The organism is Pseudomonas kuykendallii (genome assembly GCF_900106975.1).
In the GTDB taxonomy this organism is placed as follows: domain Bacteria; phylum Pseudomonadota; class Gammaproteobacteria; order Pseudomonadales; family Pseudomonadaceae; genus Pseudomonas_O; species Pseudomonas_O kuykendallii.
Map to the genome: position 1 here is coordinate 1,001,651 of NZ_FNNU01000002.1, position 49,931 is coordinate 1,051,581.

A 49,931-nucleotide genomic window follows, 5' to 3' on the forward strand; every position below is an offset into this window, starting at 1 on the left:
GAGTACCGCCATGCATTCACGATTCCTCGGCGCGCTGGCACTCGCCGCCGCCTGTGCGCCGCTGACCGCCACCGCACTGCAGGTCACGCTGCCGGCGGAAACCGCGGTGTACGTGCCCAGCGAGCTGCCGGGCTATCAACTGGTGCAGCAGAACTGCCTGATCTGCCATTCGGCGCAGTACGTCCTGACGCAGCCGCGAACCCTGCCGCGCAGCTATTGGCAAGCCACCGTCGAGAAGATGAGCAAGGCCTTCGGCGCACCCTTTCCCGAGCAGGACAGCGCCGCGATGGTGGATTACCTGAGCAGGACCTACGGCGCCGAACGCCCGGCCGCGGCGGCGCCCTAGGGCGCCCTGGGCGGCGGTCGCGTGGCGCGCCATGCGGCATCGCCGCGCAGGGGGCTTCTGGCTGTCGGCGCGAGGCTGTGCCAGACGCCGCGCCGATCGCCGCCGGGCCTGCGTTTGGCCCAGGGGAAGCCCTGCCGGCGGTCGCCTGCCGTGGAGAAAAAACCGTAACTCTTGTTGCGAATCAAGTGCAGTTGCCAGTGGCATGCCCGTATAATTCTGCCGCGAATCTTCGACGACGAGAGGAACGGCTAGATGACGGTACGGTTTTCCACGGCACTGACACGGCTTTGCAGCGCAAGCGTCCTGAGCATCGGCCTGTCGGCCGCGACGGGCGCCTGGGCCGACGATCCGGTCACGCTGACGCTCTATAACGGCCAGCATGAAGCGACCGGCGTCGCCGTTGCCGAGGCCTTCGAGAAGAAGACCGGAATCAAGGTTCAGATTCGCAAGGGTGGCGGTGGCCAGTTGGCCAACCAGATCGCGGAGGAGGGTTCCCGCTCGCCCGCCGACCTCATCTACACCGAGGAAGCGCCGCCGCTGATCAAGCTGGCCAATCAGGGGCTGCTGGCGAAGGTCGACGACGCCACCCTGGCGCAGATCGACCCGCAATTCTCCGACAAGAATGGCAACTGGCTGGGCATCACCGCCCGCGTCCGCGTCATGGCTTACAACCCCAAGGAAATCAGCGAGCAGGACCTGCCCGCCAGCGTGCTGGACGTCGCCGGCCCGGAGTGGAGCGGCAAGATCGGCTTCGTGCCGAGCAGCGGCGAGTTTCTCGGCCAGGTCGCGGCGATCATCAAGCTCAACGGCCGCGAAGCCGCCGAGGACTGGTTGACCGGCCTCAAGGCGTTCGGTGCCACCTACACCAACAACGTGGTGGCGATGAAGGCGGTGGAGAACGGCGAAATCTCCGCGGCGCTGATCAACAGTTATTACTGGGCGGCGCTGAAGAAGGAAAAGGGCGAGCTCAACACCAAGCTCTACTACTTCGACAATGGCGATGCGGGCGGGCTGGTCAGCGTGTCCGGCGCGGCCGTGGTGAAAGCCAGCAAGCATCCGAAGGAGGCCCAGCAGTTCCTCGAATTCATGGTCAGCGAGGAAGGCCAGAAGGCCATCCTCAGCAAGTCGGCCGAGTACCCGATGAACAGCAACGTGCCGGCCGATCCGCTGCTCAAGCCGTATAGCGAACTGCGCCCGCCGAAACTGACCGCGTCTGACATCGGCCTGGCCGAGGACGCCCTCGAACTCGAACGCGAAGTCGGGCTGAACTGAACATGCAGGTCGAAGCGGCAGATGGCCTGGTGACTCCCGTGAGTGTCCGCGCGGTGTCGCGTCATCGGGCGCCGCCATTCTGGCTGCAGGTTCCGGTGCTGTTGCTGGTGCTGGTCGCGGCACTGCCGCTGTTCTATGTCGCGGTGAAGAGCTGGGAGTCCGGCTGGCACGCCGCCTGGCAACTGCTCTGGCGACCCTTCGTCTTCGGCCTGCTGGCCAACACCCTGAAACTGATGGTGCTGGTGACCGTCGGCTGCGCGCTGCTCGGCCTGCTGCTGGCCTGGTGCATCGAGCGCAGCGACCTGCGCGGCAGCCGCCAGTGGAACGTGCTGCTGTGCCTGCCGTTCGCCATCCCCGCCTTCGTCAGCGGCTTCACCTGGATTTCCATCAGCCCGGTGTTCGAGGGCCTGGGCGGCACCGTCCTGGTGATGATCCTGTCGAAATACCCGCTGATCTACCTGCCGGTGGCCGCCACCTTGCGCAGTCTCGATCCGGCGCTGGAAGAATCGGCGCGGATGCTCGGCTACAGCCGCGCCCAGGTGTTCTGGCGGGTGACCCTGCCGCTGCTGCGGCCGACCCTGTTCGGCACCAGCCTGCTGGTGGCGCTGCACATGCTGGTGGAGTTCGGCGCGCCGTCGATCATGCGCTACCAGACCTTCACCACGGCGATCTATCAGCAGTTCGAGCTGGAGTTCAGCAACACCAACGCGGCGATGCTGTCGGCGCTGCTGCTGGCGTTGTGCATGGTCCTGCTGTGGCTGGAGTTCCGCCTGCGCGGTCGCGGCTATGCGCGGACCGGGCAGGGCGTGGCGCGGCGTTCGGCGCCGGTGCGCCTGGGGCGTTGGGGCCTGCCGGTGCAGGCGATGATGCTGGGGCTGGTGGCGATCGGTTGCGGCACGCCGCTGGTGATGCTGGGCTTCTGGATAGTCGAGGGCAGCTCGGCCAGTTTCCCGCTGATGAAGATTCTCGAAACGCTCGGCTCGTCGCTGTCGCTGGCCTTCGGCGGCGCGCTGATCAGCGTGCTGCTGGCGGTGCCGATCGGCCTGCTGGTGGTGCGTTACCGTGGCCGCCTGGCGACGCTTGGCGAGCGCTTGCCGGTGCTGCTGCACGCGCTGCCCGGCCTGGTGATCGCGCTGTCGCTGGTGTTCTTCTCGCTGCGCTACCTGCCGGCGTTGTACCAGACCACCAGCCTGCTGCTGATCGCCTACGCGCTGTTGTTCATGCCGATGGCGCAGTCGCCGATCCGGGTGGCGCTGGAAAAAGCCTCGCCGCAGCTGGAGGAGGCCGCCCGTACGCTCGGCTACACGCAGTTGCTGGCTTTTCTCAAGGTGACCCTGCCGATCATCTTCCCGGCCATCGCCGCCGGCTTCGTGCTGGTCTTCCTCGATACCATGAAGGAGCTGACCGCCACGCTGGTGCTCGGCCCCACCGGGCTGGACACGCTGGCGACGGCCGTCTGGTCGCACACCGGCAACCTCGAGTACGCGGCGGCGGCGCCTTACGCGGCGCTGATCGTGCTCTGCTCGGGCCTGCCGGTCTACCTGATGACCACCCGCGCCTATCGCGGGCGGAGCGGCGATGCGCGCTGAGTCGGCGTCCGCTGTCGATACTCGTTTTTCCGCCGGTCGCCCCGTCGTGGCGCCGGCCTGCGAAGCCTGCCCGGACACCGCGGCAGGTCGCCTGCATCCACGCCTCCGTCAGAGTGGCGGCCACGGCAGTCGCTCCTGCGACTGCTGCATGCCCGGTGTGTCAGCGAAGTCCTTCTGACTGGAGTTTCGAACATGTCCTTCACCCGTAGACAGATTCTTGGCGGCCTCGTCGGCCTTGGTGTGGTCGGTCTCGGCGCCGGTGGCGTGCGCTACTGGCTGGGCAAGCCGATGTTCGCCGACACCCACGATTACGAGCTGATCGCCGCGCCGGTCGACCTGGAGCTGGTCGCCGGGCACAGCACGCCTGCCTGGGGCTACAACGGCCAGGCACCGGGCATGGAGCTGCGCGTGCGCCAGGGCGACTGGCTGCGGGTGCGTTTCGTCAACCAGTTGGAGCAGGACACCACCGTCCACTGGCACGGCATCCGCCTGCCGCTGGAAATGGACGGCGTGCCCTACCTGTCTCAGCTGCCGGTGAAGAAGGGCGAGTATTTCGACTACCGCTTCCTGGTCAAGGACGCCGGCAGCTACTGGTATCACCCGCACACCAGCAGCAGCGAGCAGCTCGGCCGCGGTTTGGTCGGCCCGCTGATCGTCGAGGAGCGCGAGCCGAGCGGCTTCCAGCACGATCACACGCTGGTGCTGAAAACCTGGCACATCGACGAGGAGGGCGCGTTCACCGCCTTCAGCGTGCCGCGGGAGGCGGCCCGTGAGGGCACCCGCGGGCGTCTGACGACGATCAACGGCAAGCCGACGCCGACCCTCGAGCTGCCGTCCGGCCAGGTGGTGCGCCTGCGCCTGCTGAACCTCGACAATACCGTTACCTACCGGCTGAACATGCCGGAGGCCGACGTGCGCATCTATGCGCTGGACGGCCACCCGGTCGAGCCGCGCCCGCTGGGCGAGGAATACTGGCTCGGGCCTGGCATGCGTATCGATTTGGCGCTGAAGGTGCCGGAGGCCGGCGTCGAGCTGCCGCTGCGCAACGGCCCGCTGCGCCTGGCTACCTTCAAGGGACTGGCCAGCGAGCAGCCGGCCGGCGAATGGCCCGCCGCGCTGCCGGCCAACCCGGTTCCGGAGCCGGACCTGGAAAAGGCCGAGACCATCGGCTTCAACTTCGAATGGTCGGCGACGCTGGCCAAACCCAACGACAAGGGCCCGGCTAAGTACTGGCAGATCAACGGCCAGGCCTGGGACATCAGCGACAAGACCTGTACCGACCGGCCGATCGCCACGCTGAAAAAGGACGGGCACTACATCTTCGAGCTGCGCAACATGGCCCAGTACCAGCACCCGATCCATTTGCACGGCATGGCCTTCAAGGTGATCTCGTCGAACCGGCGCAAGATCATCCCGTACTTCACCGACACCTTCCTGCTGGGCAAGAACGAGACGGCGCGCGTGGCGCTGGTGGCCGATAATCCGGGGACCTGGATGTTCCACTGCCATGTCATCGATCACATGGAAACCGGCCTGATGGCCGCCATCGCCGTGGTGTGAGCCGCCTATGAAGAACCCGATCATCGTCGACCGCAGCCAGGACCAGCGCTTCATGGGCGAGGCCCTGGCGCTCGCCGCACAGGGCGCGGCCCTCGGCGAGGTGCCGGTGGGCGCGCTGCTGGTGCGGGACGGCGAGGTGATCGGCAGCGGTTTCAACTGCCCGATCTCCCGTCACGACCCCAGCGCCCACGCCGAGATGGTGGCCATCCGCGCCGCCGCCGAGGCCGTGCAGAACTACCGGCTGCCGGGCAGCACGCTGTACGTGACGCTGGAGCCGTGCAGCATGTGCGCCGGGTTGATCGTGCACGCCCGCATCCAGCGCGTGGTGTTCGGCGCCGCCGAGCCGCGCGCCGGCGTCGCGCTGAGCCGTGGCCAGTTCTTCGCCCAGGACTTCCTCAACCACCGCGTGATGGTGGAGGGTGGCGTGCTGGCGGAGGAATGCGGCGCCGTGCTCAAGGCCTTCTTCAAGGCGCGCCGGGACTGAGTTTGGTGCGCTTCGGCGGATGGAAGCTCGCGCGGCGCCGGACCTACAGCGGCGGCGTCTGCCGGTCGAGGACCTCGTCCTTGGCGACGCCGGGTACGTGCAGGCCGCTCTCGACGATCTGGTTGGATTCCATCTGCGGCTGCGTCACCCAGGTGAGGATGTCGTAGTAGCGGCGGATGTTGGCGACGAACTGCACCGCCTCGCCGCCGCGGGCGTAGCCGTAGCGGGTCTTGCTGTACCACTGCTTCTGCGCCAGGCGCGGCAGCATCTTCTTCACGTCCAGCCACTTGTTCGGGTCCAGCCCCTCGGCCTCGGCGAGCTTGCGCGCGTCGGACAGGTGGGCGATGCCGACGTTGTACGCGGCGAGCGCGAACCAGGTGCGGTCGGGTTCGGTAAGGTCGTCGGCGAGGCCTTCGTGGATCTGCGCGAAGTACTTGCTGCCGCCGATGATGCTCTGCCGTGGGTCGAGGCGGTTGGCCACGCCCATCGCCTGGGCGGTGCCGAGCGTCAGCATCATCATCCCGCGCACGCCGGTCTTGGAGGTGGCATCGGGTTGCCACAGCGACTCCTGGTAACCGATCGCCGCCAGCAGCCGCCAGTCGACCTTCTCCGTCTGCGCCGCCTTGCGGAAATGCTGCTCGTAGCGCGGCAGGCGCTGCTGCAGGTGGGTGGCGAAGGTGTAGGCGCCGACGTAGCCGAGCACGTCGACGTGGCCGTAGTAGCGCTCCTTCAGGCGTTGCAGGGTGCCGTTCTTCTCGACCCTGCCGATGAACTGGTCCACCTCGTCGAGCAGGCTGCGGTCGCCGCCGCCAGCCACCGCCCACGCCAGGCTGCGCGCATCGCCGAGGTCGAAGGCCACGCGTACGTTGGAGAAATACACCTGGTTCATCGCCAGCTCGTTGGAGTCGACCAGGGTCAGGTCGATCTGCCCCTCGTCGACCATCCGCAGCAGGTCGACCACCTCCACCGCGTCGGATACCTCGTAGTTGAGCTCCGGGTACTGCAGCTTCAGCTCGCCGAGCTGCTCGGCATGGCTGCTGCCCTTGAGCACCAGAATCCGCTTGCCGATCAGGTCTTCGGGGCGGGTAGGGCGTTGCTGGCCGTTGCGGTAGATGACCTGCGGGGTAACGGCGAGGTAGGGCACGGAAAAGCTGGCCTGGCCCTGGCGGCCCTCGGTGGCGACCAGACCGGCGGCGGCCAGCTCGGGGCCGGCGGGGTTGTTCAGGCGGATGAACAGGTCGTCGAGGTTGTCGGCGGTTTCGATCTGCAGCTTGACGCCGAGGTCCTCGGCGAAGCGCTTGACCAGCTCGTACTCGAAGCCGGTCTCGCCGTTGCGGTCTTCGAAGTAGGTGGCCGGGCTGTTGCGGGTGACCACCCGCAGCACGCCTTCATCCTTTATACGCTCGAGTGCCGACGGCCTGGGAGCCGGCGCGTCGTCGTCGCTGCAGCCCGTCAGCGACAGGACGATACCCGCCGCCAGGAGGCCGATGAGACAGCGTGTGCGCAACGCCATGAATGAAAACATCGGCGCAGTATACGCAATGGCGTAGCGCCGCCATATCTGGACAGGCAGCAGGCGCTCTGCTAGGCGCAAGTGCCGGTCGCCGGCGGCTTTGCGAGCACCGGCTTTGGCCTCATGCGGCCGGTATAGGGTAGAATGCGCGCCTCCCAACGCTCCCCCTTCCGAGGCTGTCCCGACGATGTTGATTCTGCGCGGCGCTCCCGCCCTTTCTGCCTTTCGCCACGGCAAATTGCTCGAGCAACTGACCTCCAGGGTCCCCGCCGTGACCGGGCTGTATGCCGAATTCGCGCATTTCGCCGACGTTGCCGGCGCACTGACCGCGGACGAGGAGCAGGTCCTGGCGCGCCTGCTCAAGTACGGGCCGAGCGTGCCGGTGCAGGAGCCCAGCGGGCGGCTGTTCCTCTGCGTACCGCGCTTCGGCACCATCTCGCCCTGGTCGAGCAAGGCCAGCGACATCGCCCGCAATTGCGGCCTGGCGAAGATCGAGCGCCTGGAGCGCGGCATCGCCTACTACGTCGCCGGCGAGCTTGGCGAGGCCGAGATCGAGCAGGTCGCCGCGCTGCTGCACGACCGCATGACCCAGTTGGTGCTGGGCCGCATGGAGGACGCCAGCAACCTGTTCAGCCACGCCGAACCCAAGCCGCTGACCGCCGTGGACATCCTCGGCGGCGGCCGCGCGGCGCTGGAGAAGGCCAACGTCGAACTGGGCCTGGCCCTGGCCGAGGACGAGATCGATTACCTGGTCAATGCGTTCCAGGGCCTTGCGCGCAACCCGCACGACATCGAACTGATGATGTTCGCCCAGGCCAACTCCGAGCATTGCCGCCACAAGATCTTCAATGCCAGCTGGGACATCGATGGCGAGAGCCAGGAAAAGTCGCTGTTCGGCATGATCAAGAACACCTACCAGATGCACAGCGAGAACGTGCTGTCCGCTTATAAGGACAACGCCTCGGTGATCGTCGGACACACCGCCGGGCGCTTCTTCCCCAATCCCGAAACCCGCCAGTACGGCGCGGTGCAGGAGCCGGTGCACATCCTGATGAAGGTGGAAACCCACAACCACCCGACCGCCATCTCGCCGTTCTCCGGTGCGTCCACCGGCTCCGGCGGCGAGATTCGCGACGAGGGCGCCACCGGTCGCGGCGCCAAGCCGAAGGCCGGCCTGACCGGCTTCACCGTTTCCAACCTGAACATCCCCGGTTTCGAACAGCCCTGGGAGGTGCCCTACGGCAAGCCCGAGCGCATCGTCACGCCGCTGGACATCATGATCGAAGGCCCGCTGGGCGGCGCCGCGTTCAACAACGAATTCGGCCGTCCGGCGCTGACCGGCTACTTCCGTACCTTCGAGCAATCGATCGCCACGCCGCACGGCGACGAAGTGCGCGGCTACCACAAGCCGATCATGCTCGCAGGCGGCATGGGCAACATCCGCGAAGACCACGTGCAGAAGGGCGAGATCACCGTCGGCGCTAAGCTGATCGTGCTCGGCGGCCCGGCCATGCTGATCGGCCTGGGCGGCGGCGCCGCTTCCTCGGTCGCCACCGGCGCCAGCTCGGCGGACCTGGATTTCGCCTCGGTGCAGCGCGAGAACCCGGAGATGGAACGCCGCTGCCAGGAGGTCATCGACCGCTGCTGGCAACTGGGCGACGCCAACCCCATCGCCTTCATCCATGACGTCGGCGCCGGTGGTATTTCCAACGCCTTCCCGGAGTTGGTCAACGACGGCGGCCGCGGTGGCCGCTTCGAACTGCGCAACGTGCCCAACGACGAGCCGGGCATGGCCCCGCACGAGATCTGGAGCAACGAGTCCCAGGAGCGTTACGTGCTGGCCGTCAGCGCCAAGGACTTCGAGCGCTTCCAGGCCATCTGCGAGCGCGAGCGCTGCCCGTTCGCGGTGGTCGGCGAGGCCACCGAAGCGCCGCACCTGACCGTCACCGACCGCCATTTCGGCAACACCCCGGTGGACATGCCGCTGGAAGTGCTGCTCGGCAAGCCGCCGCGCATGCACCGTTCGGTCACCCGTGAAGCCGAGCTGGGCGATGACTTCTCCGCCGCCAGCGTCGCCCTCGAGGACGCCGTCAGCCGGGTGCTGCACCACCCGGCGGTGGCCAGCAAGAGCTTCCTGATCACCATCGGCGACCGCAGCATCACCGGCCTCGTCGCCCGCGACCAGATGGTCGGCCCGTGGCAGGTGCCGGTGGCCGATGTGGCCGTGACCGCCACCAGTTTCGACGTCTATACCGGCGAAGCCATGGCGATGGGCGAGCGCACCCCGCTGGCGCTGCTCGACGCCGCCGCCTCCGGGCGCATGGCGATCGGCGAGACGCTGACCAACATCGCCGCCTCGCGCATCGAGAAGATTTCCGACATCAAGCTGTCCGCCAACTGGATGGCCGCCGCTGGCCATCCGGGTGAAGACGCGCGCCTGTACGACACCGTGAAAGCGGTCGGCATGGAGCTGTGCCCGGCGCTCGGCATCACCATTCCGGTGGGCAAGGACTCCATGTCGATGAAGACCAGGTGGCAGGATGAGGGCGCCGAGAAGAGCGTGACCTCGCCGCTGTCGCTGATCGTCACCGGCTTCGCCCCGGTCACCGACATTCGCCAGACCCTGACCCCGCAACTGCGCCTGGACAAGGGCGAGACCGACCTGATCCTGATCGACCTCGGTCGCGGGCAGAACCGCATGGGCGCCTCGATCCTCGCCCAGGTCTACGGCAAGATCGGCCGCCAGGCGCCCGACGTCGACGACGCCGAGGACCTCAAGGCGTTCTTCGCGGTGATCCAGGGCCTCAACGCCGATGGTCACCTGCTGGCCTACCACGACCGTTCCGACGGCGGCCTGCTGGCCACCGCGCTGGAAATGGCCTTCGCCGGCCACTGCGGCCTGCAACTCACCCTCGATGCCCTCGCCGACAGCGCCGATGGTCTCGCCGCCGTGCTCTTCAACGAGGAACTCGGTGCGCTGATCCAGGTTCGCCAGGACGCTACTCCGGACGTGCTGGCGCAGTTCAGCGCGGCTGGCCTGGGCGACTGCGTGGCGGTGATCGGCCAGCCGGTCAACGGCAGCAGCGAGGTGACCTTCACCTACGACGGCGAGTCGATCTACAGCGGCGACCGTCGCCTGCTGCAGCGCGCGTGGAGCGAGACCAGCTACCGCATCCAGCGCCTGCGCGACAACGCCGATTGCGCCGAGCAGGAGTTCGACAGCCTGCTCGAGGAGGAGAACCCCGGCCTCTCGGTGAAGCTCGCCTTCGACGTCAACGACGACATCGCCGCGCCTTACATCAAGAAGGGCGTGCGGCCGAAAGTGGCGGTGCTGCGCGAGCAGGGGGTCAACGGCCAGGTGGAAATGGCCGCGGCGTTCGACCGTGCCGGCTTCGCCGCCCTCGACGTGCACATGAGCGACATCCTCGCCGGTCGCGTCGACCTCGAGGAATTCAAAGGTCTGGTGGCCTGCGGCGGCTTCTCCTACGGCGACGTCCTCGGCGCCGGCGAGGGCTGGGCCAAGTCAGTGCTGTTCAACAACCGCGCGCGCGACGCCTTCCAGGGCTTCTTCGAGCGCAAGGACAGCTTCGCCCTGGGCGTCTGCAACGGTTGCCAGATGATGTCGAACCTGCATGAGCTGATCCCCGGCACCGAGTTCTGGCCGCACTTCGTGCGCAACCGCTCGGAGCAGTTCGAGGCGCGTGTGGCAATGGTGCAGATCCAGGAGTCGGCGTCGATCCTGCTGCGCGGCATGGCCGGTTCGCGGATGCCCATCGCCATCGCCCACGGCGAAGGTCATGCGGAGTTCGAGAGCGAGGAGGCGCTGCTCGAGGCCGACCTGTCCGGCTGCGTGTCGATGCGTTTCGTCGACAATCACGGCAAGGTCACCGAGCGCTATCCGGCCAACCCGAACGGCTCACCGCGCGGCATCACCGGCCTGACCAGCCGCGACGGCCGCGTCACCATCCTCATGCCGCACCCGGAGCGGGTCTTCCGTGCCGTGCAGAACTCCTGGCGCCCGGACGACTGGCAGGAAGACGGCGGCTGGCTGCGCCTGTTCCGCAACGCGCGGGTCTGGGTCGACTGAAACCGGGGGAGTACCGCGTACTCCCTCCGTTCCACCACGGCGACGACGGTATCCGGCATGTACAAGCTGTGCTTTTACGTTCCAGACACTCACCTGGAGAGCGTCAAGCAGGCGGTTTTCCAGGCCGGCGGTGGACGCATCGGCGATTACGACCAGTGCTGCTGGCAGGTGCTTGGCGAGGGGCAGTTCCGTGCCTTGCCGGGCAGCGCGCCGTTCATCGGCGAGGTCGACCGGCTCCAGCGGCTCCCCGAATGGAAGGTCGAACTGGTGGTGGCCGATGCCTCGATCCGCGCCGTGGTCGACGCGCTGAAAAGGGCGCATCCCTACGAAACGCCGGCGTTCGATGTCTGGCGCCTGGAAACCCTGGATTAGACCCCTCTGACGTCGGACCTGCATGCCGTGGTGGCATAATGGCCACCTCAGCATTCGCGTGTCGGTAGTTACGATGCCCCAACTGCTCAGCCCCAGCGAAGCTCGCGCCGAGATCCGCCGTCTGCGCGAGATGATCGCCCACAACACGGACTGGCTCTGGGAAGTCGACGCCCAGGGTCGCTACACGTTCAGCTCCGAACATTGCCGCACGCTGCTCGGCTACACGCCGGAGCAGATGCTCGGGCGCACGCCCTTCGATTTCATGCCGCCCGACGAAGCGGCGCGGGTCGGCCAGGTGTTCCTCGAAATCGTTGCCGAGCGGCGGCCGTTCTCCGGCCTGGTGAACCGCAACCTGTGCGCCGATGGCAGTCTGGTGGTGCTGGAAACCAGCGGCATTCCGCTGTTCGACGAGCACGGCGAGTTCCGTGGCTACCGTGGCATCGACCGCGACATCACCCAGGGCATAGGCCTGCTCGGCCAGCGCAGCGTGCAGCTGGAGGCGCTGTATGCCGCGGCGCCGGTCGCGCTCGGCCTGATCGACCGGCAAGCCCATGTGGTGATCGCCAACCGTGCGCTGGCCGCGCTGCTGGGCGATTCGCTGAATCGGCTGGTGGGCCGGCCGATCGCCGATTTCCTCCCGGAGGATCAGCTGGATGTCGCGCGCTGCTTCGTTCGCCTGGATGCCGGCGAGACGCTGGCGGACCTCGAGCTGGACTGGCGCGGGCGTCATCATCAGGTCGGCCTGCAGGGCGTGCGCGACCCGGCAGGGCAGGTGATCGGCCTGACCCTGGCGCTCACCGACGTCACCGAGCAGTACCGGATGCGCGAGCAACTGGCGGCGGCCAACGCGCGGTTGAGCGAGGTCGCCGAGAAGGACTATCTCACCGGCCTGCCCAATCGCCGTCGCTTCGACGAGGCGCTGACGCAGGAGATCGCCCGCGCGCGCCGCGCCGGCCTGCCGTTGTCGCTGCTGATGCTCGATGTCGACCTGTTCAAGCCGTTCAACGACCACTACGGCCATCCGGCCGGGGACGAATGCCTGCGCCGGCTGGCCGAGCTGTTTCGCCAGGTGGTGCGTCCGGGCGATCTGGTCTGCCGTTACGGTGGCGAGGAGTTCAGCGTGATCCTGCCGGGCACGTCGGCCGAGGAGGCGCGGCGGGTCGCCGAGCGTTTGCGCGAGCGGGTCGAGCAGGCCGAGCTGGAGCACGCCTACGCACCGCTTGGCCGGGTCACCGTGAGCCTCGGCGGCGCCTGCCTGCCGGCCGGTGGGGAGTGGCCCGCGGCGGTGCTCACCGATACCGCCGACCGCGCGCTCTACGCGGCGAAGAAGGGCGGACGCAACCGTGTGTGCATCGCCGCCTGCACGGGCGACGACTAGGTCCGGCGTTCGGCCAGCCAGTCCTCCAGCTGCGCGGCGGGCAGCGGGCAGGAGAACAGATAGCCCTGGGCGACGTGGTAGCCCTGCTGCCGGAGAATCTCGTACTGGCTGACGCTCTCGATGCCCTCGGCGACCACCGTCAGCTCCAGGCTCTGGCCGATGTTGATCACCGCGTCACTGAGGGCGCGGCTGGACGCGTCGTTGTCGAGGTCGTCGACGAAGCTCTTGTCCAGCTTCAATTCGCTGATCGGCAGCCGGCGCAGGTAGCTCAGGCTGGAATAGCCGGTGCCGAAGTCGTCCATCGCCAGGCGCACGCCGAGGCTGTAGATGTCGTCGAGGGTCTGCAGAATGCCCGGGTTCACGTCCACCAGCACGCCCTCGGTGATCTCCACGGTGAGGTCGCGCGGCACCAGCCCGTGCACGCGCAGGGCGTCGGCGATGGTCTGCGGCAGGGTCAGGTTGTGGAAGTTGGTCGGCGACAGATTCACCGCGATCGACGGAATCGACAGCCCCTTGCCGCGCCAGTCGGCCAGTTGGCGGCAGGCCTCGTTCAGCGCCCAGTCGCCCAACGCATCGATCAGCCCGCATTCTTCGGCCAGCGGAATGAAGTGCGCCGGCGATACCTCGCCGAGCTGCGGATGGCGCCAGCGTGCCAGCGCTTCGACGCCATGCAGGCTGCCATCGGCGAAGTTCACCTGCGGCTGATAGTGCAGGTGCAGCTCGCCGGCCAGCAGCGCGGCCTTCAGCGCCGCTTCCAGCGCCATGCGTTCCTGGGCGAGGCGGTTCATCTCGTGGCTGAAGAAGCTGAAACAGCCGCGCCCGGCCGCTTTCGCGTGGCCCATGGCGAGGTCGGCATGCTGCAGCAACTGCTCCATGTCGCGGCCGTCCTCGGGATACAGGGCGATGCCGATGCTCGCCGAGGGTGTCAGGCTGCCGCCGCCGACCAGGCAGGGCTCGGCGAGGCGTTGCTGCAGGTCCTCGGCCAGGTCGGTGGCTTGCGCGCCGTCGTGGAAAGGGCAGACCAGGACGAATTCGTCGCCGGACAGGCGACCGACGATGTCGCCGCTGCGGCGTTCCTGCTTCAGGCGCTCGGCGATGATCCGCAGCAGTTCGTCGCCGCAGGGATGGCCGAGGCTGTCGTTGATCTGCTTGAAGCGATCCAGGTCGATGAACAGCACCGCCAGCGACCCGCGTGCCTGCGCCACGCTATCGATGGCGTGTTCGGCTTTGGCTTGCAGCAGGCTGCGATTGGGCAGGCCGGTGAGGCTGTCGTAGGAGGTGATCTGGCGGATTCGCGAGCGGGTTTCCTCGCGCTCCAGGGCCAGCGCGCAGAGGTGCGTGCTGACCTCCACCAGGCGCCGGTGCAGCGCGCTCGGCTCGCGGGATTCGCGGTAGTAGAAGGCGAAGGTGCCGATCACCCGGTCGTCGCTGGACATGATCGGCGTCGACCAGCAGGCGCGCAGCCCCGCCGGCACCATATGCCGGTAGTCGGCCCACAATGGATCGCTGCCGATGTCCCTCACCAGCACGGGCTGGCGGCGAAACGCCGCGGTGCCGCAGGACCCGGCGAACGGCCCTATGGCGGCGCCTTCCAGCGCCTGCGAGTAGGCGGCGGGCAGGCTCGGCGCGGCCAGCGGGTGCAGCTTGCCGTGCTCGTCGACCTGCTGGATCGAGGCGACCACCTGCGGCGCGATGTGCTCCACCTCGCGGCAGACCAGCGCCATCAGCTCGCCCAGCGGCACCTCGCGGACCATCGCCTCGAGCACCTGATGCTGCAGCACCTGGTGGATCTTCGAGTCGGTGATGTCGGTCAGCAGGCTCACGCTGTTGATCAGCCTGCCGTTCTCGTCGAACACCGGGTTGCTGGTCACGCTGCACCAGATGCGCTGGCCGTGGCGGTCGTGCACCAATTCCTCGGCGTGATAGGACAGCCCGCTGGAAAGGCGCTCGCGCAGTGCCTCGATCATCGTCTGCAACTGGTGCGTAGCGATCAGCGGTGCCGGCGTGCGGCCGAGGCTTTCCGCCTGCGAATAGCCGAACAGGGCGCTGAAGCCGTTGTTCACGTAAAGGATGCGCCACTGGCCGTCGGTGATTATCACCGCGCTGTCGGTGCGGTCGGCGGCGAGCGACAGCAGGTGGGTACGCTCGACCTCGCGGCGCTGTTCGGTGATGTCCCTGATGAAGGCGGTGTAGAACACGTTCTCGGCGATCTCGAGGTGGGCGCAGTTCATCGATCCCCAGCGCCGGCTGCCGTCGTGGCGTTCGATCAGTACGTCCTGGGTAAGTGGCGCGGAACCCTCCGCGCGGCGTTGCAACAGGTGCGGCAGCAGGCCGCTTACCGGCCGCCCGAGCACCGTCTCGCGCGGCCGGCCCCAGAGCTGCTCGGCGGCGGCGTTGAACATCACGATGCACCCTTCAGCGTCGACGGTGAGCACCGCGTCGGGACAGCGTTCGAGGGTCTGGGTGCGAACTTCCCCAAGGTGCCGGTCAGTCATCGCGGCTCTCGTCGTCGGGCGGAACCTCGGTCATGGCGTGCCCCTGAGGCGCGCGTTCTTCCAGGCTTCCGCGCAGAAATAGCAAGGATAGACGGCGACGGCCTGCCGGTCAGGTTTTGAAGTGCAGGACCATCCCATTGAGTTCCACGGCCAGGCGCGACAGTTCGTGGCTCGCCGCCGCGGTCTGGTTGGCGCCGGCCGAGGCCTGGGTGGAGAGGTCGCGGATGTTCACCAGATTGCGGTCGACTTCGCGGGCGACCTGCGCCTGCTGCTCGGCGGCGCTGGCGATCACCAGGTTGCGCTCGGTGATCTGGTTCACCGCGGCGAAGATCTCCTCCAGCGTGCGGCTGGTCGCCTGGGTGTTGTGCAGGGTCGAATGGGCGCGCTTGCTGTTCTGCTCCATCGAATTCACCGCGGTATCGGTGTTCGCCTGTATGCCGCCGATCATCTCCTCGATCTCGCGGGTCGACTGCTGGGTGCGGTGGGCGAGGCCGCGCACCTCGTCGGCGACCACCGCGAAACCGCGCCCGGCCTCGCCGGCGCGGGCGGCCTCGATGGCGGCGTTGAGCGCCAGCAGGTTGGTCTGCTCGGAAATCGCGCGGATCACCTCGAGCACCTTGCCGATGTGCCGGGTCTGTTCGGACAGCTCGCGGATCAGCCGCGAGGTGGCCTGCACGTCCTGCGACATGCCGTTGATCTCGTCGATGGTGCACTGCACCTGATCGCGGCTGTGCCGGGCCAACTGGTTCGAGGCGTTGGTCGCCTCCGAGGTGGAGACCGCGTTGCGCGCGACTTCCTCCACGGCGGTGGTCATCTGGTTGACCGCGGTGGCCGCCTGCTCCAGCTCCTGATGCTGCTGGTGCAGGCCGCGATTGCTTTCCTCGGTCACCGCGCTGAGCTCTTCCGCCGCCGAGGCCAACTGGTTGGCCGAACTAGTGATCTGGACGATGGTTTCGCGCTGGCTGTGCTGCATGTGCTGCAGCGAGCGGAACAGCACGCCGATCTCGTTGCTCGAGCCGGTGGCGATGTGGATGGTCAGGTCGCCGGCGGCGATGTGCTCGAAATGCCGGCTGGCTTCGCGCAGCGGCTGGAGAATCTGCCGGGCGATGAACAGCCAGCAGCCGATGGCGAGCAGCAGGCCCAGGCCGATCAGCACGACGGCCTGAATGCGCGCGACTTCGTAGCGCCCGCTGGCGGTCTGCATGATGTCCGCGGTGCGTGTGCCGACGTGTTCGCTGAAGGTCGAGATCGCCTTGTCGAACGCGCCGTTCGCCGCGCGTGCCTTGAGGTTGACCTCGACGTAGCGCGTCGCCGAGCCGCCGTTGAGCGCCTCGAGCTGTTCATCCAGGGCGGCGCTGTAGGTGCCGAAGCTCTGCTCGATGGCCCGGGCCAGTTGCTCGCCTTTCGGGCTCTTTTCCATGTCGATGAACTGGCCGAAGGCTTCACGCGCCTTGGCCGACAGGCTTTTGGTTAGCTCCAGGCTCTGCTTAGCCCTGTCGGTTTCGCCCGCCTGCATTTCCAGGAAGGCGCTCGCCATCGCCAGGCGGGTGCGCAGGAAGTCGACGTAGGTCGCGTCGATCAGGCCGAGCTGGCGGATGCCGACGTCTTCCAGCTCCTGGATCTGCCGGCTGCTGTTGCGCGCATCGTTCCAGGCGGTGGCGGTGGAAACCAGCAGTGCGGTCAGCAGGGCCGCGAGTACCAGCAGCATGCCCGTGCGGACCTTCAGATTGTTCAGCATGCGATTCCTCCCTGAATGTGCCATTTAGTTGGCATCCGATTTCTGCCGCCATACGACTATTCTTTAAATCGCCATCGAGAAAAGTCAATCTTTTATGACGTTATACGTCATTTTTTAATGCCTTCCACGTCATTCGCTTGAACCCTTGGCGCCTTGAAAATGTCCGGTTAATAGGGACTGATGCGTCGAGGTAGCAAATTTGAAAGACAAGGGAATCGCATCGGAAGTGGGCGCGGCCATCGCGGCGCTACGCAAGCAGCAGCGCTTGACGCAGGCGCAGGTCGCCGAGTCGATCAACGTGGAGAAGGAGACGGTCAGTCGCATCGAAACCGGGGTGATTTCCCCGAGCCTGGCGCGCCTTCGGCAAATTGCCGACGTGCTCGGCTGTACGCCGGCGGACCTGTTCCGCCCCGGCTCGCCGGATGCGCTGGATCAGGCGCACAAGATCGTCGAGCTGCTGCAGGGGTTGAACGAAAACGAGCGGGCGATGGTGGTGAGGGTGGTCGGCGAGGTGGCCGGGGCGCTCAGGCAGCGCCCGTGCAAGGAGGCGTGAGAGGCGCGTGGCTCAGGGGCGGATTTCGATCAGCGTGCCGTCCTTGACCAGCGTCCAGATCTCGCGCATGTCATCGTTGGTCAGGGCGATGCAGCCCTCGGTCCAGTCGAGGCTGTTGAAGTACCACTCGGGGTATTCGTCATCGATCGGCGTTCCGTGCAGCATGATCATGCCGCCGGGTTTGACCTTGAGCTCGGAGGCGCGGTCCTTGTCGCGGGCGTTGGGGTAGGAGATGTGCATCGCCAGGTTGTAGCGGTCGCTGGGCTTGCGCCAGTCGATCCAGTAGAAGCCTTCCGGGGTGCGCTTGTCGCCTTCCTGAATCTTCGGCCCGGTGGGTTTCTTGCCCAGTGAGATGCGATAGGACTTGAGGGTCTCGCCCTTGCTGATCAGGTGCAGCCGGTGTTCGGACTTGAGCACCAGCACCTTGTCCACCTGCTTGCCGTCCAGCGTCGAGGTGACGTTGCCCAGGGCGAGGGTGGCGAAGGACAGACAGACAACGGTGAGCAACCAGCGCATCGACGACGAGACCTAGAGAAAGGGGTATTCAAGCTTTTCGGAAGCGCGCCAGCAAGGGTTCCAGCGGCTCGTTGCGTACCGGGAACAGGGCGTTCGGGCGGTCCGCGAAGAACCATTCTAAGGTACGCCCGATGGTCGGAAAAGCCAGCTCCGACCAGGGGATTTCCGCTTCGTGGAAGAGTTTGACCTCGAGGCTTTCGTCGCCGGCGGCAAAATCCAGATCGACCAGTTCCGCGCGGAACAGCATGTACACCTGGCTGATGTGCGGCAGGTCGAACACGGTATAGAGCTGCAGGCCGCTGACCCGTGCGCAGGCTTCCTCCAGGGTTTCCCGGGAGGCCGCCTGTTCGGTGGTTTCGCCGTTCTCCATGAAGCCTGCCGGCAATGTCCAGAAGCCACGGCGCGGCTCGATCGCGCGACGGCAGAGGAGCACCTGTTCGCCCCACACCGGCAGGCAGCCGGCGACTATTCGCGGGTTCTGGTAATGCACGAGCTGGCATTGGTCACAGACGAAACGTGGGCGGTTGTCGCCGGCGGGAATCCGCTCGCTGACCGTACCGCCGCACTGGTTGCAGAATTTCATCCGGTCTCCGGCGTGTTGTTGTGGTGATGCATGGCATCAGGCCCGGAGGGAAAAAGCAACGCCCGCCCGGCGTGGCGTGGCCCGGGTCTTGGGCCGATGCGACAGTTCGTGCCATGATGCCGTCAAACGAAAAAACCGAGAGTGCCCATGCAGGACGAACTGCTCCAGAAGGTAAGGAGCTATACCCCGCTTATTCTGCCCCCCGAGCAGAATTTCCCCGAAGCGGCGGTATTGCTGCCGATCACCCGTAGCGACGAGCCCGAACTGGTGCTCACCCTGCGCGCCAGTGGGTTGTCCACCCACGGCGGCGAAGTCGCCTTTCCCGGCGGTCGTCGCGACCCCGAGGACCAGGACCTGGTCGCCACCGCGTTGCGCGAGGCCGAGGAGGAAATCGGCCTGCCGCCGGGCCTGGTGGAGGTCGTCGGCCCGCTGAGCACGCTGGTCTCGCGCCATCGCATCAAGGTCACGCCGTACGTCGCGGTGGTTCCGGACTACGTCGAGTACGTCGCCAACGACGGCGAGATCGCCGCGGTGTTCAGCGTGCCGCTGAGCTTCTTCCGCGAAGACCCGCGCGAGTTCACCCATCGCATCGACTACCTCGGGCAAAGCTGGTACGTGCCCAGTTATCGCTTCGGCGAGTTCCGCATCTGGGGGCTCACCGCGATCATGATCGTCGAGCTGATGAACCTTCTGTACGACGCCGGCATCGACCTGCACGAGCCGCCGGACACCTTCCTCACCCTGCGCTGAGCCTGGAGAACAATAATGAAGTACCGCCTGGGAGATTCCCGTGTCGACGCTCACCCGCAAAGCTGGGTCGCGCCGAACGCCACGCTGATCGGCAAGGTCCGCCTGGATGCCGGGGCCAGCGTCTGGTTCGGCGCCGTGCTGCGCGGCGACAACGAGCTGATCCATATCGGCGAGAACAGCAATGTGCAGGACGGCACCGTGATGCACACCGATGCGGGCGTGCCGCTGAACATCGGCAAGGGCGTCACCATCGGCCACAACGCCATGCTGCACGGCTGCACGGTCGGCGATTTCAGCCTGATCGGCATCAACGCGGTGCTGCTCAACGGCGCCAGGATCGGCCGCCACTGCATCATCGGCGCCAATACGCTGATCCCCGAGGGCAAGGAAATCCCCGACGGTTCGCTGGTCATGGGATCTCCCGGCAAGGTGGTGCGCGAACTCAGCGAGCAGCAGATGAAGATGCTTGAGGCCAGCGCCGCACACTACGTGCACAACGCCCAGCGCTACGCGCGTGATTTGACCGAGCAGGACGACTGATGCAGGAGTGCCCGCTGAAATCGCCCTGCGTGAACATCTGCGCGCTCGACGAAGACGACCTCTGCACCGGCTGCCAGCGCTCGGCGGCGGAAATCACCCGCTGGTCGCGGATGGACAACGACGAGCGCCGCCAGGTGCTCGCCCGCACCGTCGAACGCGCACGAGCCAAAGGCCTGCTGATCTCGTAAAATCCGCCTCCTTTTTCATTCCCCGCGCCGCTGGCGCCTGCCTGCAAGGAAATCGACATGCCCCGTCTCGGAACCCCGCTCTCGCCGAGCGCCACCCGCGTCCTGCTCTGTGGCTCCGGCGAGCTCGGCAAGGAAGTCGCCATCGAACTGCAGCGTCTGGGCGTCGAGGTGATCGCCGTCGACCGTTATGCCAACGCCCCGGCGATGCAGGTCGCGCACCGCAGCCACGTCATCGACATGCTCGACGGCGCGGCCCTGCGCGCGCTGATCGAGCAGGAGAAGCCGCACTACATCGTTCCCGAGATCGAAGCCATCGCCACCGCGACCCTGGTCGAGCTGGAGGCCGAGGGCTTCACCGTGATCCCCACCGCGCGCGCCGCGCAGCTGACCATGAACCGCGAAGGCATCCGTCGCCTGGCCGCCGAGGAACTTGGCCTGCCGACCTCGCCGTACCGTTTTGCCGACAGCTTCGAGGAGTTCCGCGAGGCCACCGTGGCGCTCGGCTTCCCGTGCCTGATCAAGCCGATCATGAGTTCCTCGGGCAAGGGTCAGAGCGTGCTGAAGAGCGCCGACGACCTGCAGAGCGCCTGGGAATACGCCCAGGCCGGCGGCCGCGCCGGCAAGGGCCGGGTGATCGTCGAGGGCTTCATCGACTTCGACTACGAGATCACCCTGCTCACCGTGCGCCACGCCAGCGGCGTGACCTTCTGCGATCCGGTCGGCCATCGCCAGGCCAAGGGCGACTATCAGGAATCCTGGCAGCCCCAGGCGATGAGCGAGACCGCGCGCGCCGAAGCCGAGCGCATCGCCCTGGCGGTGACCGGCTCGCTGGGCGGCCGCGGGCTGTTCGGTGTCGAGCTGTTCGTGAAAGGCGACATGGTCTGGTTCTGCGAGATTTCCCCGCGCCCGCACGACACCGGCCTGGTCACGCTGATCTCCCAGGATCTCTCCGAATTCGCCCTGCATGCGCGGGCGATCCTCGGCCTGCCGATCCCGGCGATCCGCCAGTTCGGTCCGTCGGCCTCGGCGGTGATCCTGGTGGCCGGCGAGTCGCGCGAGATGAGCTTCGGCAACCTCGGCGCCGCGCTGAGCGAGCCGGACACGGCGTTGCGGCTGTTCGGCAAGCCGGAAGTCTCCGGCCAGCGCCGCCTCGGCGTGGCATTGGCGCGCGACGAGTCGATCGAGGCCGCTCGCGCCAAGGCGACCCGTGTCGCGCAGGCGGTCGACGTCACCCTCTGACGCGACCCGCCACAAAAAATGGCCTGGAGCCATTTTTGACGTCGCCTTGCGACGGTCCGGAGGGTGGCTGCCATGGAGGGCAAGCCACAAAAAAGCCGGCGCCTTTGGCGCCGGCCTTTTCATGTTCGTCAGTGGGGCGACTGCGGGCCAAAGCCCTCGACGCCTCGTAGGGTGGGCTTCAGCCCACCACCTCCAACGAACTGGATCACCGTGTCGGTGGGCTGAAGCCCACCCTGTGCGAGCGCTTACAGATCCGTTTCGCGCGTTTCGCGCATCAGCAGCACCGCCAGCAGGCTCAGCCCGGCCGCCACCGAAACGTAGCCGCCGACCCAGCCCAGCCCGCCGGCGGCCACCAGTTTCTGCGCCACGTAGGGGGCCAGCGAGGCGCCGAGGATGCCGCCCAGGTTGTACGCCGCGGACGCACCGGTATAGCGCACGCGGGTCGGGAAGAGTTCCGGCAGCAGTGCGCCCATCGGGGCGAAGGTGACGCCCATCAGGAACAGCTCCAGCGACAGGAAGATCGCCACGTCCACCACCGAGCCGCTGCTCAGCAAGGGTTGCATGGTGAAGCCGGACGCCACCGCGGCCAGGCAGCCGACGATCAGCACCGGGCGGCGCCCGAAGCGGTCGCAGGCGAGGGCCGATACCGGCGTGGCGGCGCCCATGAAGAGCACGGCGAAGCACAGCAGGCCGAGGAATTCCTCGCGGGTGAAACCCAGCGAGCTGACGCCATAGCTCAGCGAGAACACCGCCGAGATGTAGAACAGCGCGTAGCACACCACCATCGCCAGCGAGCCGAGCACCACGTTGCCCCAGTGCCGGGAAAACATTTCGGCAATCGGCAGGCGTGCGCGGTCATGCTGCTGCAGCGCCTTGGCAAACACCGGGGTTTCGTGAAGCTTGAGGCGCACGTAGAGACCGACGATCACCAGCAGCGCGCTGAAGAGGAACGGGATACGCCAGCCCCAGGCGCGGAACTGCTCTTCGCTGAGGGTCATCGCCAGGGTCAGGAACAGCCCGTTGGCGGCGAGAAAACCGATCGACGGGCCCATCTGCGGAAACATGCCGAACCAGGCACGACGGTGCTTGGGTGCATTCTCCGTGGCCAGCAGCGCGGCGCCGCCCCATTCGCCGCCCAGGCCGAGGCCCTGGCCGAAACGCAGCACGCAGAGCAGGATCGGAGCCCAGGCACCGATGGCGTCGTAGCCCGGCAGCAGGCCGATCAGCGTGGTGGACAGGCCCATCAGCAGCAGCGACGCGACCAGCGTCGACTTGCGCCCGATGCGGTCGCCGAAGTGGCCGAACAGCGCCGAACCCAGCGGTCGGGCGAGGAAGGCGATGCCGAAGGTGATGAAGGCGGAGAGCGCCTGGGCGGTGCCGGAGGTCTGCGGGAAGAACACCGGGCCGATCACCAACGCGGCAGCGGTGGCGTAGATGTAGAAATCGTAGAACTCGATGGCGGTGCCGATGAGGCTGGCGACGGCGACGCGCGCGGTCGAGTTGGCCTGCACGGGGGCATCGGCATCGGCCTCGCGCGCAGCGGTATAGGTGGCGGTATTCATGCACGGATCCCGTTATTGTCTGGCCGGCCTTGGCGGTGGCCGGTTGGCTTTCGTCGTGCCGCATGGGAAGCGGGCGCCCGGGTCGGGCGAGGAGGGCGCTGTCGCGGCGGGGTTGGCGCGGCAGCGAGAACTTCGGTGCACCGGCGGACCGGGCGGGAAGCGGCAGTGGCGGGCCTGCGTCGGCATCGCGGATGGCAAGCGGACGAAGGCAGGGGCTGGGTAAGCTGAGGGCGATTATACGGGGAGCGAAGGGGCGCCGGGCAACCCCTCCGATCGTCTCAGCCTTGGTTCGGGCGCGGCGCGAGCCAGACGCGCACGCGGGTCGCGCGGTTCTCCGCGGCCTGCAGGATCTCCAGGCGATAGCGACCGATCTTCAGGCACACGCCGCTGTCGGGGATGCCTTCCAGCGCCTCGGTGATCAGGCCGTTCAGCGTGCGCGGGCCTTCCACCGGCAGTTGCCAGCCAAGGGCGCGGTTGATGTCGCGGACGTGGGCCGCGCCGTCGATCACCTGGGTGCCGTCCGGCTGGGTCTGGATGTCGGCATCCTGGCTGTCGTCGCTGCTGTGGAACTGCCCGACGATCTCTTCCAGCAGGTCTTCCAGTGCGCAGATGCCGAGCACTTCGCCGTATTCGTCGACGACGATGCCGATGCGCCGCTTGTGCTTCTGGAAGTTCATCAGCTGCACCGACAGCGGGGTGTTCTCCGGCACGAAGTACGGCTCGTGGCACACGCCGCGCAGGGCGTCCTTGGTCAACTGGTCGCGCGTCAGCAGGCGGGCGATCCGGCGCATGTGCAAGATGCCTTCGATCTGGTTGATGTCGCCGCGGAATACCGGCAGGCGGGTGTGCGAGGTGCTGCGTAGCTGGGCGACAATCCGTTCGATGTCGTCGTTCAGGTCGATCCCCTCGACCTCGTTGCGCGGAATCATGATGTCGTCGACGGTCATCTTGTCGAGGATGCCAAGCAGCAGGTGCTGGCGCTGCTCCGGCAGGACCTCGTCGATTTCCTCGGGCGGACTTTCTTCGCCGGACAGGTTCTCGCCCTGTGGCGGTGGCCGGATGCCAGCCAGCCGCAGCAGCGCGCCGGCGATGCGGTCGAGCAGCCAGAAAGGCGGGTAGAGCAGCTTGACGGCAATCTTCAGCGGCCCGGCGCAGGCGAATGCCAGTGCCTGCGGGTGGCGGGCGGCGATGCTGCGCGGAAGCAGCGTGGCGACGATCAGCCAGGCGATCAGCAGGGCGGCCACGGCGCCGAACAGGCCGGGTTCGCCGCGCAGGCGCAGACCGAGCAGCCCGGCCGCCGCCGCGCCGAACATCAGCGCCAGGCTGTTGCCGAGCAGCAGGCTGCCGAACAGGCGTTGCGGACGTTTGAGCAGGGCGTTGATGCGCTTGGCGCCGAGCGACCCCTGGCTGGCCAGCTCGCGCAGTTGCTGCCGGTCGAGCCCGAGAACGGCGCTCTTGCTCGCCGAGAAGAACGCCGACGCCAGCGCGAGAAAAACCAGCAGGCCAATCAGCGAGCCTTGATCGAGAGTGTCCACGGCAACCTAGGGTCAGATGTGCAGGATGAATTCGCGGACCAGCTTGCTGCCGAAGTAGGCCAGCATCAGCAGGCAGAAACCCGCCAGGGTCCAGCGGATCGCCTTGTGCCCGCGCCAGCCGAGCTGGTGGCGGCCCCAGAGCAGCACGCCGAAGACCACCCAGGCCAGGCACGAGAGCAGGGTCTTGTGCACCAGGTGCTGGGCGAACAGGTCCTCGAAGAACAGCCAGCCGGAGAACAGCGACAGCGAGAGCAGGATCCAGCCCGCCCAGAGAAAGCCGAACAGCAGGCTTTCCATGGTTTGCAGCGGCGGGAAGTTCTTGATCAGTCCGGACGGGTGCTTGTGTTTCAGCTGGTGATCCTGGAGTAGCAGCAGCAGCGCCTGCAGCACGGCGATGGTGAGCAGGCCGTAGGCGACGATGGACAGCAGGATGTGCGCGAGAATCCCCGGTTCCTCATCGATCGGCTGTACCGTCCCGGCCGGCATCAGCTGCGCCAGCATGGCGGTCAGCGCGCCCAGCGGCATCAGCAGCAACAGCAGGTTCTCCACCGGAATGCGCAGGCAGGCGAGCAGGGTGATGAGGATCACCGCGAAGGCGATCAGGCTGGACGCGTTGAAGAAGTCCAGCGCCAGGCCCTGGGTCGCGTGCAGCTGCATGAACAGGCTGCCGCCATGGAAGAACAGCGCGAGCGCGCCGAATACACCGATCAGCAGTTTGTTCGGCTTGACGCGCTGGCGAACGCGCAGGCCTTGGTAAGCGGTGACACCAAGATAGAGGAGGGCGGCGGCGAGGCTGGGCAGCAGAGGGTGCATAGATCCTTGAGGCATGGGCCCGAAAGGGCGTGAGTGTGGCATACAAGCAGGCGTCCACGAAAGTATCGGCCGGGCCCGGAGGCGCTCCGCCACGGGGTCGGCGCTCGTTCGCGGGCGGCGATCGGCTGTTGCTATGCTGGGGCGCCGATCAGGAGTCCGCGATGTCCGCAAGCGTTGTATCGATGGTGCTGTTCGCCGCGCTGCTGCATGCCGGCTGGAACACGGCGGTGAAGTCCGGTCACGACAAGTCGCTGAATGCCGTTCTGGTCAGTGCCGGCGCCGGCGCCATCGCGGCGCTCGGCCTGTGCTTCGTCGAGGCGCCCTCGCCGGCGAGCTGGCCGTACCTGGCGTGCTCGGTCTGTGCGCAGGTCATCTACTACCGGCTGGTCGCGGCGGCCTATCGGCACGGCGACCTGAGCCAGGCCTACCCGCTGATGCGCGGCACTGCGCCGCTGCTGGTGGCTCTGGCGAGCGCACCGCTGCTCGGCGAATCGCTGTCGCTCAACGGCTGGGGCGGTGTGCTGCTGATCTGCTCGGGTGTCCTCGGCCTGGCGGTGGACGCCTGGCTGCGCGATGGCGTGAGTGCGCGAGCCACCGGGCTGGCGCTGCTCAATGCCTGCGTGATCGCCAGCTACACGCTGATCGACGGCGTGGGCGTGCGCCTGTCGCAGGCACCGGTCGGCTACACGCTGTGGATCTTCTTCCTGACCGCCATTCCGCTGCTCGGCTGGACGCTGTTTCGCCGGCCGCGCGAGCTGCTGCGCTACGCCCGGTCGCGGCCTGCGTTGCCGGTGGTGGGCGGCAGCGGCACCCTCGGCTCCTATGGCATCGCGCTGTATGCGATGACGCTGGCGCCGGTGGCGAGCGTCGCCGCGTTGCGGGAAACCTCGATCCTGTTCGCCACGCTGCTCTCGGTGCTGCTGCTCGGCGAGCGCATCGGCCCGCGACGTGGCGTGGCGACGGCCTTCATCGCGGCGGGTGCGATGGTGATCCGTCTGGCCTGAGAAGCCATTCGCCAATGCTGTTGATATACTCCCCGGCCTTGCCGCCAGCCCGCATTTTCCAAAGGAACGCGCATGTTCGAAAACTTGACCGACCGTTTGTCCCAGACGCTTCGCCATGTCACCGGCAAGGCCAAGCTGACCGAGGACAACATCAAGGACACCCTGCGCGAAGTGCGCATGGCGCTGCTCGAGGCCGACGTCGCACTGCCGGTGGTCAAGGACTTCGTCAACAAGGTCAAGGACCGCGCGGTCGGTACCGAGGTGTCGAAGAGCCTGACGCCCGGCCAGGCGTTCGTGAAGGTGGTGCGCGCCGAGCTGGAAGAGCTGATGGGCGCGGCCAACGAGGACCTCGTCCTCAACGTCACGCCGCCCGCGGTGGTGCTGATGGCCGGTCTGCAGGGCGCGGGCAAGACCACCACAGTCGGCAAACTGGCGCGCTTCCTCAAGGAGCGCAAGAAGAAGTCCGTGATGGTGGTGTCGGTCGACGTCTACCGCCCGGCGGCGATCAAGCAGCTGGAAACCCTGGCGGGGGAAGTCGGCGTCACCTTCTTCCCGTCCGACATCGGCCAGCAGCCGGTGGCGATCGCCGAAGCGGCGATCCGCGAAGCCAAATTGAAATTCATCGACGTGGTGCTGGTGGATACCGCCGGCCGACTGCACGTCGATGCCGAGATGATGGCCGAGATCCAGGCGGTGCACGCGGCGGTGAAACCGGCCGAGACGCTGTTCGTGGTCGATGCCATGACTGGCCAGGACGCCGCCAACACTGCCAAGGCCTTCGGCGAGGCGCTGCCGCTCACCGGCGTGGTGCTGACCAAGGTCGACGGCGACGCCCGCGGCGGTGCGGCGCTGTCCGTGCGCCACGTGACCGGCAAGCCGATCAAGTTCCTCGGCATGGGCGAGAAGAGCGATGCGCTCGAGCCGTTCCACCCGGACCGTATCGCCTCGCGCATCCTCGGCATGGGCGATGTGCTCAGCCTGATCGAACAGGCCGAGCAGACCCTGGATCGCGAGAAGGCCGAGAAACTCACCAAGAAACTGAAGAAGGGCAAGGGCTTCGACCTCGAAGACTTCCGCGACCAGTTGCAACAGATGAAGAACATGGGCGGCCTCGGCGGCCTGATGGACAAGCTTCCGCAGATGGGCGGGGTGAACCTGGCGCAGATGGGCAACGCCCAGGGCGCGGCAGAGAAGCAGTTCAAGCAGATGGAAGCGATCATCAACTCGATGACCCCGCACGAGCGCCGCGATCCGGACATCATCAGCGGCTCGCGCAAGCGCCGCATCGCCCTGGGTTCGGGAACCCAAGTGCAGGACATCGGCCGGCTGATCAAGCAGCACAAGCAGATGCAGAAGATGATGAAGAAATTCACCGCCAAGGGCGGCATGGCCAAGATGATGCGCGGGATGGGCGGCATGCTTCCCGGCGGCGGCATGCCCAAGCTCTGAGAGACTGCCCGCGATGACCCGCTGGGGGAAGTCGTGAGCAGGGTTCGAGGCGGCGAGTCGGGTGGCGCGAGCAATTCGTGCCGTCCGGCCGTTACAGCCGCCCATTTTGAAAAAGCCATTTGCAAATATCCGGATAATCCTTAGAATATGCGGCCTTTCGGGCCCCTATGGCCCATTGCTTGTTTTGATTTGCAAAGCACCGACTACAGGAACGAAGTTCAATGGTAACCATCCGTCTTGCCCGTGGCGGCTCCAAGAAGCGCCCCTTCTACCACCTGACCGTGACCAACAGCCGCAATGCGCGCGACGGTCGCTTCGTCGAGCGTATCGGCTTCTTCAACCCGGTTGCTTCCGGCGCTGAAGTCAAGCTGTCGGTCGATCAGGAACGCGCCAGCTACTGGCTGAGCCAGGGCGCACAGCCGTCCGAGCGCGTTGCACAACTGCTCAAGGAAGCTGCCAAGGCTGCGGCCTAAGCATCCATGAATACGTTGCCGGCGCCCGCCGAGGATCTGATCGTTCTCGGCAAGATTTTCTCGGTGCATGGCATTCGCGGCGAAGTGAAGGTGTATTCCTTTACCGACCCGGTCGACAACGTGCTGGACTATCGCCGTTGGACGCTCAGGCGTGACAACGAGGTCAAGCAGGTTGAGCTGATTGGCGGACGGCCACAGGGCAAGTTCCTGGTGGCGAAGCTGAAGGGGCTCGATGATCGCGATGTCGCTCTGACCTTCGCGGGCTTCGAAATCTGCGTTCCCCGCAGCGAGTTGCCGGCACTCGGCACCGACGAGTACTACTGGCACCAACTGGAAGGCTTGAGGGTCATCGATCAGCTCGGACAACTGTTCGGCGTGATCGACCACTTGCTGGAGACCGGTGCCAACGACGTGATGGTGGTCAAGCCCTGCACCGGCAGCCTCGATGATCGCGAACGCCTGCTGCCCTACACAGAGCAGTGCGTGCAGTCGATCGATCTGGCCGCCGGCGAGATGCGGGTCGACTGGGATGCGGACTTCTGATTTGCGTGAATGCCATGCGGGTTGAAGTCATCAGCATTTTCCCGGAGATGTTTTCCGCCATCAGCGGATACGGCATCACCAGCCGTGCGGTGAAACAGGGTCTGCTCGCGCTGACCTGCTGGAACCCGCGGAGCTTCACCGAAGATCGCCACCAGACGGTGGACGACCGACCCTTCGGTGGCGGCCCCGGCATGGTGATGAAGATCGAGCCTCTGGAACGGGCGCTGGCAGCTGCCAGGCAAGCCGCCGGAGAGCGGGCGAAGGTGATCTACCTGTCGCCCCAGGGTCGCCAGTTGAAACAGGCGGCCGTACAGCAACTGGCGCAGGAGGAGTCGTTGATCCTCATCGCCGGACGCTACGAGGGTATTGACGAACGCTTCATCGAAGCGCACGTGGATGAAGAATGGTCGATTGGCGATTACGTGTTGTCCGGCGGTGAGCTGCCGGCGATGGTGCTGATCGATGCGGTGACCCGCTTGTTGCCCGGTGCATTGGGGCATGCGGATTCCGCCGAGGAGGACTCGTTCACCGACGGCCTGCTCGATTGTCCGCACTACACTCGACCCGAAGTGTATGCGGATAAAAGTGTTCCGCAGGTGCTGCTCAGCGGCAACCACGAACACATCCGGCGTTGGCGTTTGCAGCAGGCCCTAGGGCGGACCTACGAACGACGTGCCGATCTTCTGGATAGCCGCTCGCTTTCTGGAGAAGAGCAAAAGCTGTTGGCGGAATACCTTCGCCAGCGGGACGATAGTTAACGTATCGATGGCAGGCCCAGAGGGTTTGTCTTAGGAGCGCACGACATGACCAACAAGATCATCCAGCAGATCGAAGCCGAACAGATGGGCAAAGAAATTCCGCCCTTCGCCCCGGGCGACACCGTTATCGTTCAAGTCAAGGTGAAGGAAGGCGACCGTCAGCGTCTGCAGGCCTTCGAAGGCGTAGTGATCGGCAAGCGTAACCGCGGCCTGAACAGCGCGTTCACCGTTCGCAAGATCTCCAACGGCGTTGGCGTCGAGCGTACTTTCCAGACCTACTCGCCGCTGGTCGACAGCCTGAGCGTGAAGCGTCGTGGTGACGTTCGCAAAGCCAAGCTGTACTACCTCCGCGAACTGTCCGGCAAGGCAGCGCGCATCAAGGAAAAACTGGTCTAAGACCGGTCACCTTGACGAAAAAAGCAGCCCGCGGGCTGCTTTTTTATTGCCTGCGATTCGTCCCCGGCGGAAGCCCTTTTTTGCCGCGAGCCGTGATCGTCCGTCTCTTCGGTTTCCCGCCGTGCAAGCGCGGCCCGATTCCGCCGCCGAGCGATCCTGCCCCGCGCTTTGCGCCAGCCCGCCGCTGTGAAAGACTGCCGGTCCGTTCCCGTCGTGTTCGCCCCATGCCCGCCAAAGACCATCCGCTAATCGACCGTTTCCTTGATGCCCTGTGGCTGGAGAAGGGCCTGTCGCCGCACACCCGTTCGGCGTACCTCAGCGATCTGGCGCATTTCAATGGCTGGCTCGATGAGCGTGGCGTCGAGATGCAGCATGCCGGCCGCGAGGCGGTTCTCGATCATTTGGCCTGGCGTCTGGGCGAGGGCTACAAGGCCCGCTCGACGGCACGCTTTCTCTCCAGCGCGCGGGGCTTCTACCGCTACCTGTTGCGCGAGGGGTTGATCGACAGCGACCCGACCCTGCTGGTGGAGCTTCCGCAGCTGGGCCGGCCGTTGCCCAAGTCGCTGTCCGAAGCGGATGTCGAGGCGCTGCTGGCGGCGCCGGACCTGGAAACGCCGATCGGCCTGCGCGACCGCGCCATGCTCGAAGTGCTCTATGCCTGCGGCTTGCGTGTCAGCGAGCTGATCGGCCTGACGCTGGAGCAGGTCAACCTGCGCCAGGGCGTGGTGCGGGTGTTCGGCAAGGGCAGCAAGGAGCGCCTTGTACCGCTGGGGGAGGAGGCGATGCTGTGGATCGAGCGCTACGTGCGCGAGGCGCGCGGGGCGCTGCTCGATGGCCGGCCGAGCGACGTGCTGTTTCCCAGTTCGCGCGGCGAACAGATGACCCGGCAGACCTTCTGGCACCGGATCAAGCTGCAGGCGAAAGTCGCCGGAATCGCCAAGTCGCTGTCGCCGCATACCCTGCGGCATGCCTTCGCCACACACCTGCTGAACCACGGCGCCGACCTTCGGGTGGTGCAGATGCTGCTTGGTCACAGCGATCTTTCCACCACGCAGATCTACACCCACATCGCCCGTGCGCGCCTCCAGGAGCTGCACGCCCAGCATCACCCCCGCGGCTGACGGCCGGTGTCTCTCGCGGCAAACGGCGAAGGAAGGCGCTGGCGTGCCTGTGGTAGTCTTTTCGCACCCATTCAGGAGTGTTCCATGCGCAGTATTCGTTTTCTCATCGGGGCCTGCTTCGCCCTCGTCATCGGTGCCGTACACGCGGACGATGCGGAAAAAACCATTCGCCAGTCCCTCGGCGGCCTGGGTCAGGACCTGCCGATCGAGAGCATCGCCAAGAGCCCGCTCAACGGTCTGTATGAAGTCCAGCTCAAGGGCGGTCGCGTGCTCTACGCCAGCGCCGACGGCAAGTACCTGATGCAGGGTTACCTCTATCAGATGCAGGCCGGCGCCGATCCGGTCAACCTGACCGAGCAGGCCGAGAGCCGTGGCATCGCCAAGGTGATCGCAGCGGTGCCGCTGGAGCAGATGGTGGTCTACCCGGCCAAGGGAGAGACCAAGGGCCACATCACGGTGTTCACCGACACCACCTGCCCGTATTGCCACAAGCTGCACGGCGAAGTGGCCGAGCTGAACCGCCAGGGCATCGAAGTGCGCTACCTGGCGTTCCCCCGGCAGGGCCTGGATTCTCCCGGTGACCAGCAGCTGCAGGCGGTCTGGTGCTCCAGCGATCGCCGTGCGGCTATGGATCAGATGGTCAGCGGCAAGAAGGTCAGCGCCGCCAAGTGCGCCAACCCGGTGGCCGAACAGTTCGCCCTTGGCCAGTCGATCGGCGTCAATGGCACACCGGCCATCGTGCTCGGCAACGGTCAACTGATCCCCGGCTATCAACCGGCACCCGAGCTGATCAAGCAGGCGCTCGCGGCCCAGTGAGGGCTGACGGACGGAGCGAGCGATAGCGTTCCAGTCGGGTCACATGCAGACATGACCCGAGCTGGAGCGAGCGATGAAACTCGAAGGTTCCTGCCATTGCGGCAGCGTGCGTTTTTCCGTCGAATCGGCACAACCCTATCCCTTCATGCGCTGCTACTGCTCGATCTGTCGCAAGACGGCGGGCGGAGGCGGCTTCGCCATCAACCTCGGCGCCGACAACCGCACGCTGGAGGTCCAGGGCAGGCAGCACCTCGGCGTCTATCGGGCGAAGAGGGAAGGCGGCCAGGTGAGTTCCGGCGAGCGCAATTTCTGCCGTGAATGCGGCAGCGCGCTCTGGCTCTGGGACCCCAGCTGGCCAGACCTGATCCACCCTCACGCCTCGGCCATCGACACCGAGCTGCCGGTGCCGCCGGAGCACATCCACCTGATGCTCGGCTCGAAGGCCAGCTGGGTCGAGGTGCAGCAGGGCCGGGATGACAAGCTGTACGACGAGTATCCCGAGGAATCCCTCGCGCAGTGGCACGAGCGGCTCGGTCTGACCCGATAGTCTCCTTTCGCCCCCGCGCCACGCCGGCGGCGGTTTTCCGCTCGCCGGGCGCGATTGACTAAAGCCCCCTCGGTTTCTAAAGTGCGACTCTTTTTATGCGCCCGTCAGCCGGGCGCGGTCGCGGTAATGGGGAATACAGCGTGAAACCGGTGAAAGTGGGAATCTGTGGGCTGGGGACCGTCGGCGGCGGTACCTTCAACGTACTCAAACGCAATGCCGATGAGATTTCCCGCCGTGCCGGGCGTGGAATCGAGGTCGCCCAGATTGCCGCGCGTCGCCCCAACCCGAAAGTCGATACCGGTAGTACCCCCATTACCGCCGATATCTTCGAGGTCGCCAGCAACCCGGACATCGACATCGTCATCGAACTGATCGGCGGCTACACGCTGGCCCGCGACCTGGTGCTCAAGGCCATCGAGAACGGCAAGCACGTGATCACCGCGAACAAGGCGCTGATCGCCGTGCACGGCAACGAACTCTTCGCCAAGGCGCGCGAGAAGGGCGTGATCATCGCCTTCGAAGCGGCGGTGGCCGGTGGCATTCCGGTCATCAAGGCGATCCGCGAGGGCCTCGCCGGCAACCAGATCAACTGGCTTGCCGGGATCATCAACGGCACCGGGAACTTCATCCTCAGCGAGATGCGCGAGAAGGGGCGTACCTTCGAGGACGTGCTCCAGGAAGCCCAGGCACTGGGTTACGCCGAAGCCGACCCAACCTTCGACGTCGAGGGCATCGACGCCGCGCACAAGCTGACCATCCTCGCGTCGATCGCCTTCGGCATCCCGCTGCAGTTCGACAAGGCCTACACCGAAGGTATCACCAGGCTGACCACGGCCGACGTCAACTATGCCGAAGCGCTGGGCTATCGCATCAAGCACCTCGGCGTGGCGCGTCGCACCGCGGCCGGCATCGAGCTGCGCGTGCACCCGACGCTGATCCCGGCCGATCGCCTGATCGCCAACGTCAACGGCGTGATGAACGCGGTGATGGTCAACGGCGACGCCGTCGGCAGCACCCTTTATTACGGCGCCGGCGCCGGGATGGAGCCGACCGCTTCGGCGGTGGTGGCCGATGTCGTCGACGTGGTTCGCGCGCTGACCACCGACCCGCACAACCGCGTGCCGCACCTGGCCTTCCAGCCGGATTCGCTGTCCGATCACCCGATCCTGCCGATCGCCGAATGCGAGAGCGCCTACTACCTGCGCATCCAGGCGAAGGACCTGCCCGGCGTGCTGGCACAGGTGGCGAGCATCCTCTCCGATCGCGGCATCAACATCGAATCGATCATGCAGAAGGAAGCCGAGGAGCAAGACGGCCTGGTGCCGATGATCCTGGTGACTCACCGCGTGCAGGAAGCGCGTATCGACGATGCCATCACCGCCCTCGAGGCGCTGGAAGGCGTTTCCGGCGACGTCGTACGGATTCGCGTCGAGCAACTGAATTAATCCAGCCACGCGCCCGGGGCCAGACGCACCGGGGCGCGGCGCACAGCGAAGGTTTGTCGAAATGCGCTATATCAGCACCCGCGGCCAGGCACCTGCCCTGAACTTCGAAGACGTCCTGCTCGCCGGCCTGGCCAGCGACGGCGGTCTCTACGTACCGGAAAACCTGCCGCGCTTCACCCAGGAGGAAATCGCTTCCTGGGCCGGCCTGCCTTACCACGAGCTGGCTTTCCGGGTGATGCGCCCGTTCGTGGCCGGCAGCATCGCGGACGCCGACTTCAAGCGCATCCTCGAAGACACCTACGGCGTGTTCGCCCATAGCGCCATTGCGCCGCTGCGCCAACTGAACGGCAACGAGTGGGTACTCGAGCTGTTCCATGGCCCGACGCTGGCGTTCAAGGACTTCGCCCTGCAACTGCTCGGCCGGCTGCTCGACCATGTGCTGGCCAAGCGCAACGAGCGCGTGGTGATCATGGGCGCCACCTCCGGCGATACCGGTTCGGCCGCCATCGAAGGCTGCAAGGCCTGCGACAACGTCGACATCTTCATCATGCACCCGCACAACCGGGTGTCCGAGGTGCAGCGCCGGCAGATGACCACCATCCTCGGCGAGAACATCCACAACATCGCCATCGAAGGCAACTTCGACGACTGCCAGGAAATGGTCAAGGCCAGCTTCGCCGACCAGGGCTTCCTCAAGGGCACGCGCCTGGTGGCGGTCAACTCGATCAACTGGGCGCGGATCATGGCCCAGATCGTCTACTACTTCTATGCCGCGCTGCAGCTCGGCGCGCCGGCGCGTTCCATCGCCTTCTCGGTGCCGACCGGCAACTTCGGCGACATCTTCGCCGGCTACCTGGCGCGCAACATGGGCCTGCCGGTCAGCCAGCTGATCGTCGCCACCAACCGCAACGACATCCTGCACCGCTTCATGAGCGGCAATAGCTACGCCAAGGACACCCTGCATCCGACTCTCTCGCCGTCGATGGATATCATGGTTTCGTCTAACTTCGAGCGCCTGCTGTTCGACCTGCACGGGCGCAACGGCGCGGCCATCGCCGGACTGATGGATACCTTCAAGCGGGGCGGCGGTTTCAGCGTCGACGAAGACCGCTGGAGCGAAGCACGCAAGCTGTTCGACTCGCTGGCGGTGGATGACGAGCAGACCTGCGAGACCATCGCCGCGGTATTCGCCGAAACCGGCGAGGTGCTCGACCCGCACACCGCCATCGGCGTGCGTGCCGGTCGTGAATGCCGTCGCAGCCTGAGCACGCCCATGGTGGTGCTGGGCACCGCGCATCCGGTGAAATTCCCCGAAGCGGTGGAGAAGGCCGGCATCGCCAAGGCCATCGAGCTGCCGGCGCACCTGGCCGACCTGTTCGTCCGCGAGGAGCGCTACAGCGTGCTCGCCAACGACCTGAAGGCCGTGCAGGCCTTCGTCGCCGAGCACGGCAACCGCGGCAAACCCCTCTGAGCGAACGCCTCGCCGGCTTGCCGGCGGGTTTCCGCCCCTTCCGTTCAGGCCGGCCTCGTTGCCGGCCTGTTCGCATCCGCGTCACGCCACTGCAACGAACCCCGCTTACCCTGAAGTTACTCTCGCGCCGGCGGTTCTCCGCGCGGGGCGCTCACGAACTTTCTTTGCGCTTATCGAGTCTTTGCTACACCTCCTTTATTTTCAGAACCTTACGTGGAGATGGACATGGAAAGCACAACGGAATTGCTGGAAGGCGCCCTGGCGCCGTACAAGGTGGTGCTGGGGCCTGACCGTGCCGACGGCGGCAGGTTGATGACCCTGACCAACGATGCGGGAGAACCCGTCCTCCAGCGCACGCTGAGCAAGGGACAACTGAGCGACCGCTTCGCCCTGACCGATGTGGTGGATGGGATCCTGCGCGACCTCTTGCTGATCGAAGGCCGTATCGCACCCGAGGTGATTGCCCATCTGCACGGCGATAGCCGGGTGAAAAATTACGCCCCGCTGTGACCCCCGCCTGCCCGACGACCGGTTGAACGATTGGGCTTTTTCGCCGGTCAGTAATTACACGGCACATGAAACCTTACCGCTCCCAGGTCCATGTGCCGGCCGTCAGTCCTCGTGGCTGGCGTTGAACCCCGAGCATCTCCCCCAAGGCTCGGGGTTTCTTTTTTTTCGGCGTATGGCAGCCGCTGCCGTCGGACCGCTGGTCCACCCGATGACCCCGGTTAGCCCCGCGCGCGGCGCCGGTACAGCGCCTTCGCCGCGTTCCTTTCCCGAACAGGAGGACTTCATGAAGCCCAATCTTCGTCCGCTCGCCCAGCAGGTCATCGTCATCACCGGCGCCTCCAGCGGCATTGGCCTCGCCACCGCGCGCGCTGCCGTCGCCAAGGGCGCACGCCTGGTGCTGGTGGCCCGCAACGAACAGGCGCTGGAGCAGATCGCCGGCGAACTCGGCGGCAGCGCCCTGGTGGTCACGATGGCCGCCGACGTCGGTGACCGCCAGGCCATGCAGCGGGTCGCCGACCTCGCCATCGAGAGGTTCGGCCGTTTCGATACCTGGGTGAACAATGCCGGCATCGCGGTGATCGGCAAGATCGAGGACGCCAGCGACGCCGATCATCGCCGTCTGTTCGAAACCAATTTCTGGGGCACCTACTACGGCTCGACCATCGCCGCCAAGTACCTGCGCGAGCACGGCGGGGCGATCATCAACCTGGGCAGTTCCGAATCGGCCGCGCCGATTCCGGTGCACGGCATGTACGCGGCGTCCAAGCACGCGGTGAAGGCCATGACCGATGTGTTGCGGGTCGAGCTGCGCAAGGACGCCGCGCCGGTATCGGTGACGCTGATCCGGCCCGCCGCCACCGACACGCTGTTCACCGACCACGCCCGGGATTACACCGCCAGCGCGCCGGTCCTGCCGCCGCCGCTGTATGCGCCGGAAGAGGTCGCCGAAGCGATCCTCCATGCGGCGGTGCATCCCACCCGCGACATCTACATCGGCGCCTCCAAGGCCTTCACGGTGATCGCGCAGAACTTTCCACGCCTCTACGACTGGCTCAGCGAGAAGGTCATCTACGACCGCCTGCAGAACGGCCAGCCGGACGCCAACTGGCAGGGTGCCCTGCATGGCCCGAACGGTGGCCGCCTGACCGGTCGTGCCCGTGGCTACTATCCGGGGCGCGTGCTGCGCCACAGCCTCTACACCCACGCCAGCCTGCACCCGGTCGCCACCGTGGCGATGCTCGGCCTCGGCGCCGTGGCGATCGGCGCGCTGCTCTGCGGCAAGGGCCGCGCACGCTAGAGGCCGCCGCGCTTCCCATGTCCCTCGCGCACGCCGCCAGGCTCCCGGCGGTGGTCGTGCCGCGGGGGCATTCGCGCTAGACTTGCCGGCTTCCATTCCGCCGGGAAGCCGTACATGGCCCTGCAAGCGACAACCTACAAAGTCGAAATAAACCTCACCGACCTGGACCGTTCGGTCTACGACACCGCGCGTTTCACCGTCGCCCGCCACCCTTCGGAAACCGAGGAGCGCCTGGTGGTGCGGCTGATCGCCTACCTGCTGTGGTACGGCGAGCTGCTGTCCTTCGGCCGCGGGCTGTCCGACGTCGACGAGCCGGCGCTGTGGGAAAAAAGCCTCGACGACCGGGTGCTGCACTGGATCGAAGTCGGCCAGCCGGATGCCGAGCGCATCACCTGGTGTTCGCGCCGCGCCGAGCGCTTCAGCCTGGTCGCCTACGGCAATCTGCGCGTGTGGCAAAGCAAGGTGCTCGATGGCGTCAGAAGCCTGAAGAACATCAACGTCGTCGCCCTTCCGCAGGAAGCGCTGGAAACCGTGGCGCGCGACCTGCCGCGCTCGATCAACTGGGCGGTGATGATCAGCGAAGGCACGCTGTTCATCACGGACGAGAACGGCCAGCACGAACTGCAACTGGAATGGCTGGCCGGCGAACGCTGAGCACTTGGCCAAGGTCTGCTGCGCGCCGGCAGGCTGCGTTGAATACAGGCCGGAACGCCGTTTCGATTTACAGCTCGTGAACTCCGCGTCCTAGCCTGCTTTGAGCTGCGGAAGGCCGTTACCGACGTAGCGTCTTGCATGGCTCTGGCTCGCGAGGCGTTGCACAAGCTCCACGCTCTCATAAAGCTATCGCTTAACCCTGGAATCCCATGCGCATCGAACCCCGCCCGCTACCCGAAACCCTGCCCGACCTCGGCGAGCTGCCGCCGCTGCTGCGCCGCCTGTATGCCGCGCGGGGCGTGCGCTCCGCGGCGGAGCTGGACAAGGGGCTGGCACGCCTGATTCCGTATGGGCAGCTTAAGGGTATCGAGCGCGCCGTCGAACTGCTGGTGGTCGCCCTGGAGCGGCGCCAGCGGATTCTCTTCGTCGGCGACTTCGACGCCGATGGCGCCACCGCCAGCGCGGTGGGCGTGCTGGGTTTGCGCCTGCTCGGCGCCAGCCACGTCGACTACCTGGTACCCAATCGCTTCGACTACGGCTACGGGCTGACCCCGGAAATCGTCGCCGTGGCGCTGCAGCGCAGCCCCGACCTGCTGGTGACCGTGGACAACGGCATCTCCAGCGTCGAGGGCGTGGCGGCGGCGAAGGCGGCCGGGCTTGGTGTGGTGATCACCGATCACCACCTGCCGGGCCAGGAGCTGCCGGCGGCGGACGCCATCGTCAACCCGAACCAGCCCGAGTGCAGCTTCCCGAGCAAGTGCATCGCCGGCGTCGGGGTGATCTTCTACGTGTTGCTGGCGCTGCGCGCCAAACTGCGCGAGAGCGGCTGGTTCGCCCGCCAGTCTTTGGCCGAGCCCAACCTCGCCGAGCTGCTCGACCTGGTGGCGCTGGGTAGCGTCGCCGACGTGGTGCCGCTGGACGCCAACAACCGCATCCTGGTCCACCAGGGCCTTGCGCGCATCCGCGCCGGTCGCGCGCGGCCCGGGTTGCGCGCGATTCTGGAGGTCGCCGGGCGCGATGCGCGCAAGATCAGCTCCACCGACCTCGGCTTCATCATCGGCCCGCGCCTGAATGCGGCGGGGCGGCTGGACGACATGAGCCTGGGCATCGAATGCCTGCTCTGCGACGACGAAGCGCTGGCCCGCGACATGGCGGTGCAGCTCGACCAGCTCAACCAGGACCGCAAGTCCATCGAGCAGGGCATGCAGCGCGAGGCCCTGGCGCAGCTCAAGGACCTGGCGCTGGACGACCTGCCGTTCGGCCTCTGCCTGTTCGATGCGGACTGGCATCAGGGCGTGATCGGCATCCTCGCCTCGCGCCTGAAGGAGCGTTACCACCGCCCGGCGATCGCCTTCGCCGACGCCGGCGACGGCCTGCTCAAGGGTTCGGCGCGCTCGGTGCAGGGCTTCCACATCCGCGATGCGCTGGACGCCGTGGCGGCGCGCCATCCGGGGCTGATCAGCAAGTTCGGCGGGCACGCCATGGCGGCCGGGCTGTCGTTGCCGCAGGCCAACCTCGGCGCCTTCGCCGCGGCCTTCGACGCCGAGGTGCGCAAGCAGCTGGACGAGGACGACCTGACCGGACGGATGCTCTCCGACGGTCAGCTGGGCATCGAGGAGTTCCATCTGGAGCTGGCCAAGGCGCTGCGCCAGGCCGGGCCCTGGGGTCAGCAATTTCCCGAGCCTATGTTCCACGGCGTGTTCCAGGTGGTTCAGCAGCGCATCGTCGGCGAGAAGCACCTCAAGCTGGTGCTGAAGACCGAGTGCGGCGGTCGCACCCTGGACGGCATCGCCTTCAACGTCGACGCCGAACTGCTGGCCAATCCCAAGCTGGGCTGGGTCGACGTGGCCTACAAGCTCGACGTCAACGAGTTCCGCGGCCAGGAAAGCGTGCAGCTGCTGGTGGCGCACATCGCGCCACGCTGATGCCGCGCGTCAGGCGTGGCGGGTGGCCGGAAAACGGTCCAGCAACCGGTGCAGGACGAACACCACCAATAGCGTGACGAACACCGACAGGCACACCGAGCTGAGCCGGTAGAGCACGCTGTACATCATGTCGTGGGTCGGCGTCAGGTACTGGCCGAGGACGATGGCCAGCGTGGTGAGGGCGCCGAAGCCCTGGCCCGGCATGCCGTTCTCCAGCATGTGGATGCGCGCGCAGTGCATCGCCGCGATCCACAGCAGGATCGCCACGAACGGCAGGATGTCGTAGTGATCGTAGAGCACTACCTGCAGCGCCAGCGCCATCAGGCAGCCGCGCAGGGTGCCCAGAGCGCGCACCCGGCCGGCGAAGCGCACGCCGTTCCAGTGCATCGGAAAGAGCACCAGGATCGAGGCGATCTGCGCCGACAGCGAGTCGCGCAGATCGAAACACTGGAACACGATGAACGACAGCGTCGCCACGCTGGCGCCGAGCAGCGTCTCGTGGCGCCGACTGGCCGCATCCTTGGGTGCGGGCACGCGGGGCGCGCGCGGCTCGGCGTCGGGGAACAGCAGGAACATCAGGCAGGCGATGGCCACCGTTACCCAGGTCGCCACCAGGTTGCTGGTGAGCATGTCGTAGAGGTTCACGTCCGGGTAGCTGCCGAAGTGCAGCAGCATCGAGAGAAACACCGAACTCAGCGCGCCGAAGAAGAACATCGGCCCCTGCGCCATCAGCGCGAAGCGGAACACGAAAAGCCCGAACACCAGCGGAATCATCAGGGCCGGACGGTCACCGAAGAGCCCCTGGATCAACAGCGTCTCGACGCTGACCAGCGCCGAGCAGGCGAGGAACTGGCGGATCACGTGGGGCGTGATGGTCGGCACCAGGCCGAGCAGCAACATCGGGTAGACGCCGAAGAAGGCGCCGTAGTCCCAGTTCATCAGCTTGCAGATGAAGAAGCCCAGGGTGCCGCCGCTGGCGATGCGCAGGCACTGGCGCAGGTCGTTCTTCGACAGCTCGCGCTTCATCATCAGTAGATGTAGTGCAGCAGGCTGATGAAGCCGATCTGCGCGCTGCCCAGCAGCCGGCTCAGGCGATTGCCGGGGAACAGCTGCACGGTGGCCTTGGCGCCGCTGGGCAGGGGCACGTCCGGCGCGGTATCGAGTTGCACGTGCAGGCGCTGGCGTTGCGCGTCGCGCACCCAGCGGTCGGACATCACCGGCGCGGCGAGGTCACCATTGGCTTCCAGCTGACCTTCCCTGACCCCCGCATCGATGGCGATCACCCGTGCGTCGAAACGCTCGCCCGGCCGCGCATCGAAGACCACCACCGCCTCGTCGCCGGGCTGCACGTAGCGCAGCGATTTCTCGCGGAAATCGGCGGTGATGTCGATGCGGTCGTCGACCAGCGCGGCGACCGGCTGGCCGGCGGCGACGTAGGCGCCAGGCGTCAGCTGCAGGTTGCTCAGGGTGCCGGCGCGGTCGGCGCGCACCGCGCTGTAGCTGAGCTGCAACTGCGCCTGTTCCAGCGCATTGCGCGCCTGGCGCAGGCGCAGGTTGTCCTCGCCGGTGGCGCCGCGGCGCGACACCAGCTCACGCAGTTGCGCCTGCGCCGCCGCCACCTGGGCGCGCGCGGCCTGCGCGCGGGACAGGGTCTGGTCGTGCTGCTGGCGGGAGACGTTGGCGCGCTCCACCAGCACCTTCATGCGGCGCCCTTCGCTGTCCAGTTCGTCGGCGGTGCTGCGCGCGGCGAGCAGGCCGGCCTCGGCCGAAGCGATCGCCGCATCCAGTTCGAGGTTGGTGCGGCGGGCTTCTTCCAGCGCCAGCTCGGCCTGGCGAACGGCCAGTGCGAAGGGCTGCGGGTCGAGGCGGAAGATCAGGTCGCCGGGTTGCACGTGCGCGTTGTTCCGCACCGCCACTTCCAGCACCTGGCCGCCGACGCGCGGCGCCAGGCGCACCACCGGGCGGGTCAGTTGCGCCTGCGGCGTCAGCGGCATCCACAGGTCGGCGATCAGGAAGTAGACGAACAGCGCGACGAACAGGGCGATGGCGCAGCGCACCGCGCGGGCGAAGCGTTGATCGGGGGTCATTGGGGCATTTCCTCGGCACGGCAGGCAAAGCGGCGGATTTTACTGGCAGAGAAGGCGGGCGATTGGCGGTGTTTCGGCAATAAACCGTTCCGCCAGCGTGACGATGGGCGCCTCGATCCCTGATTCGAAGAACCCGGCCTAAGCTAAGGGGGTCGATAACAACAATGTCGCCATTGGGAGTTCCGCCATGAGTCATCTCTTCGAACCCTTGCAGCTGCGCCAGCTCAGCCTGCCCAACCGCATCGCCGTGTCGCCCATGTGCCAGTACTCGGCGAAGGAAGGCCTGGCCAACGACTGGCATCTGGTGCACCTGGGCAGTCGCGCCGTGGGCGGCGCCGGCCTGGTGTTGATCGAGGCCACCGCGGTGACCGCCGAGGGCCGCATCACTCCCGAGGACCTGGGCATCTGGTCCGACGAGCACATCGAACCCTTGCAGCGCATCACCCGTTTCATCGAGTCCCAGGGCGCCTTCGCCGGCATCCAGCTGGCCCATGCCGGGCGCAAGGCGAGCACCTGGGCGCCGTGGCTGAACAAGCACGGCAGCGTGCCGGTGGCGGCGGGCGGCTGGGCGCCGAGCGGCCCCTCGGCGATCGCTTTCAGCCCCGAGCACGCGGTGCCGACGGCGCTCGACGAGGCGCAGATCGGCGAGGTGATCCAGGCCTTCGTGCGCGCTGCCGAACGCGCGCTGGCGGCCGGCTTCAAGGTGGCCGAGGTCCACGCGGCGCATGGCTACCTGTTGCATCAGTTCCTCTCGCCGCTCTCCAACCAGCGTCGCGATGGCTACGGCGGCTCGTTCGAGAACCGCATCCGCCTGCTCCTGCAGGTGACCGAGTCGGTGCGCGAAGTCTGGCCGCAGGAGCTGCCGCTGTTCGTCCGCGTCTCGGCCACCGACTGGGTGCAGGACGGCTGGAACCCCGACGAAACGGTGGAGCTGGCGCGGCGCCTGAAACCCCTTGGGGTCGATCTGATCGACGTGTCTTCCGGGGGCACCGCGGCGAACGCGGAAATCCCTACCGGGCCGGGCTACCAGACCGAGTTCGCCGAGCGCGTGCGCAAGGAGGCCGGCATCGCCAGCGGTACGGTGGGGATGATCACCGAGGCGGTGCAGGCCGAGCACATCCTGCGCACCGGCCAGGCCGACCTGATCCTGCTTGCCCGCGAACTGCTGCGCGACCCGTACTGGCCGCTGCACGCTGCGGAATACCTCAACGAGCGTTCGCAGCCCTGGCCGGCGCAATACCTGCGCGCCGCGCACCGCGACACGCCGATGCGCAAACCGGTCTGAGCGCGAGCGCACCCACCGCCCGGCGAACCCTTCGCCGGGCTTACCCTTCAGTGGTTCCCACAGGCGGGGACGCGGCTCAGGCGCCGAGCGGGTTTTCCTTGCGCAGCTCCTCCAGCAGGAGGGCGGCCGGAGCGGTCAGTGCCGAGCCCTGGCGGGTGACGGCCGAATAGACCTCGGTGCGCGAGCGGATCCGCAGCGGCAGGCGCGTGAGCATGCCGTGGCGCAACGCGAATTGCGCCACTTCGATCGGCATCAGCGCCACCAGGCGCGGATCTTCCTGCAGCAGCATCAAGGTGGTGAAGGTCGATGAGGTCTCGATCGGGTAGCGCGGGAAATCCAGACCGGCTTCGTTGAATTCGCGCTCCAGCAGCAGGCGCATCGGCATGTTCGCCGGATACACCACCCAGGAATGATCCTGCAGATCGGCCAATTCCAGTTCGCCGGCGCTGGCCAGCGGATGCTGTGGATTGCCCACCAGTACCAGTTCTTCACGATGCTCGCTGAGGCAGACGTAGTCGTCGGGGCGCTGGCTCACACTGCTCCGGCAGATCGCCAGGTCCAGCCGGCCCTGATCGACCATCGGCAACAGCCGCGCGCTGGTGTCCTCGATGATCTCCACCGACAGCTGCGGCTGTTTCTCGCGCAGGCGGCCGAGCGCGCGCATCAGCATCGGTACCCCGCCCATGATGATGCCCACCGAAAGACGGCCGCCTTCACCCTGGAGAATCCCGAGCATCTCCTCGCGCAGATGGGCGAGGTCGGTGTGGATCAGGCGGGCGTAGCGGATCACGCAGCGCCCGAGGTCGTTGGGCTCCAGGCCCCTGGGCGTGCGCTCGAACAGCGTCGCGCCGAGGGTCGACTCGATTTCGCGCAGCGCCTTGGTCGCGCCCGGCTGGGTGATCGAGACGCGCTCTGCGGCCTTGTGCAGCGAGCCGTGCTCGTCGAGTGCGATCAGCAGACGCAACTGGCGCAGGCGCAAACGCGAGGAAATGCTCGAAAGGGAAGGGATCATGTGGGGATAAGGAAAAGTTATCGCTCAATCAGCAGCTCTCATTAGGCAGGCGCGAAGGCCGTTCGTAAAGTGCGGACAGCGAATTCCATAACGACAAGAGTCCTTCCATGAGACTGATCCAATTCGAGACGGCCCAGGGCCAGCGCCAGGTCGGCGTGGTCGAAGGCGACGCCATCCAGACCGTGCGCGGCGTGCGCAGTACCCGTGAACTGGCCCTCGCCGCGCTGCGGGGCGGTCGCGGCCTGGTCGAGGAAGTCCTCGATCGCGGCTGCGACAGCGGTCCGTCCTACCGCGAATTGCTCGAAGCCGGCCGCGTCCTGCCGCCGCTCGACCACGAAGATCCCGCCCATTGCCTGATCAGCGGAACCGGTCTGACCCATCTCGGCAGCGCCTCCACGCGCGACAAGATGCACCAGCAGAAGGCCCAGGACGAGGCCACCATGACCGACACCCTGCGCATGTTCAAATGGGGCGTCGAGGGCGGAAAACCGCTGGAGGGCTCGGTCGGTGCGCAGCCTGAATGGTTCTACAAGGGTGACGGCGGCATCGTCGTGCGTCCCGGCGCGCCCTTCCCGGTGCCGGAGTTCGCCGAGGATTCCGGCGAGGAACCCGAGCTGGTCGGCCTGTATCTGATCGGCGACGACGGCCAGCCTCATCGTCTGGGTTTCGCCCTCGGCAACGAATTCTCGGACCATGTGATGGAGCGTCGCAGCTACCTGTACCTGGCGCACTCCAAGCTGCGCGCCTGCTCCTACGGTCCCGAGCTGCGCGTCGGCGAGCTGCCGGCCGACCTGGCCGGCACCAGCCGCATCCGTCGCGGTGACGAGGTGCTCTGGGAGAAGGCGTTCGTCTCCGGCGAGGACAACATGTGCCACAGCCTGGACAACCTCGAATACCACCACTTCAAGTACGCCCAGTTCCTTCGTCCGGGCGACGTGCACGTGCACTTCTTCGGTACGGCCACGCTGTCGTTCGCCGACGGCGTGAAGGTCCAGCCGGGTGACCGCTTCGAGATCAGCATGGCCGAGTTCGGCGAGCCGCTGGTCAATGGCGTGGAGATTCGCCGGCCCGATTTCGCCATGGGAGGTGTCAAGGCGCTGTAAGCCCCGGTCGGCCATCGGGCGATGGCCGTTCCGCTGCCGGGGTGGCCCGGTATTCGATGCATAACAAACATAATAACGAGTGAATCATGAAGACATCCGACGCTCAGGCCCTTCACGCCGCGGCCATGCCGACGGCCGACGCCAACCGCCCGACCACCGTTCGCTGGCGGATCTTCCTGCTGTTGCTGTTGCTGGCCGCGATCAACTACATCGATCGCGCCTCGCTGTCGGTGGCGCTGCCGCTGATCTCCGCCGAATTCCAGATGACCCCCGCGCTCGAGGGCCTGATGCTCAGTGCGTTCTTCTGGTCCTACGCGCTGATGCAGATTCCCAGCGGCATGCTGCTGGATCGCTTCAACGCACGCGGCATCGTCGGCCTCGCCACGGTCGGCTGGGGTGCCTTCCAGGCGGTCGGCGCGCTGTCCACCGGCTGGATCACGCTGATGCTGACGCGCATCGGCCTGGGTGTCGCCGAGTCGCCGATCATGCCGGCCGGCGCCAAGCTCAACGGCAACTGGCTGACCGCCAACGAACGCGGCCGTGGCGCCGTACTGGTAGACGGCGGCGCGCCGCTGGGGACCGCGCTGGGTGCGATCATCACCACCGCGCTGATCGCCTGGTTCGGCTCATGGCGCATCGCCTTCGTCATTGCCGGCGTCGGCACCATCGTCGTCGGCATCTGGGCCTGGTGGTACATCCGCAATCACCCGTCCGAGCACCCGAAGGTCAACGCCGCCGAGCTGGAGCACATCCAGAAGGGCAACCTGGTGGCTTCCGCGACCGGTCCCAAGCCGAAGATGCGCGACCTGATCACCAGCCGCTCGGTACTCGCCATGTTCGCCGGCTACGCCTGCTACAACAGCGTGTTCTACGGCCTGATGACCTGGATGCCGAGCTACCTGCACCAGACCCACGGCCTGGACATCAAGTCGATGGGCGGCGCGACCTTCCTGATCTTCATGTGCGGTTTCGTTGGCGAGATCGTCGGCGGTGCCATCGCCGACAAGTGGAAGTCCGCCGGCGGCGCGCCGAACCTGGTGATGCGCAGCATGTTCAGCGGCTCGGCGCTGATTGCCGCGCTGTGCATCCTCGCCGTGGCCTACACGCCGGACGTGGTGGCGGTGATCGCGCTGCTCTGCGTCGCGCTGTTCTTCATCCGCTGGTGCGGCATGTACTGGTGCCTGCCGGCGATCCTCGGCGGCAAGTCGCGCTCCGGCGTGCTCGGTGGCGGGATGAACTTCTGGGGCAACATGTCCGGCGTGCTGGTGCCGATCCTGATCGGCCTGATCGTCCAGTTCACCGGCTCCTACTTCATGGCCCTGATCTTCTTCGTGGCGATGGCGATGGGCCTGGTGCTGTTCTCCGGGATGATCGATTACCGCGAGCGCGGCCACGCCTGAGGCGCGCTTCGCCAATCACAAGAGGTAGCGTGATGGAACTGATAATGAAAGCGGGCGCTGCGCAGGACATCGCGGCCGCCGTGATCCGCCTGAACCCGCTGGACGACGTGCTGGTCGCGCGGCAGCCGCTCACCGAAGGCCTGCACCTGGCCCACGAGAACGTCACCGTGCGCCAGGCCATTCCGGCCGGGCACAAGATCGCCACCCGTCATATCGGCAAGGGTGAGCCGCTGCGCCGTTACGGGCAGATCATCGGCTTCGCCTCGCAGCCCATCGAGCCGGGCGAGCACGTCCACGTGCACAACGTCGAGATGGGCGATTTCTCCCGCGACTACGCGTTCGGCGCGGATGCGAAGCCGACCGCGCAGCGCGAGGCGACCTTCCAGGGCATCGTTCGCGCCGACGGCCGCGTGGCCACGCGCAACTACATCGGCATCCTCACCTCGGTGAACTGCTCGGCCACCGTGGCACGGGCGATCGCCGACCATTTCCGCCGCGATATCCACCCCGAGGCCCTGGCCGCCTACCCGAACGTCGACGGCGTGGTCGCGCTGACCCATGGCGTCGGCTGCGCGGTCGATCCGGGCGGCGAGGCGCTGGCGATGCTGCAGCGCACCCTTGGCGGCTATGCCGTCCATCCGAATTTCCACGCGGTGCTGATGATCGGCCTGGGCTGCGAGACCAACCAGATCGATGACCTGCTCAAGGCCCGCGGGCTGGAGGCCAGCAACCAACTGCGCACCTTCACCATCCAGGGTACCGGCGGCACCTCGAAGACCATCGCCAGCGGCATCGCCCAGGTCAGGTCGCTGCTCGCCGAGGCCAACCGCGTCGAGCGCGAGCCGGTCAGCGCCAGGCACCTGATCGTCGGACTGCAGTGCGGCGGTTCGGACGGCTACTCGGGCATCACCGCCAACCCGGCGCTGGGCAACGCGGTGGATCGCCTGGTCGCCGCCGGCGGCACCGCGATCCTGTCCGAGACCCCGGAGGTCTACGGCGCCGAGCATCTGCTGACGCGCCGTGCGGTGAGCCGCGAAGTGGGCGAGAAGCTGATCAGACGCATCCACTGGTGGGAGGCGTACTGCGCGCGGATGAACGCCGAGCTGAACAACAACCCCTCCGCCGGCAACAAGGCGGGCGGGCTCACCACCATCCTCGAGAAATCCCTCGGCGCGGTGGCCAAGGCCGGCTCGACCAACCTGGTCGACGTGTACGAGTACGCCGAGGCGGTCACCGCCCACGGCCTGGTGTTCATGGACACCCCCGGCTACGACCCGATCTCGGCCACCGGCCAGGTCGCCGGCGGCGCCAACCTGATCGCCTTCACCACCGGGCGCGGTTCGGCCTACGGTTGCGCGCCGTCGCCGTCGATCAAGCTGGCCACCAACAGCCGGATGTTCGAGCATCAGGAAGAGGACATGGACGTGAACTGCGGCGGCATCGCCGACGGCTCGACCACCATCGAGGAGCGCGGCGCGCACATCTTCGAGCTGATGCTGCGCATCGCCTCGGGGGAGCGCAGCAAGTCCGAGCAGCACGGCTATGGGCAGAACGAGTTCGTGCCCTGGCAGATTGGCGCCATCACCTGACGCAACGCGGCGCGGGCGTTGCTTCGACGCCCGCGCGCTTTTTCACGCTTTCGAGATCCCGATGAACAGACGCCTCTATCCCGGACGAGACTATCGCCGTGCGCAGAGCATCGACGAGCTGCGCGAACTGGCGCGCCGGCGGCTGCCGAACTTCTCCTTCGAATACGTCGAAGGCGGCTCCGACGACGAATTCACCCTCGCGCGCAACCGCGCGATCTTCCAGAGCATCACCCTGCAACCGCGCACGCTGCGCAACGTCGGCACCCGCGACCTGCGGCGGGATGTCTTCGGCAAACCGTCGGCGTTGCCGTTCATGGTCGGGCCGACCGGCTTCAACGGGCTGCTCACCGCCGGTGGCGACCTGCGGCTCGCCGAAGCGGCGGCCAGGGCCGGAATTCCTTTCGTACTGAGCAACGCCTCGACGTCCTCGATCGAGGAGATCGCCGCCATCGACGGCATCCGCGCCTGGATGCAGATCTACCTCTACCGCACCCGCGACCATGTGGCGAAGCTGGTGGAGCGGGTGCGCCGGCTGGAGCTGGAAGCCATCGTCGTCACCGTCGACAGCGCGATCTTCGGCAACCGCGAATGGGACAGGCGCAACTACGTGCGGCCGTTGCAGCTGGACCTGCGCAACAAGCTCGACGTGGCGCTGCATCCGGAGTGGGTGTGGGACGTGCTGGTGCCCAACGGCGTGCCGCGCTTCGCCAACCTCGGCGACCTGTTGCCACCTGGCAAGGATTCGGTGAAGGGCGCCGCCAGCGCCCTGGCCGCCGAGCTCGACCCGAGCCTGAACTGGGACGACATCGCCTGGCTGCGGGATATCTGGAAGGGCAAGCTGATCGTCAAGGGCATGATCCATCCGGCGGATGCCGAGATCGCCCTGGGCTACGGCGTCGACGGCGTGGTCTTGTCCAACCACGGCGGGCGCCAGCTCGATGGCTCGGTTTCGGCGATGGAGACGCTGGCCGAGGTGGCGCGCCTGGCGCGCGGGCGGATGTCGGTGTTTCTCGACGGTGGATTTCGCCGCGGCAGCGATATCGTCAAGGCGCTGCTGCTTGGCGCAGACGCCGTGCTGCTCGGGCGCGCGGCGCTCTACGGCCTGGCGGCGGGGAAGGGGCCGGGGGCCAGCCACGCGATCGAGATCCTGCGCAGCGAAGTCGATCGTACCCTCGGCCTGCTCGGCTGCAGCTCGCTCGACGAGCTGAGCCCCGAGCTGATCCACGCGCCGGCCTGGCGCGCAGCGGCGCAAGCCGTGGCCGGTCATGCGCCGCACGGTGCCGGCGAAGCGGGGTCGAACCTCGACGGGCGAAGGATGCCCATCGATGCGTTTTCCTAGGACGGCCTGCTTTCGGAGCGCCGGTGAGTGATCTCCGGCGCGAGTTTCCCAAGAGCGCTGCGCGGGCGCGCAACGCTTCATCGGTCTGCGGACCACCGCCGCGAGGGCGCCGAGAAACGGCCCCTCGCGCTCCCCGGCCACGGCACGCGCCGCGGCTCCATCACTTCAAGAGCAGGAGGGTTCCATGCCTGACATCCTCGGACAGAACTACATCAACGGCGCGCGCAGCGCCCTGGGCGACGTTGTCGTGCACAGCCTCGACGCGAGCACCGGCGAGACGCTGCCCTACGACTTCCACCAGGCCACGCTTGGCGAGGTGGACGCCGCTGCCAAGGCCGCCGCGGCGGCCTATCCGACCTACCGCACGCTGTCGGCGGCCAAACGCGCCGACTTCCTCGACGCCATCGCCGCCGAGATCGATGCGCTGGGCGATGATTTCGTCGCCCTGGTCTGCCAGGAAACCGCGCTGCCGGCCGGGCGCATCCAGGGCGAGCGGGGCCGCACCAGCGGGCAGATGCGCCTGTTCGCCCAGGTGCTGCGACGTGGCGATTTCTACGGCGCGCGCATCGACCGCGCGCTGCCGGAGCGCCAGCC

Annotated in this window: 45 protein-coding genes; 34 read left to right on the forward strand and 11 right to left on the reverse strand. The window is 66.8% G+C overall.

What is annotated here, in order from left to right; all coding sequences use genetic code 11:
* Positions 1-10: 10 nt before the first annotated feature.
* The 5 genes from sorB (at position 11) to tadA (ending at position 5,251) form a co-directional block, all read left to right on the forward strand.
* Positions 11-346, forward strand: a complete 336-nt coding sequence (gene sorB / locus BLV15_RS09820; RefSeq protein ID WP_217632879.1) for a SorB family sulfite dehydrogenase c-type cytochrome subunit — start codon at positions 11-13, stop codon at positions 344-346.
* Between the two features lie 252 nt (positions 347-598).
* Positions 599-1,618 carry an iron ABC transporter substrate-binding protein gene (locus BLV15_RS09825; RefSeq protein WP_090227221.1) on the forward strand — a complete coding sequence of 340 codons (1,020 nt, stop codon included), beginning with the start codon at positions 599-601 and terminating at the stop codon, positions 1,616-1,618.
* Positions 1,619-1,620: 2 nt separating this feature from the next.
* A complete protein-coding gene (locus BLV15_RS09830) occupies positions 1,621-3,207 on the forward strand; it encodes an ABC transporter permease (protein WP_090227224.1) in 1,587 nt (528 codons plus the stop codon).
* A gap of 192 nt (positions 3,208-3,399) precedes the next feature.
* Positions 3,400-4,767, forward strand: coding sequence for a multicopper oxidase family protein (locus tag BLV15_RS09835; RefSeq protein ID WP_090227226.1), 1,368 nt, complete (start codon positions 3,400-3,402; stop codon positions 4,765-4,767).
* Positions 4,768-4,774: 7 nt separating this feature from the next.
* Positions 4,775-5,251: a tRNA adenosine(34) deaminase TadA gene (gene tadA, locus BLV15_RS09840; protein WP_090227228.1), complete on the forward strand. Its 477-nt coding sequence runs from the start codon at positions 4,775-4,777 to the stop codon at positions 5,249-5,251.
* Positions 5,252-5,294: 43 nt separating this feature from the next.
* Here tadA and mltF read toward each other — a convergent pair whose 3' ends face one another.
* Positions 5,295-6,776: a membrane-bound lytic murein transglycosylase MltF gene (gene mltF / locus BLV15_RS09845; protein ID WP_090227231.1), complete on the reverse strand. Its 1,482-nt coding sequence runs from the start codon at positions 6,774-6,776 to the stop codon at positions 5,295-5,297.
* A 175-nt stretch (positions 6,777-6,951) separates the two neighbouring features.
* Between mltF and purL the strand changes: the two genes are divergently transcribed.
* The 3 genes from purL to BLV15_RS09860 all read left to right on the forward strand — a co-directional run bounded on the left by purL (position 6,952) and on the right by BLV15_RS09860 (position 12,601).
* Entirely contained in the window at positions 6,952-10,851 is a 3,900-nt protein-coding gene (purL, locus tag BLV15_RS09850; protein WP_090227233.1) for a phosphoribosylformylglycinamidine synthase, read from the forward strand.
* Positions 10,852-10,908: 57 nt separating this feature from the next.
* Positions 10,909-11,223, forward strand: a complete 315-nt coding sequence (locus BLV15_RS09855) for a YqfO family protein (protein WP_090227236.1) — start codon at positions 10,909-10,911, stop codon at positions 11,221-11,223.
* A 73-nt stretch (positions 11,224-11,296) separates the two neighbouring features.
* Positions 11,297-12,601 carry a sensor domain-containing diguanylate cyclase gene (locus tag BLV15_RS09860; RefSeq protein WP_090227239.1) on the forward strand — a complete coding sequence of 435 codons (1,305 nt, stop codon included), beginning with the start codon at positions 11,297-11,299 and terminating at the stop codon, positions 12,599-12,601.
* Here BLV15_RS09860 and BLV15_RS09865 read toward each other — a convergent pair.
* Positions 12,598-15,096 carry an EAL domain-containing protein gene (locus BLV15_RS09865; RefSeq protein WP_090227241.1) on the reverse strand — a complete coding sequence of 833 codons (2,499 nt, stop codon included), beginning with the start codon at positions 15,094-15,096 and terminating at the stop codon, positions 12,598-12,600. The two genes, BLV15_RS09860 and BLV15_RS09865, sit on opposite strands and share 4 nt — an antisense overlap.
* A gap of 109 nt (positions 15,097-15,205) precedes the next feature.
* On the reverse strand, positions 15,206-16,834 hold the full coding sequence (locus BLV15_RS09870; RefSeq protein ID WP_090227244.1) for a methyl-accepting chemotaxis protein: 1,629 nt from the start codon (positions 16,832-16,834) through the stop codon (positions 15,206-15,208).
* Positions 16,835-17,033: 199 nt separating this feature from the next.
* Between BLV15_RS09870 and BLV15_RS09875 the strand changes: the two genes are divergently transcribed.
* Positions 17,034-17,387 (forward strand): helix-turn-helix domain-containing protein, encoded by a 354-nt coding sequence (locus BLV15_RS09875; protein WP_090227247.1) that lies wholly within the window; start codon positions 17,034-17,036, stop codon positions 17,385-17,387.
* Positions 17,388-17,399: 12 nt separating this feature from the next.
* Here BLV15_RS09875 and BLV15_RS09880 read toward each other — a convergent pair whose 3' ends face one another.
* Entirely contained in the window at positions 17,400-17,903 is a 504-nt protein-coding gene (locus BLV15_RS09880) for a L,D-transpeptidase family protein (RefSeq protein ID WP_090227250.1), read from the reverse strand.
* A 28-nt stretch (positions 17,904-17,931) separates the two neighbouring features.
* Positions 17,932-18,486 (reverse strand): NUDIX hydrolase, encoded by a 555-nt coding sequence (locus BLV15_RS09885; protein WP_090227252.1) that lies wholly within the window; start codon positions 18,484-18,486, stop codon positions 17,932-17,934.
* Between the two features lie 147 nt (positions 18,487-18,633).
* On the opposite strand from BLV15_RS09885, the gene BLV15_RS09890 reads away from it, so the two are divergent.
* The 4 genes from BLV15_RS09890 to purT are packed head-to-tail and all read left to right on the forward strand — an operon-like array spanning position 18,634 to position 21,203.
* On the forward strand, positions 18,634-19,236 hold the full coding sequence (locus BLV15_RS09890) for a CoA pyrophosphatase (RefSeq protein WP_090227255.1): 603 nt from the start codon (positions 18,634-18,636) through the stop codon (positions 19,234-19,236).
* Positions 19,237-19,251: 15 nt separating this feature from the next.
* Positions 19,252-19,776, forward strand: a complete 525-nt coding sequence (locus BLV15_RS09895) for a gamma carbonic anhydrase family protein (RefSeq protein WP_090227258.1) — start codon at positions 19,252-19,254, stop codon at positions 19,774-19,776.
* Positions 19,776-19,964 (forward strand): DUF1289 domain-containing protein, encoded by a 189-nt coding sequence (locus BLV15_RS09900; protein WP_090227260.1) that lies wholly within the window; start codon positions 19,776-19,778, stop codon positions 19,962-19,964. Before BLV15_RS09895 ends, BLV15_RS09900 begins: the two co-directional genes overlap by 1 nt.
* Positions 19,965-20,021: 57 nt before the next feature.
* The gene (gene purT / locus BLV15_RS09905) at positions 20,022-21,203 is read left to right on the forward strand and encodes a formate-dependent phosphoribosylglycinamide formyltransferase (RefSeq protein WP_090227264.1); all 1,182 of its coding nucleotides are present in this window, start codon (positions 20,022-20,024) and stop codon (positions 21,201-21,203) included.
* A 245-nt stretch (positions 21,204-21,448) separates the two neighbouring features.
* Here purT and BLV15_RS09910 read toward each other — a convergent pair whose 3' ends face one another.
* The 3 genes from BLV15_RS09910 to BLV15_RS09920 form a co-directional block, all read right to left on the reverse strand.
* Positions 21,449-22,765 (reverse strand): MFS transporter, encoded by a 1,317-nt coding sequence (locus BLV15_RS09910; RefSeq protein ID WP_090227267.1) that lies wholly within the window; start codon positions 22,763-22,765, stop codon positions 21,449-21,451.
* A 278-nt stretch (positions 22,766-23,043) separates the two neighbouring features.
* On the reverse strand, positions 23,044-24,300 hold the full coding sequence (locus BLV15_RS09915; RefSeq protein ID WP_090227269.1) for an HlyC/CorC family transporter: 1,257 nt from the start codon (positions 24,298-24,300) through the stop codon (positions 23,044-23,046).
* A 12-nt stretch (positions 24,301-24,312) separates the two neighbouring features.
* The gene (locus BLV15_RS09920) at positions 24,313-25,113 is read right to left on the reverse strand and encodes a cytochrome C assembly family protein (RefSeq protein WP_090227272.1); all 801 of its coding nucleotides are present in this window, start codon (positions 25,111-25,113) and stop codon (positions 24,313-24,315) included.
* A gap of 161 nt (positions 25,114-25,274) precedes the next feature.
* On the opposite strand from BLV15_RS09920, the gene BLV15_RS09925 reads away from it, so the two are divergent.
* The 15 genes from BLV15_RS09925 (at position 25,275) to recJ (ending at position 39,522) form a co-directional block, all read left to right on the forward strand.
* The gene (locus BLV15_RS09925) at positions 25,275-26,117 is read left to right on the forward strand and encodes a DMT family transporter (RefSeq protein ID WP_090227275.1); all 843 of its coding nucleotides are present in this window, start codon (positions 25,275-25,277) and stop codon (positions 26,115-26,117) included.
* Between the two features lie 72 nt (positions 26,118-26,189).
* A complete protein-coding gene (gene ffh, locus BLV15_RS09930) occupies positions 26,190-27,566 on the forward strand; it encodes a signal recognition particle protein (protein WP_090227276.1) in 1,377 nt (458 codons plus the stop codon).
* A gap of 221 nt (positions 27,567-27,787) precedes the next feature.
* Positions 27,788-28,039 carry a 30S ribosomal protein S16 gene (rpsP, locus tag BLV15_RS09935; protein ID WP_090227279.1) on the forward strand — a complete coding sequence of 84 codons (252 nt, stop codon included), beginning with the start codon at positions 27,788-27,790 and terminating at the stop codon, positions 28,037-28,039.
* Between the two features lie 6 nt (positions 28,040-28,045).
* A complete protein-coding gene (rimM, locus tag BLV15_RS09940; RefSeq protein ID WP_090227282.1) occupies positions 28,046-28,582 on the forward strand; it encodes a ribosome maturation factor RimM in 537 nt (178 codons plus the stop codon).
* 14 nt (positions 28,583-28,596) lie between these two features.
* Complete coding sequence (gene trmD, locus BLV15_RS09945) at positions 28,597-29,340, forward strand: tRNA (guanosine(37)-N1)-methyltransferase TrmD (protein WP_090227284.1); 744 nt, start codon at positions 28,597-28,599, stop codon at positions 29,338-29,340.
* Positions 29,341-29,385: 45 nt separating this feature from the next.
* On the forward strand, positions 29,386-29,736 hold the full coding sequence (gene rplS / locus BLV15_RS09950; RefSeq protein ID WP_090227287.1) for a 50S ribosomal protein L19: 351 nt from the start codon (positions 29,386-29,388) through the stop codon (positions 29,734-29,736).
* 224 nt (positions 29,737-29,960) lie between these two features.
* The gene (gene xerD, locus BLV15_RS09955) at positions 29,961-30,857 is read left to right on the forward strand and encodes a site-specific tyrosine recombinase XerD (protein WP_090227290.1); all 897 of its coding nucleotides are present in this window, start codon (positions 29,961-29,963) and stop codon (positions 30,855-30,857) included.
* 84 nt (positions 30,858-30,941) lie between these two features.
* The gene (gene dsbC / locus BLV15_RS09960; RefSeq protein ID WP_090227292.1) at positions 30,942-31,673 is read left to right on the forward strand and encodes a bifunctional protein-disulfide isomerase/oxidoreductase DsbC; all 732 of its coding nucleotides are present in this window, start codon (positions 30,942-30,944) and stop codon (positions 31,671-31,673) included.
* A gap of 73 nt (positions 31,674-31,746) precedes the next feature.
* Positions 31,747-32,220 carry a GFA family protein gene (locus BLV15_RS09965; RefSeq protein ID WP_090227295.1) on the forward strand — a complete coding sequence of 158 codons (474 nt, stop codon included), beginning with the start codon at positions 31,747-31,749 and terminating at the stop codon, positions 32,218-32,220.
* A 140-nt stretch (positions 32,221-32,360) separates the two neighbouring features.
* The gene (locus BLV15_RS09970; RefSeq protein WP_090227298.1) at positions 32,361-33,665 is read left to right on the forward strand and encodes a homoserine dehydrogenase; all 1,305 of its coding nucleotides are present in this window, start codon (positions 32,361-32,363) and stop codon (positions 33,663-33,665) included.
* A 61-nt stretch (positions 33,666-33,726) separates the two neighbouring features.
* Positions 33,727-35,136: a threonine synthase gene (thrC, locus tag BLV15_RS09975; protein ID WP_090227300.1), complete on the forward strand. Its 1,410-nt coding sequence runs from the start codon at positions 33,727-33,729 to the stop codon at positions 35,134-35,136.
* 225 nt (positions 35,137-35,361) lie between these two features.
* Positions 35,362-35,646, forward strand: coding sequence for a DUF3509 domain-containing protein (locus BLV15_RS09980; protein WP_090227303.1), 285 nt, complete (start codon positions 35,362-35,364; stop codon positions 35,644-35,646).
* A gap of 283 nt (positions 35,647-35,929) precedes the next feature.
* On the forward strand, positions 35,930-36,943 hold the full coding sequence (locus BLV15_RS09985; protein WP_090227307.1) for an SDR family oxidoreductase: 1,014 nt from the start codon (positions 35,930-35,932) through the stop codon (positions 36,941-36,943).
* Positions 36,944-37,057: 114 nt separating this feature from the next.
* Positions 37,058-37,597, forward strand: a complete 540-nt coding sequence (locus BLV15_RS09990; RefSeq protein WP_090227311.1) for a YaeQ family protein — start codon at positions 37,058-37,060, stop codon at positions 37,595-37,597.
* A 209-nt stretch (positions 37,598-37,806) separates the two neighbouring features.
* Positions 37,807-39,522 carry a single-stranded-DNA-specific exonuclease RecJ gene (gene recJ, locus BLV15_RS09995; protein ID WP_090227314.1) on the forward strand — a complete coding sequence of 572 codons (1,716 nt, stop codon included), beginning with the start codon at positions 37,807-37,809 and terminating at the stop codon, positions 39,520-39,522.
* 9 nt (positions 39,523-39,531) lie between these two features.
* On the opposite strand, the gene BLV15_RS10000 is transcribed toward recJ, so the two are convergent.
* Complete coding sequence (locus tag BLV15_RS10000) at positions 39,532-40,536, reverse strand: DUF2955 domain-containing protein (RefSeq protein WP_090227463.1); 1,005 nt, start codon at positions 40,534-40,536, stop codon at positions 39,532-39,534.
* A 14-nt stretch (positions 40,537-40,550) separates the two neighbouring features.
* Positions 40,551-41,609, reverse strand: a complete 1,059-nt coding sequence (locus tag BLV15_RS10005) for an HlyD family secretion protein (protein WP_090227316.1) — start codon at positions 41,607-41,609, stop codon at positions 40,551-40,553.
* 187 nt (positions 41,610-41,796) lie between these two features.
* On the opposite strand from BLV15_RS10005, the gene BLV15_RS10010 reads away from it, so the two are divergent.
* On the forward strand, positions 41,797-42,894 hold the full coding sequence (locus BLV15_RS10010) for an NADH:flavin oxidoreductase/NADH oxidase (RefSeq protein ID WP_090227319.1): 1,098 nt from the start codon (positions 41,797-41,799) through the stop codon (positions 42,892-42,894).
* Between the two features lie 76 nt (positions 42,895-42,970).
* Here BLV15_RS10010 and BLV15_RS10015 read toward each other — a convergent pair whose 3' ends face one another.
* Positions 42,971-43,906: a LysR family transcriptional regulator gene (locus BLV15_RS10015; protein WP_090227321.1), complete on the reverse strand. Its 936-nt coding sequence runs from the start codon at positions 43,904-43,906 to the stop codon at positions 42,971-42,973.
* Positions 43,907-44,013: 107 nt separating this feature from the next.
* Between BLV15_RS10015 and araD1 the strand changes: the two genes are divergently transcribed.
* From araD1 to BLV15_RS10040, 5 genes are all read left to right on the forward strand, one after another.
* Positions 44,014-45,009, forward strand: coding sequence for an AraD1 family protein (gene araD1 / locus BLV15_RS10020; RefSeq protein ID WP_090227324.1), 996 nt, complete (start codon positions 44,014-44,016; stop codon positions 45,007-45,009).
* An 86-nt stretch (positions 45,010-45,095) separates the two neighbouring features.
* Entirely contained in the window at positions 45,096-46,409 is a 1,314-nt protein-coding gene (locus BLV15_RS10025) for an MFS transporter (protein ID WP_090227327.1), read from the forward strand.
* 32 nt (positions 46,410-46,441) lie between these two features.
* Positions 46,442-47,998, forward strand: coding sequence for a UxaA family hydrolase (locus BLV15_RS10030; RefSeq protein ID WP_090227329.1), 1,557 nt, complete (start codon positions 46,442-46,444; stop codon positions 47,996-47,998).
* Positions 47,999-48,059: 61 nt separating this feature from the next.
* Positions 48,060-49,337, forward strand: a complete 1,278-nt coding sequence (locus tag BLV15_RS10035; RefSeq protein WP_090227332.1) for an alpha-hydroxy acid oxidase — start codon at positions 48,060-48,062, stop codon at positions 49,335-49,337.
* Between the two features lie 184 nt (positions 49,338-49,521).
* A partial coding sequence (locus BLV15_RS10040; protein WP_139210701.1) for an aldehyde dehydrogenase family protein occupies positions 49,522-49,931 on the forward strand: 410 nt, incomplete at its 3' end.

What these genes read in the sequence shown, in the direction of transcription:
- BLV15_RS09870 (WP_090227244.1), bottom strand. Translation starts at nt 16,834, where the DNA reads ATGCTGAACAATCTGAAGGTCCGCACGGGCATGCTGCTGGTACTCGCG.
- BLV15_RS09865 (WP_090227241.1), bottom strand. Translation starts at nt 15,096, where the DNA reads ATGACTGACCGGCACCTTGGGGAAGTTCGCACCCAGACCCTCGAACGC.
- rpsP (WP_090227279.1), top strand. Translation starts at nt 27,788, where the DNA reads ATGGTAACCATCCGTCTTGCCCGTGGCGGCTCCAAGAAGCGCCCCTTC.
- thrC (WP_090227300.1), top strand. Translation starts at nt 33,727, where the DNA reads ATGCGCTATATCAGCACCCGCGGCCAGGCACCTGCCCTGAACTTCGAA.
- BLV15_RS09880 (WP_090227250.1), bottom strand. Translation starts at nt 17,903, where the DNA reads ATGCGCTGGTTGCTCACCGTTGTCTGTCTGTCCTTCGCCACCCTCGCC.
- BLV15_RS10030 (WP_090227329.1), top strand. Translation starts at nt 46,442, where the DNA reads ATGGAACTGATAATGAAAGCGGGCGCTGCGCAGGACATCGCGGCCGCC.
- purT (WP_090227264.1), top strand. Translation starts at nt 20,022, where the DNA reads ATGCCCCGTCTCGGAACCCCGCTCTCGCCGAGCGCCACCCGCGTCCTG.
- BLV15_RS09990 (WP_090227311.1), top strand. Translation starts at nt 37,058, where the DNA reads ATGGCCCTGCAAGCGACAACCTACAAAGTCGAAATAAACCTCACCGAC.
- ffh (WP_090227276.1), top strand. Translation starts at nt 26,190, where the DNA reads ATGTTCGAAAACTTGACCGACCGTTTGTCCCAGACGCTTCGCCATGTC.
- rplS (WP_090227287.1), top strand. Translation starts at nt 29,386, where the DNA reads ATGACCAACAAGATCATCCAGCAGATCGAAGCCGAACAGATGGGCAAA.
- BLV15_RS09860 (WP_090227239.1), top strand. Translation starts at nt 11,297, where the DNA reads ATGCCCCAACTGCTCAGCCCCAGCGAAGCTCGCGCCGAGATCCGCCGT.
- BLV15_RS09920 (WP_090227272.1), bottom strand. Translation starts at nt 25,113, where the DNA reads ATGCACCCTCTGCTGCCCAGCCTCGCCGCCGCCCTCCTCTATCTTGGT.
- BLV15_RS10015 (WP_090227321.1), bottom strand. Translation starts at nt 43,906, where the DNA reads ATGATCCCTTCCCTTTCGAGCATTTCCTCGCGTTTGCGCCTGCGCCAG.
- BLV15_RS09890 (WP_090227255.1), top strand. Translation starts at nt 18,634, where the DNA reads ATGCAGGACGAACTGCTCCAGAAGGTAAGGAGCTATACCCCGCTTATT.
- BLV15_RS10010 (WP_090227319.1), top strand. Translation starts at nt 41,797, where the DNA reads ATGAGTCATCTCTTCGAACCCTTGCAGCTGCGCCAGCTCAGCCTGCCC.
- BLV15_RS09885 (WP_090227252.1), bottom strand. Translation starts at nt 18,486, where the DNA reads ATGAAATTCTGCAACCAGTGCGGCGGTACGGTCAGCGAGCGGATTCCC.
- sorB (WP_217632879.1), top strand. Translation starts at nt 11, where the DNA reads ATGCATTCACGATTCCTCGGCGCGCTGGCACTCGCCGCCGCCTGTGCG.
- BLV15_RS09910 (WP_090227267.1), bottom strand. Translation starts at nt 22,765, where the DNA reads ATGAATACCGCCACCTATACCGCTGCGCGCGAGGCCGATGCCGATGCC.
- tadA (WP_090227228.1), top strand. Translation starts at nt 4,775, where the DNA reads ATGAAGAACCCGATCATCGTCGACCGCAGCCAGGACCAGCGCTTCATG.
- purL (WP_090227233.1), top strand. Translation starts at nt 6,952, where the DNA reads ATGTTGATTCTGCGCGGCGCTCCCGCCCTTTCTGCCTTTCGCCACGGC.
- BLV15_RS09835 (WP_090227226.1), top strand. Translation starts at nt 3,400, where the DNA reads ATGTCCTTCACCCGTAGACAGATTCTTGGCGGCCTCGTCGGCCTTGGT.
- BLV15_RS09980 (WP_090227303.1), top strand. Translation starts at nt 35,362, where the DNA reads ATGGAAAGCACAACGGAATTGCTGGAAGGCGCCCTGGCGCCGTACAAG.
- trmD (WP_090227284.1), top strand. Translation starts at nt 28,597, where the DNA reads ATGCGGGTTGAAGTCATCAGCATTTTCCCGGAGATGTTTTCCGCCATC.
- BLV15_RS09985 (WP_090227307.1), top strand. Translation starts at nt 35,930, where the DNA reads ATGAAGCCCAATCTTCGTCCGCTCGCCCAGCAGGTCATCGTCATCACC.
- mltF (WP_090227231.1), bottom strand. Translation starts at nt 6,776, where the DNA reads ATGTTTTCATTCATGGCGTTGCGCACACGCTGTCTCATCGGCCTCCTG.
- BLV15_RS10005 (WP_090227316.1), bottom strand. Translation starts at nt 41,609, where the DNA reads ATGACCCCCGATCAACGCTTCGCCCGCGCGGTGCGCTGCGCCATCGCC.
- BLV15_RS09925 (WP_090227275.1), top strand. Translation starts at nt 25,275, where the DNA reads ATGTCCGCAAGCGTTGTATCGATGGTGCTGTTCGCCGCGCTGCTGCAT.
- dsbC (WP_090227292.1), top strand. Translation starts at nt 30,942, where the DNA reads ATGCGCAGTATTCGTTTTCTCATCGGGGCCTGCTTCGCCCTCGTCATC.
- rimM (WP_090227282.1), top strand. Translation starts at nt 28,046, where the DNA reads ATGAATACGTTGCCGGCGCCCGCCGAGGATCTGATCGTTCTCGGCAAG.
- BLV15_RS10035 (WP_090227332.1), top strand. Translation starts at nt 48,060, where the DNA reads ATGAACAGACGCCTCTATCCCGGACGAGACTATCGCCGTGCGCAGAGC.
- BLV15_RS09825 (WP_090227221.1), top strand. Translation starts at nt 599, where the DNA reads ATGACGGTACGGTTTTCCACGGCACTGACACGGCTTTGCAGCGCAAGC.
- recJ (WP_090227314.1), top strand. Translation starts at nt 37,807, where the DNA reads ATGCGCATCGAACCCCGCCCGCTACCCGAAACCCTGCCCGACCTCGGC.
- BLV15_RS09855 (WP_090227236.1), top strand. Translation starts at nt 10,909, where the DNA reads ATGTACAAGCTGTGCTTTTACGTTCCAGACACTCACCTGGAGAGCGTC.
- BLV15_RS09830 (WP_090227224.1), top strand. Translation starts at nt 1,621, where the DNA reads ATGCAGGTCGAAGCGGCAGATGGCCTGGTGACTCCCGTGAGTGTCCGC.
- BLV15_RS09900 (WP_090227260.1), top strand. Translation starts at nt 19,776, where the DNA reads ATGCAGGAGTGCCCGCTGAAATCGCCCTGCGTGAACATCTGCGCGCTC.
- BLV15_RS09965 (WP_090227295.1), top strand. Translation starts at nt 31,747, where the DNA reads ATGAAACTCGAAGGTTCCTGCCATTGCGGCAGCGTGCGTTTTTCCGTC.
- BLV15_RS09895 (WP_090227258.1), top strand. Translation starts at nt 19,252, where the DNA reads ATGAAGTACCGCCTGGGAGATTCCCGTGTCGACGCTCACCCGCAAAGC.
- BLV15_RS10025 (WP_090227327.1), top strand. Translation starts at nt 45,096, where the DNA reads ATGAAGACATCCGACGCTCAGGCCCTTCACGCCGCGGCCATGCCGACG.
- araD1 (WP_090227324.1), top strand. Translation starts at nt 44,014, where the DNA reads ATGAGACTGATCCAATTCGAGACGGCCCAGGGCCAGCGCCAGGTCGGC.
- xerD (WP_090227290.1), top strand. Translation starts at nt 29,961, where the DNA reads ATGCCCGCCAAAGACCATCCGCTAATCGACCGTTTCCTTGATGCCCTG.